Below are 56,790 nucleotides of genomic sequence, written 5' to 3' on the forward strand. Positions count from 1 at the left end.
AGCGAAGGGCGGCAACGGCCCGACCATCGCCCTGATCCATGCGTCACGCATCCTGATCCTGGTGATGTCGGTGCCATTGATCTTCCGCTACGGCGTGGGTTTCACCGGAAATCTGCAGGCAGTGCCGCTGTTCGGATCGATCCATGATCTCGTCGGCGATGGATGGTTGCTGCTGGCGGCGCTTCTCGGCTATGGCATCGGCTATCTTTGCCGCCTACCCGCCTACCACCTGATGGGTCCGCTACTTGCGACGGCCATTGTCCAGATGGCGGGAATAACGGATGTTGCGCCGCCGATGATCCTCGTCTATGCCGCCCAGCTCGTGATCGGCACCGCCATCGGCGCGCGCTTTCTCGGCACCCGCCTGCATGAGGTCCGCAATGTTATCGGCCTCAGCTTCATTTCAACAACCGTGATGGTTCTGATCGCCGCGCTTTTCGCCTTTCTGTTTGCGGAGACGATCGGCGTGAGCATGGCCGGCATTATCCTGGCGCTCAGCCCCGGCGGTCTTGCCGAAATGCCGCTCGTCGCCCTTGCGCTCGGCATAGATGTCGCCTTCGTCGCGACGATGCAGGTCGTCCGGATCAGCCTGGTCATTGCTTTCGTTCCCACCGTTTTCGCGGCGATCGAGCGTATCTGGCTGAAGCAGACTAAGTAGTCAGTCCGCTATTATCGCGCGGCGCTCGACCCGCGGATAGACAATGGCCAGGGTCACCGCCCGCATGGCCATAAACACCATCAGCGCCGCCCAGAGCCCATGGGCGCCCCATAGCTCACCAAAGAACTGCATGCAGAGCATATATGCAATGAAGGAGATAATCATGCAGTTCCGCATTTCCTTCGATTGCACCGCGCCGATGAAGATGCCGTCGATCTGGTAGGACCAGATGGAGATAAGCGGCGCCGCAATCAGCCAGGGCAGGAACTCATAGGCCCGCTCGCGCACCTCCTCGATCCCTGTCAGGAGATTGATGATTGACGTACCGAAAACCAGATATACCACCGAATAGAGACAGGCGACGATCAGTGCCCAGAAACCGGTAACCCAGACAATTTCACGCAGCTTGCTAACCTTGCGGGCGCCGATGGCATTACCGACCATACCCTCCGCTGCGAAGGCAAAGCCGTCAAGTCCGTGGGCGATAAAATGCATAAAGTTCATCAGAACCGCCACCGCCGCGAGAGTGACATTGCCCTCCTTCGCGGCCTCAGCCGTGAAATAGGCGAAAGCGAAGATCAGCAGAATCGTCCGGATGAAGATATCGAGATTAACCGCGAGTAGCCGCGCCATTTTCTGCACAGATCTGATCGCCGGGAGACACCATTCGCCGCCGATCCGCGCAAGCTCCCGCCGGACCAGAAAAAGCCCGAGGCCAAGGGCAAGCGTCTCGGATATCGCCGTTGCGGCGGCCACGCCAACCACATCCCAGTTGAAACCGATCACGAACAGAAGGTCGAGGACCACATTCAGGCCGTTCATGAAAATCTGGACAATCAGCGCCGCCCGCGTATTGCGTATGCCGATGAAAAATCCCATCAGGGCATAGTTTCCGAGGACCGCTGGCGCGCCCCAGACCCGGACGCTGAAATAGGACGCGGCGCCGTCCTCGACCACCGCGGAGCCTTCAATGAGCGACAGGGCGACCCACAGGACGAGACCTTGCAGAACAAACACGAATAGCGCGATAACGCCTGCGAGGATCAGGGCCCGAGCGAGCACGGAACGGACTTCGGTCGCATCCTCCTCACCGATGGCCTGGGCGATGAAACCAGTGGTGCCCATGCGCAGAAAGCCAAACCCCCAATACAGAAAGCTGAAGATCAATGCCCCGATAGCGACAGACCCGATGTAATGCGGGTCCGGCAGATGTCCGACCACAGCGGTATCGACCGCGCCCAACAGCGGGACGGAGGAATTGGACAGGATGATCGGAAAGGCGAGACGCCATGTTTCCCGATGGCTCGGCAGGGCGAAAAACGACGAGATCGACATCAAAAACCGAAATAATCGCGCAGCCGGTAGCCGATCATCGCCGGTGTCAGGAACCAGGGCTTGCCGCTGTAATAAAAGCGTCCGTCAAACGGAAGGTCGTCGAACGCCGTCTCCCCGTCTGTGTCCCCGAGGATCTTGAGCGCCGCCTTATGGCCGAGATAGCCGGACATGGCGACGCCGGATCCGCAATAGCCCATTGCGTAATAAATACCGTCATGCATCCCGATTGTCGGCATGGCCGCGAAATCATAGGCGACATAGCCGGACCAGACATGTGAGACCGCCGCCCCTTCGAGCGCCGGAAAAATCCCGTCGAGGGTCTTTTTCAGGGATTTTGCCTGAACTTCCGGTGAGGCCGGAAAAACTGTCGGGCGGGCGCCCAGTAGCACACGCCGTCCATCAGGAGACGGGCGATAATAACTCAGCATCCGCCGGGTATCCGTAATCATCCGCTTTGTCGGAAACAGGCTGGAGACGAGGTTTTCCGACAGTTCCTCCGTCGCGATCATCGTGCTGCCGACCGGGATGATCCGCTTTTGCAGGAACGGAAGCAGTCCGCCGGTATAGCCGTTGGTCGCGATAAGCAGAGCCGCTGCGCGCAGCTCTCCCTTCGCCGTCGTGACGGAAAAGCCCTCCGTTGTTTTCGCGATTGCTTCCGCCCGGAGCGGCGCAATGACCCGTGCGCCTGCGCGTACCGCCGCCGCCGCCAGCCCCTTGACATATTTCGCCGGATGCAGCCCGCCGGTATGGTGCTGCCGGAGCCCGCCCTTGTAACCCGGACTATCCACGTCCTCGCCATAGCCATCCACGCTGACCATTTCTTCCGGAACGTCGAGATACCTTTGCCGACATTCGAAATCCCGGGTCATGCGGGCAAGGTCCTTCCCGAGAATGGCCGGATAAAAGCGCCCGGAAAGCGTCAGGTCGCACTCGATCCCCTCCTCGTGGATACGCGCGGCAATGAACTCGACTGACGCCAGCGCTTCCCGGTAGATCGCGCAGCCCTTCTCGACGCCATAGCTTCCGATCAAGCCCGTGAGGCCGGGCTTGAGCAGATTGCCAACCATACCGCCATTGCGGCTGCTGGCACCGAAGCCCGGCATTTCCGCATCCAGAACCGTAACGCTCAGATTCCGCTTCGCCAGCGTCAGTGCCGCCGACAGGCCCGTATAACCGCCGCCGATGATCAGAACATCGGACGGGCCATCCGGCAGAGCAATCTCGGTCGCTTCAGGACGCGCGGCATCCCACCAAAAGGGCTCGGTTTTCATCAAAAGGATACTTTCAGCTGCTTCTCTTCCGCCGGTATTCTGAGCAGAGCCAGCGCGGGAGGGCAAGTCCAATTGACCGCGAATTGTATTTTTCTGTAAAAACACCTATTTAAAAGACAGGGAAGCAGCCAAGGGGAAATGTTTGGTTTGGCGAAAGATATCGAAAATACACCAGAGAAGACCGGCAAGGATGACGTCGCGGAATTCCTTAAAAAAGTGGCCGCGACGCCCGTGCAGACGCCTGCTGGCAAGGACGGTCGCCTGATATTCGCCATCGACGCCACCGCCAGCCGTCAGCCGACCTGGGACCGCGCATCACATCTTCAACATGAAATGTTCGAGGAAGCCGCCTCCATCGGCGGACTCGCGCTGCAGGTCGCCTTTTTCCGGGGCTTTGGTGAATTCAAGGCGACGAAATGGACCACCGACAGCCAGGCCCTGATCAAACCGATGTCGCGTGTCTTCTGTCTCGGCGGTCATACGCAAATCGAGAAGGTCCTGAAACACGCGCTGCGCCAGACCAAGAAGGAACGAGTCAACGCGCTGGTCTATGTGGGCGACTGTATGGAGGAGGACGCGGATCAGCTCTGCCACCTCGCCGGACAGCTTGGGATGTTGCGGGTACCGGTTTTCCTCTTTCAGGAGGGGTATGACGGTATCGCAGAAAACTGTTTCCGGCAGATTGCCAAATTATCGGGCGGCGCCTATTGCCGGTTCGATAGCGCCAGCGCCTCAACCTTGCGAAACCTGCTCCGCGCGGTGGCGGCCTACGCGGCCGGGGGCCGCCGGGCCCTCAGCGATCTCAGCAAAAAATCCGGCGGGGAAGCGCGTTTGCTTCTCGAACAGATCAAGTAGTTTCCGATGCTGGCCTATTTCATCATTGGCGTCTCGCTTCTGATCGCTCTTATCGTCGGGAGCCAGAGCCTGGCAACGGCAGACCCTAAAAAGATCCTGAAGGGACTTCGGGTCGCCGGTGTTATCTTTTTTGCGCTTCTGGCAGGCTTCTTCGCCCTGACCGGACGATTTGCCTATGCAATGCCGCTCGCTCTCGCCGCCCTCTTTTTCCTCCGCAACAAGCCGCTCTTTGGCAGCAGTCATCCGTCCGAGGGACAGAAATCCGATGTCAAAACCGCCTGGCTTCGGGCCACGCTCAATCACGACAGCGGCGAGATGGATGCCACCATTCTGCAAGGGCAATTCAAGGACCGGGAGCTGTCCTCCCTAACCCGTGCGGAACTGGGCGAATTTCACCAGGAAGCAATCGGGGATGAGCAGACCATCGCCATTCTGGAAAGCTTTATCAGCCGGAAGTTCGGTGAGGACTCTTCTGAGGACAATACCAGCCAGTCGGAGGGAAGCCGCCGCACTAGTTCCGATAGCGGCCCCATGACCCGCAAGGAAGCGTTCGAGATACTGGAGCTTGAAAGTAACGCAACGGTTGCCGAGATAAAATCCGCGCATCGGCGGCTGATGAAAAAATTCCATCCCGATCACAACGGGTCGGACTATATGGCCGCCAAGCTGAACGAGGCAAAGGACCTGCTTTTAAAGACATAAGCCGGGCCGCATAAATCAATGCTTGCCTTTACAACCGGCGAAATGCCATAAATTTCAAACTAATAAACAGCGGATCAAATATATATGCTAAAAAAAGTTCGCAAAGCCGTGTTCCCCGTCGGGGGCCTCGGAACGAGATTTCTTCCGGCGACAAAGGCCATGCCGAAGGAAATGCTTCCCGTCGTTGACAAGCCCCTGATCCAGTACGCGGTGGAAGAAGCACGCGACGCGGGGATCGAAGAGTTCATATTTGTCACCGGCCGCGGAAAAACCATTATCGAGGATCATTTTGACCGCTCCTACGAGCTGGAAAGTGTACTGCAGGAGCGGCAGAAAGACAGCCTGCTTCAGGAACTGTATGCGAGCGTCCCGAAAGCCGGAACCATCGCTTATATTCGGCAGCAGGAACCCTTGGGGCTTGGCCATGCGGTCTGGTGCGCGAAAAGACTGGTGGGGGATGAGCCATTCGCCGTCATCCTTGCCGACGACCTGATCCTGGCAGACACGCCTTGCCTTGCCCAGATGACAGCGATGCGCGAGGAAAAAGGCGGCGGAAACATGCTGGCCGTTATGGAAGTTCCAAAGGAACATACCTCCCGCTACGGTATTCTGAGCCCGGGAAGGGAAACCGGAAATCTGGTCGAGATTAACGGGCTGGTCGAAAAGCCGGCACCGGATGCCGCCCCCTCCAACCTCGCGGTTATCGGCCGCTATATTCTGGAACCGGGCATATTTGACCTTCTCGAAAACCAGAGCCGCGGCGCCGGTAATGAAATCCAGCTGACGGATGCGCTTTCCTCCCTGCTGGGCGGCGATCCCTTTTATGGCCTGAAATTTGACGGCACCCGCTATGACTGCGGTGACAAGATCGGCTTTCTTGAAGCGAATATCGCCTTTGCCCTCAACCGCGATGACATGAAGGGCGACATGGGCGATATTGTCAAAAAAATTGCCAATAAGCTGTAGTATAGCTTCTCACGGCTGAACGGACGGAGACTTTGCCATGCGTATTGCTGTGATTGGAACAGGCTATGTCGGGCTGGTCTCGGGCACCTGCTTTTCGGAATTCGGTCACGATGTGATCTGCATCGACACGGATGAGACAAAAATCGCGCGCCTGAACAAGGGCGAGGTCCCGATCTTCGAGCCCGGCCTGCAGGCCATGATCGAGAAGAACTCCCGCTCCGGCTATCTGAAGTTCGGGACCGACCTCGAGACGGCTGTATCGAACGCCGATGCCGTTTTTATCGCTGTCGGCACACCAAGCCGGCGCGGCGATGGTCAGGCCGACCTGAGCTATGTTTACTCTGCGGCAACGGAGATCGCCGCCGCCCTGACCGGCTATACCGTCGTCGTCACCAAATCAACGGTTCCGGTTGGCACCGGACGGGAAGTTGCCCGCATCCTCCGTGAGGCGAACCCGGAGGCGGACTTCGATGTGGTCTCAAACCCTGAGTTTTTACGCGAAGGCGCCGCGATCGAGGATTTCATGCGCCCGGACCGCGTCATTGTCGGCACCTTGGAGCCCCGCGCGCAAGAAGTGATGTCGGCAATCTATCGTCCCCTCTCTCTTTTCCAGACACCGCTCGTCTTCACCAGCCTGGAAAGCGCCGAGCTCACCAAATATGCGGGGAATGCCTTTCTCGCGACGAAAATCACCTTTATCAATGAAATTGCCGATCTGTGCGAGAAAGTCGGCGCGGATGTCCATGATGTCGCCCGCGGCATCGGCCTTGACCGGCGCATCGGCGCCAAGTTCCTCCACCCCGGCCCGGGGTTTGGCGGCTCCTGCTTTCCCAAGGATACCCGGGCGCTGTTCGAAACGTCCATGGCCGCCGAGGCACCACTTCAGATTGTCGAAACCGTTATCGGGATTAACGAGAAACGCAAAAAGGCGATGGCTACCCGCGTTATCGATGCCTGCGATGGGTCCCTCACGGACAAGCGCATTGCCGTTCTCGGCCTCACTTTCAAGCCGAATACTGACGATATGCGGGAAAGCCCGAGCCTGGATATCCTGCCCGAACTGATCAGGAGGGGTGCGACGATCCGGGCCTATGATCCGGAAGGAATGAGCGAAGCACGAAAGCTGCTGGAGGAGGTCGAGTTTTGCGACAGCTCCTACGCGACGCTGGAAGAGGCCGATGCGCTTGTCCTGATTACGGAATGGAATGAATTTCGGGCACTGGACCTTGACCGGGTCAAATCCCTGATGAAGACGCCTGTCATCGTCGATTTACGGAATATTTATGATCCCCATGATATGACAGCCAAAGGGTTCGCCTATAGCAGTATCGGCCGGCCTCAATAGGTCACGCCATCGACTTCTGGAAAGCAATAATACAATGACCAAGCATGAGTTTAACCCGACAATCCTGCGTGAGTATGATATCCGCGGTATCATCGATGAGACACTCTTCGAGGCAGACGCCGAAGCCATTGGGCGCAGTCTGGGCACTCTGCTGAAACGGGACGGACATCAGAATGCTGCCGTCGGCTATGACGGGCGGACAACCTCCCCGAAACTGAAGGCCGCGCTCATCACGGGCCTGACCTCCACCGGGATAGACGTGTTTGATATCGGCATGGGTCCAACACCGATGCTTTACTATGCAACCTACGCCCTCAAAACCGGTGGCGGGATCATGATTACCGGATCCCATAATCCCCCGAGCCATAACGGCTTCAAGATGATGCTGGGCGGAAAATCATTCTATGGAAAACAGATTCAGGGCCTCGGCGCGCTGAGCGCGATGGGCCCGTTCGCGGAAGGCTCCGGCAAGGTCATCGACAAGCCGATCATGGAGGATTATGTCGCCCGCTTGTTGCAGGATTTCGTCCCGGGACAAGAGCTCTCCGTGGTCTGGGACTGCGGTAACGGTGTGACCGGCGAGGTGCTGCGGAAGATTGTCGCCAAGCTTCCCGGTCGTCATATGCTGCTCTATGAGGAAATCGACGGCAGTTTCCCGAACCATCACCCCGACCCCACAGTTGCCGAAAACCTGGAGGATTTGATCCGGGCGGTCAAAGGGGTGAATGCCGACCTCGGCATTGCCTTTGACGGCGATGGGGACCGGATCGGCGTTGTCGACGGGATCGGACGGATACTCTGGGGCGATCAACTACTCGCCATTCTGTCGCGGGAAGTTCTCGCCAATCATCCCGGAGCGCCGATAATTGCCGATGTAAAGGCAAGTCAAATTCTCTTCGATGAGGTGAAAAACCTTGGAGGAGAGCCGATCATGTGGCGCACGGGCCATTCCCTGATCAAATCGAAGATGCAGGAAGTCAACGCGCCTCTGGCAGGCGAGATGAGCGGCCATATTTTTTATAACGATCATTACTACGGCTATGACGATGCGCCCTATGTCGCCCTGCGCCTGCTCAATATTCTCGGCGCCAGTACCCAGAAGCTGGAACAGATGCGCGACGAACTGCCAGAGATGATCAATACGCCGGAACTGCGCTTCCCTTGCCCGGATGATGAGAAATTCCAGGCCGTCACGCGCATTCAGGAGGCTTTGGCTAAGGCCGGCGCGGATTACTCCGACATCGACGGTGTACGTGTCAATACAGACGACGGCTGGTGGCTGCTTCGTGCCTCCAACACCCAAGCGGTGCTGGTCGCCCGCTGCGAAGCAAAGGATGAGACGGGTCTCAGCCGCCTTAAATCCCAACTTCAACAGGCCCTGCTGGATGCGAAGGTCGACGCACCGACCTTCTAGCACCACATCCGGCGGTTATGCCGGGGCATAGAACGCCAGCTTGTGACCCTCAAGATCTCGGCAATAGGCGAACACGGACTGCCCAGAGCCCCGGGGACCGAGCGGGCCTTCGTCCTCGCAGCCCATCGATAATGCCTTGGCGTGCATTTTCCCGACCATCTCCGCATTTTCCAGAAGGATAGCCACCATGGTGCCGTTGCCGATCGTCGCCTCTTTCTGATCATAGGGCTTGATAACCGCCAGCATGGGCTGGCCGCGCGCAACGCTCCACATCCGCAGGCGGTCGTTCGACAGAACACGCTTCGCCCCTATCTCTGCGAGCAGCTCATCGTAAAATTCTGTCGCTTTATCAATATCGTTGGTTCCGAGAGTCACATAGCCGATCATTTACATTTCCTCTTTTCATGCCGTTCTTCATCGCGGCGATTGCGTTATGGCAAGAAGAGTTATCGCATCGAATTCGGGCTCTGGTCGAGTGAATTTTTATTTACCAGAAAAGTTGAATAGAGGTTCAGCACAAAAAAAGAGCCGGATCAACCGACCCGGCTCTTTCCAACCTTATACATCATAAAACTAATCCATACGCAACATGACGCTAAAACGCATGTATAGGTGGTAAGGGCCCTGCTCTAGCTTACTTTGCCTTTCTTGGGCTGCTTCACACCGATCCATGATTCTCCCGATGCCATGACACAGGTTGCGCCATTTGGCTGGGTCAAAACGATGGTCCAGGTTACGCCGTCCGGGCTTGAGAACACTTCAAGCATGCTACCGTTTGCAGCAAGTCCCGCAGCAACGGGTGCTTCCTCGAATTTGCCGCTCAAATGCTTGAGTAATGCCGTTCGCTCAAAACATACGCTTTGGGCTGATGCGTCTGTCACTTGGAATGAAACCACCGTGGCTGCGATAAAGAGCACTGCAAGTCCAAAAGAAATGACAGAGCGCATGCCGACAAAACGGGCAACTGAGTGCCTGGTATGGTCGAAAATGCTTAACATACGCTCCTCCTTTTCTGCGAGAACGCCCCGTCATGAACCCGGCGGGTAAATAAGGAGACCCATCGCTATGATGAAAAGCGTAAACAGCAAAGGTTAATTTTCGATTAGGCTTCAGGAAGAAAGGGCTGAATTGCGGGGCTGCGCCAAATGGCAGATGTCAGCGAAAGGAAAAAAATTTACTACTCCAGTCACTTACGCCGATCCGAAAGGCTAAGATTTTTTTAAAAAAATTCGCTGAAAAGTTGCCAGCCGATGCCCGTGGCCATGGATCCCGAGATACCGAGAGCGAGATAAAGGGCGAAAACCGGCTTCTTGACCAGCCCGTAAACCGCAATAGCCGCCGGAATGGAGGAGATACCCCCGGCGGTCATAAAGGCCATGGCGGCGCCCTGCGACATGCCAAGGTCGATCAGGCCGCCGACCAGCGGAATCGCCGCATAGCCGTTGAGATAGCTCGGTATGCCGATCAGCACTGCAAGCGGAATGGCAAGAAGGCTATCCTGCCCGACCAGCCCCTCGATCAAGCTGGTGGGGATATAGATGACCATCAGGCTCTCGATCAGGAACGCAAGTAGCAGCCAGCGACCGATCAGCCAGCCGTTTGAAGCGGCGGCGGACCGGAACTGGCTGACCCGCGCGGGCTCGCGCCAGAATTTCCATTGCACATCAACCGGACCGGTGAGCGAAATCTTCTTGCGGCAGCCGCTCAGCTCCCCCTTCAACGGATCGAGAACCCAGCCACGCTGCTGCAGCATATAGACGGAAAAGCCGGCAAACAGGCCAAGGAGCATGGCAATCACGGCTTTACCGCTGGCAAATCCAAAGCCGATGCCCACTGAAGTCAGAACGAAAATTTCCGGATCCATGATCGGCGACGCAATCCAGAAGGCCATCACCGGCGCGAGCGGCACGCCCGCCGCCAGCAACGACGCAACAAGCGGAATCACGCCGCAGGAGCAAAAGGGCGAGAGCGCCCCCACAAGAGACGCCGCGACAATCGCGGAAACGGGAGAGCCGGAAAAGGCCCGCGCAATCAGGTTATCGGCCCCTGTCGCGGAAAAATAGGCGGCAAGACCTATGGCGAGCGCGAAAAACGGCGCCATGCCTAGTACCGCGTCTGCGAAGAATGTAAGACTAACCGGCAGGTTCGCCGGATCGACAAGTGCCAGTAGCAGGATAATCGCGAGGCAGGCGAGAATAACCCGGTCGCTCAGCAGCGCCCAGAGGCGGGAGCGAGTATGTGTCAGACTTTGCAGGGCTTCATTCAAAGACATATCTATATTTCCAGACTTATCGAATTAAATAAGAAATAACATCCCGTGTCGCATAGTTCAAGAAATTATTTCGATAATTGCCGAAATAATAGATTCAGAAGAATCAGCTTTTCTCCGGGACCGGTTCGATATGCCTCAGGTCAACGCCCATACAGCATTTATCGGTCAGTAGCTCGACGAGCCCTTCGACCTTCTTGTAATTGACGAAACAGCGTAGCGTCCGGCTTTCGCGTTGCTGGCGAATCAGGCCGCCGCTGACCAGATGGGAAATATGATGGGAGAGTGTGGAGCCGGGAATATCGAGAAGCGCCTGTATTTCGCCGACCGACAGCCCCTCTTCCCCGGCCTGCACCAGAAACTGGACGATTCGCAGACGGATAGGATGGCCCAGCTTTGCGAGGGCGACGGCGGCTTCCTCAGTTTCCATCATTTCGGGCCTCTATTTTAAGCCCCTGACTAGAGCTTTTCGACTTTATCCTCAATGCCGGGCAGGTTCAGCGACTTGATCAGGTGGCGAAGTTCATGCCGCGCCGCTACATGGCTCATGGACATTTTCACGCCAACACCCTTTTTATTCAAGTCCAGCATCGTCAGCCCCTTCAGGAACAGCTCACGAAAGACGACACGCTCACCGAAGCCCGGTGCAGCGCGAAAGGAAATGCGGGACGCCAGCTTTTTCAGGATTTTCTCGATATGGCGCTTGTTATGGGCATCGGTATGGGACAGGCGGTTACGCATCACCACCCAATCGATCTTGTGATTGTCAATGAGAGCCCGGCGCTTGCGCTGCTCCCAGACCATTTCGCTATACCAGCTCGGCTTTTCCACCTCAAGGCTGGTTCCGTTGACCGTTGCCAACAGGTCGAGATCGATAAAGCTGTCGTTCATCGGCGTCAGGAGGGTATCCGCGAACGAATGACCAAGCTTGGAAATAAAGCTGTCCGCACCGGGGCAGTCAACGACGACAAAGTTGTTCTTGTAGACGAGATCCTGCAAGGCGGCGACGAACCGGGAGCGTTCATCCGACTGCGCCTCGTCCATATTCTTTTTCGGGCTCGGCTCGATCACCTTCAGCATCGGCATCGGAAGGGTCAGCTTTTTCTTGGCGATATAAGCTTCGCGATTCTCGATATATCGGCCCAGCGTTTTCTGCTTGCCGTCAAGGTCAATGGCGCCGACCTTGAAACCCATCGTCAACAGCGAAATAATGATATGCATAGCCGTTGTCGATTTGCCCGATCCGCCCTTGGCGTTCCCGACCACGATAATATGCGCGCGGGTTGGCTGTTCCTCTTCTTCCGGATTTTTTTCGTCCAAAGTCACCGTCACGTCTGACACGTTCATTCGCCCCCAGCAATTTTCACCGCCGCCACCTGGCCAACATCTATTCATGATGCCGTAGTTAAGTAAACCAGCCACCGGAACATGACAAGCATCATATGGGGTTCGAATTTACAAATCATTGACGGAATTCATTAATTCCAGTCTTTCATGTCAATTTAACCGGTTAATTATATATAAAATAGTGTTAAAATTCTGACCTGCGGATGAGATTCTGCCGGTTCGACTGGCGTTTCCTGAGTGAGGCGAAGGATTCGATTCTGACAGGGCGCGGGCTCGGGATAAGCCCACAATAATCAACCCTTTGTGAAACATGCTAAAACCTGCTACGGACAGCCATGGCAGTGGATGTGAAAAATATCGTCATTGGCGCAGGGGTCATCGGCCTCGCGATAGCGCGCACGCTGGCGACCCTTGGCCGGGACGTGCTGGTGCTGGAGAGCGCCGCGCATTTCGGCGACGGCACCTCGTCCCGCAACAGCGAGGTGATCCATGCGGGCATCTATTATCCGAAAGGCAGCCTGAAGGCGATTTACTGTGTCGAGGGCAAGCACCGGCTCTATGAGTACTGCAAAACACATCATGTCCCGCATCGCAATTGCGGCAAGCTGATCGTCGCCACCTCGCCGGAGGAGATTCCGACGCTCGAAGTACTTGCGGACAAGGCTGCGGCAAACGACGTCAGGGACATCACGTTCCTGTCCGGAGCAGAGGCCATAAAGATGGAACCGGCGCTTCACTGCACCGCCGCCCTCCTCTCCCCCTCGACCGGCATCATTGACAGTCATCAGCTGATGCTTGCCTATGTCGGGGAGATTGAAGACGGCGGCGGCGCCATCGCCTTTAACGCCCCGTTCGAGAGCGCGAAGAAAACGCCGGAAGGGTTTACGGTGGCCTCGGGCGGCACAACAGTCAGTTGCCGGAACCTGATCAACTCCGCCGGCCTGCAGGCACAGGAAGTCGCGGCACGGATAAGCGGCCTGGCGAAGGAATATATTCCGCCGCGCTACCTGACCAAGGGAAGCTATTTCACCATGACGGCGCCCTCGCCCTTCTCGCGGCTGATCTATCCTGTGCCGAACACTGCGAGCCTCGGCATTCACGTCACCCTCGATCTCGCCGGGCAGATCCGCTTCGGCCCCGATCAGGAATGGGTGGAGGAGATCGACTATGCGGTGAACCCGGACAGGGCCAAGGATTTTTATGCGGCAATCCGCCGCTACTTCCCGTCCCTCCCGGATAACTGCCTCATCCCGGCCTATTCCGGCATCCGTCCCAAGGTGCAGACGCCGGATGGGGAAGCCGCGGATTTCATGGTCATGGATGAGCGGGATCACGGCCTGCCCGGGCTAATTAATCTGTTCGGCATGGAAAGCCCCGGGCTGACGTCGAGCCTGGCGATCGGCACTGTTATCGCAGAGACCCTGCGCACCACAGACCGGCTATGAATCACCTGTTTTCCGGGAGAAATTCCCGGTTCTCCCCAGAGGCCCCTATTTTTTTGTTGCGCCGCAATAACCACCGCCGAAATTTTTAAATTCCTTTCGCCGATTTAGCGAAAGGAAGCTGCAAAGTTTGATATCAAACAAAATTGGGGTTGATTTTCCCTTCTTTTAGGAAAATATCACTATTAACATGCGAATTTTTTAATATATCGATTGAGGCAAGTTATGGGCGTTTTTTCTGCAAAGGAATTTGATAACCACGAGGGCGTGTCGTTTTTCCACGACGAAAAATCTGGACTGAAAGCGATTATCGCTGTTCATGATACGACCCTCGGACCGGCGCTCGGTGGGACCCGTATGTGGGATTATGCGACTGAAGAAGAAGCGGTCGACGACGTGTTGCGCCTATCCCGCGGCATGACCTACAAGTCTTCGCTGGCGGGGATTAATCTCGGCGGCGGGAAGTCCGTCCTTATCGGTAATTCCCTTACCGACAAGACCCCTGAACTGTTTGAGGCCTTCGGCCGCGCGGTCGATCAGTTGGGCGGAACTTATATTGCCGCCGAAGATGTCGGAACGACTGTCGCGGATCTTGAGATTGCCCGCCGTACCACACGTCATATTGCCGGTATCAGCGAAGGCAACAGCGGTGACCCCTCCCCGGCGACTGCCTATGGCGTTTTCTATGGCCTGCGGGCGGCGGTTGACTTCAAGGTCGGCAAAGGTGCGCTGAACGGCATCAAGATTGCGGTACAGGGCCTTGGCAATGTCGGCTACGGCCTCTGCAAATTGCTGAAGGATGCCGGGGCTGAGCTTGTGGTTGCCGACGTTCATGACGCGGCAGTGGAAAAGGCCGTGCAGAATCTCGGGGCAACCGCCGTCGGAGTCGATGAAATCTATGACCAGGCGGTGGATGTGTTCGCCCCTTGCGCCCTTGGCGCCATCCTCAATGACGACACGATTAGCCGTCTTAAGGTCAAGATCGTTGCGGGCTCCGCCAATAATCAGCTGGCAGAAGACCGCCATGCGTGCGCCCTGATGGACAAGGGCATTCTCTATGTGCCCGATTACGCGATCAACGCAGGCGGGATCATCGTCATCAGCCATGAAGGAGGACGCTTCAATCGCGAAAGGGCGATGTCCCACGTGCGCGGCATTTATGACACTTGCCAGAAAATCTTTATCCGCGCCACCCGCGAAAGGGTCACCACCGCAGAAGTCGCCGACAAGATCGCGATGGAACGGATTGAGAAAGTGCGGGAGGAAAAAGCGAAACTCGCGCTTGCCAGCTGACCTGTCGATCTTATGACCAGCGGTTATGGACCCAGAACCAGTGGTCCGGCCGCTCCGTTATCCAGGCTTCATATGTTTCGTTAATGGCTTTTAAAAGCGTATAGACATCCTGCGTCTTGTCGCCGGTATCCGCCCTGTCAATTGCCGGATAGATGGTGAGCCGACGCTTGCCGCTTGCCAGGCGTTCCGTCCGCATGGGATAGATTGGCACATCCATTTTACAGGCGATTTCCGCAACGGCCGGTGCCGTCATGGCCTCACGGCCGAAGAAGGGAACCGCCATGCCGCCGTTCAGCTTCTGGTCATTCAACAGGACAATCGCCCCGCCCGCCCGAGCGGCCTTCAGGATCGCGCGCGCGCCTTCGCGGCCCTTGGGCACGAATTTATAGTGTGGATCGGCGCGCATTTCCTGAAAGAAATCCTCAACAAGCGGATTGTTCGCGGCCCGGTAAATGCCGGTCGCCCGGGACCCCAACCGCTGCCCGACAAGCCCCACCAGCTCCCACGGACCATAATGCGCCGTCACAAAGAACGCCGCCTTGCCGCTTTCAAGATAGGCGTCCATATGCTCGCCGCCGATAATCTCGACCTCCTCCGGGTTTGCCATGATCGCCTTGTTGAACGGCAACTCGCCGACATTACGGCCAAGATTGTCCCACATATGCATCAGGGTATCCTCAATCTCCTCCGGACCAAGATCGGGAAGCGCCTGTTTTATGTTCGATCTGGCAAGAGAATGCACCTTCATACGCGGGCCAATCTTCCGGGCGAGCCAGCCGCCGAATGCCGCAGCACGTCGCAGACCCAGGCAACCGAAAATCCAGATGACAATGCGGACAGCAATCCATTCCAGACGATATTTGAGCGAGACGTCCTTCATACACGCGCGCCTTTCAGCACCGACAGCAGCTGTTTCTGAAACTCGGCGGGGGCTTCAAAATTCATTTCAACATCAAAGACACTGACCATCATTCGGGCATCCGTCGAGAGCCGCACATAGTCCTTTCGCGTCGTGACGAGAGCCGCATTATGCGCCGCCGCCGTCTCAACCATTTTCATGATTTCCTGTTTATTATAAACATGATGGTCTTCATAGCTAAAGCAACTTATGAGCCTGCATCCGGCCTGGCGAAGACTGTCAAAGAACTTTTCAGGACGACCAATCCCCGCGAAGGCAACGACCGCTTCCCCTGCAATCGCATCCGCATTCTGCTTCGGAAAGAGTCTGGAATTATAAACCGGTTTATTTTCCTTTAACCAGTTATATATCTCGCTATCCCGATTGCCCCCAACCAGCACGACGGCATCCGTCCTCTCCAGCCCGGAGGCGAGCGTTTCACGCAATGGTCCTGCCGGCAGCAGACGGCCATTCCCCACTCCGTATTCCGCATCCAGCACGAGCAGGGAAAGATCCTTGACGAGGGATAGGTTCTGAAATCCGTCATCCATGATAATGACATCCGCCCCGGCTTCAACAGCAGCCTTGGCACCAGCCACCCGGTCCTGCGCGACCCATGTGGTCGCCGTCGCGCTGAGGATCAGGGCCTCATCTCCGACATCGGCAAATTTATGGACATCCGGCACAACCCGCACCGGCCCCTTTAACTGCCCGCCATAGCCCCGGGTCAGGAAATGCGGCCGCTTTCCTTCCGCCAGGAAGAAGCGGGCGATTGCAATGGCAACCGGAGTCTTGCCCGCGCCCCCTGCCACGACATTCCCGACACAAATGACCGGCACCTCAACACGGTGACTTTTCTGGAACGAGCGGTGAAGACGGCTCACCCTGCCATAGGCCCAGGCGGCAGGCGCCAGTAGATAAGGCATGAGGCTTTTGCTGTTGCGCCGCCAGAAGTCAGGAGTTTTCATCCCGCCTCCGCGCCAGCAGCCCTTCAATCGCCGCCAGGGTCCGTGTCAGAGTCTCCTGCCCCGTCGCCACGACCTTTGCCGCCCTTGCCGCCATTTCGTCCCTCTCTGCCGGTTGCCCGACAAGATGCGCAACCGCCTCCGCGAGCGCCTCCGCATTGTCAACTTCCGTTGCGGCGTCAAAGTCTGAAAAGGCCGCCATCACATCGGCGAAGTTATCCATATGCGGCCCATGAAGCAAGGCGCAGTCAAGCCGCGCGGCCTCCAGCGGGTTCTGCCCGCCGTTTGGCACGAGGGATCCGCCGACAAAAACGATTTTGGACAATCGGTAAAATAGACCCAGTTCGCCGATGGTGTCCGCGACATAGATCGCCGTTTCATCCGTCATCTCTTCGCCGAGGGAGCGCCGCGCCGCCGTCAGCCCGGCCTCCGCAAACAGCGCGGCGATTTCCTCCCCCCGTTCCGGATGACGCGGCACGATGAGGGTGAGCATATCCGGCCAGCGCGCCGAAAGCTGCTGATGCGCCGCCAGTATATGTGCTTCCTCCCCACGGTGAGTGCTGGCCGCGAGCCAGAGAGGACGGTCGTTCACGGCTTTCTGCATTATCTCTAGCGCCTCCGTGTCGACCGGTAGCGGCTCGGCCGCGAATTTCAGGTTGCCAAGACATTCAACCGGGGAGGCCCCCAGTTGCCGCAGACGATCTGCCGACAGGTCCGATTGCGCCGAACAGAAATCGAAGTTCCGAAGAAGTTTGCGGGACAGGCCGAAGGACTTCCGCCAGACATCAAAAGACTTCTCCGTGATCCGTGCATTGACCATCATCATCGGAATATGCCGCTTGCCGCTTTGAATGATGAGGTTCGGCCAGATTTCCGATTCCATCCAGATCGCAAGATCGGGCCGCCAATGATCCAGGAAACGGCATACGGCCTGCTTCATATCGAGGGGGACATATTGGTGAAACGCCCCAGCGGGAAGGCGCGCCGTCATGATCTCCGCCGAGGTGCGCGTCCCTGTCGTTACCAGCACATGCCGCTCCGGCTCTTTCGCCAGCAGCCCGTCAATCAGGGCAAGGGCCGAGACAGATTCACCGACCGAGGCCGCGTGTATCCAGATCAACTGCCCCTCAGGGCGTGGCAGGCCGGAATGGCCCAGCCGCTCCCGGAACCTCTCCGGATCCTCCTTGCCAGAGGCCAGCCGTTTCTTCAGATGCCGCCTTAGTAGCGGCCCGCCCAGGAATAGAAGGCTGTTGTATAAAGCCAGCTGCATCAGCTCTCCGCCACCTTGCGGTGCGGCTTGACGGGCTTGTCTCGCGCTTCCGGTTCCACCGTGTCACGATTGCAGATAGCGTCCGCCCTCTGGGTAATCTCTGTCAGGCTGCTTTCGATGGCATCCCGGGCGATCATGAAGGCGTTGTTTTCATCCTGCCGCGGCACCTCGATCCCGTCCCCCCAGATGACGACGCCACGGCTGAACGGGGCCGCCAGGAAAAACCGGTCCCAGCTTCCGAGAACCTTGCCCCGTGTCGTCGAATAGCTGACCGGGTACACGGGAACGCCCGACAGTGCGGCCAGCCGGACAACGCCTTCCTGCGCCCGCATTCTGGGCCCACGCGGCCCGTCCGGCGTAATCACCGCGACATCCCCTTTTTTCAGGACTTTCAGCATCTGCTTGATGGCCGCCGCCGCGCCTTTGCTGGCGGACCCCCGGATGCTGTCCTGTCCCCAGTGCTTGATGGTGCGGGCGATAATCTCTCCGTCCCCGTGATGGGAGATCATGACATTGACCCGGGTCTGTTTCTGTACGGAAATCGGCATCATCAGCAGGCGGCCGTGCCAGAAGGCCAGAATGAACGGCTTTCCCTCCGTCATCAGCCGGTGCGGCGCCTCTCCGTTGATCACCTGCCAGCGGCTCGTCCGATAGACAAACCAGATATATCCCGCCGCCAGAAAGCTGATGACTGCCTTTGCGCCATCACTTTTCAGTATTTTCTTGATAACCGTCAAATATCTCAGCTTTCACCGGGTTTACTCCACGCACCGATATATCTTGCCCGCAGCGGCAATTCCAGCCTATTCACCAAAAATCGACTATTTTCCCAAACCGCCGATTGCCGCGCGCCCGATATCTCTTTACTCTGAAGGCAGCCCCTGTAAACGCCGCGAGAGCGGCCAGAACAACGAAGCCCGTGTCATGACGAACATTGCGCCTCCCGAAATTCACGCCACTGCCTGCCCTCACGACTGCCCGTCGACTTGCGCGCTTGAAGTCGAGAAATTGGGGGACCGGGAGATCGGACGCGTTCGCGGCGCCGAAGACAATACCTACACTGCCGGTGTCATCTGTGCGAAAGTCGCCCGCTATGCGGAGCGGACACATCATCCTGACAGGCTGATGCATCCAATGCGCCGCGCCGGGGCGAAAGGATCAGGGCAATGGCAGCAGATTTCCTGGGATGACGCCCTTGATGAAGTCGCCGAAGAATTCCTGAAGCGCGAAGCGGAATATGGCGCGGAAACTATCTGGCCTTATTATTACGCCGGAACCATGGGACTTGTGCAACGGGACGGTATCAACCGTCTTCGGCATGTGAAAAAATACTCCCGGCAGAAATCGACAATCTGCACAATGCTGGCATGGACCGGCTGGAATGTCGGGACCGGCGCCCTGTACGGCGCGGACCCCCGGGAAATGGCGAAATCGGACCTTATCGTCATCTGGGGCACCAATGCGGTTCATACCCAGATCAATGTGATGACCCATGTCACCCGCGCCCGCAAGGAACGGAACGCGAAGATTGTCGTCATCGACCCCTATCGCAACGCAACGGCAATCGCGGCGGATATACATCTTTGCCTTCGTCCCGGCACCGATGGCGCCCTTGCCTGCGCAGTCATGCATATCCTCTTTGCAGAAGGCATGGCGGACCGGGCCTATATGGAGAAATACACCAAGGGTGCAAGGGAGCTGGAAGAACATCTTAAAAGCCGGACACCGGAATGGGCCGCCGGGATTACGGGCCTGTCGGTTGAGGAGATTTATGACTTCGCCAGAGCTTACGGCCAGACGAAAAGAGCCTATCTCCGGCTCGGATACGGCTTCTCGCGGAGCCGCAACGGCTCAGTCAATATGCATGCGGCGAGCTGTCTCGCAGCAGTAAGCGGCGCCTGGCAATATGAAGGCGGTGGCGCCTTCCACAACAATGGCGCGATGTACCATTGGGACAAGACCCTGATCGAGGGGCTGGATGCCGTCGATCCCGCCGTCCGCATGCTCGACATGTCGCGCATCGGGCCGGTGCTGACAGGAGATAAACGGGACCTCGGCGATGGTCCGCCCGTGACCGGCCTGCTCATCCAGAACACCAACCCGATGGATGTGGCGCCGGATCTTGCCAAGGTCCATGCCGGTTTCGCGCGTGATGACTTGTTCGTCTGCGTCCATGAACAGTTCATGACCGAAACCGCCAAGATGGCGGATATCATCCTGCCGGCGACCACCTTTGTCGAACATGATGATTTCTATCAGGGCGGCGGACAGAACCATATCATGATGGGCGGCAAGGTCATTGAACCGCTCGGCGAATGCCGCTCAAATCACGCGGTGATCTGCGGTCTTGCGAAGCGTCTCGGCGCCAGGCACCGCGGCTTCGAGATGACGGAGATGGAAATCATTGACGAGACGCTGAAGAAATCCGGCTGGCCCGACGCCCGGCAACTCACCGCCAGCAAATGGCACGACTGCCAGCTTCCGTTTGAGGAGGCGCATTACCTGGGCGGTTTCGCCCATGCGGACAAAAGATTTCATTTCACACCGGACTGGTCGCGGATGGGACCGGATTTTGCGGAGATGCCCACCCTCCCCGATCATTGGGATGTGATTGACCAGACGGACGAGACCCATCCCTACAGGCTGGTCACCGCGCCGGCACGAAATTTCCTGAACTCAAGTTTTACGGCAACGCCAAGCTCGCTCAAACGGGAAAAGCGGCCAACGGTCAAAATGCACAGCCAGGATGCCGCCAAAATCGGAACCGAGGATGGCGCCATCGTGCGCCTTGGCAACAAACAGGGATCGCTTCTTCTCCATGCGGAAGTTTTTGACGGCGTTCAGCCCGGCACCGTGATTTCGGAGGGCGTCTGGCCCAGCAAGCATTTCATTGAAAAGATAGGGATCAATATCCTGATCAGTGCCGATGCCGCCAAACCCAATGGCGGCGCCGTCTTCCACGACACGGCCGTCTGGATTACCGCAGAAGAGTGATCCTAGATCAGACCGAGAGAGCGGAGCTCGGCCGCCATTTCCTCGGACAGCTCGCCTTCGCTGTCATCATCGTCCTTGCCTTCCTCGACAAGGTCGCGCAAATCACGCGGCGCGTCGGCCTCTTCAAGATAGCGCCAGCCCTGATGCGGACCTCGGGAAAACAGCTCGGTCTCTATCAGCTCGGATTCCAGCATGATGCCGCATTTCTCACCCTCATGATCGAACAAACGTTCCAGCCCGGTCACAACCTGACGCGCCGCGATATGGCCCTTGATGATCCAGTAAACCGAGCCGCCGTCAAGAAGTTCGACTTCCCGCGTCGGTCGCTGTTTCGTGACATGACAAAGCGGACCCGCAATCAGGCGGCGGGATTGATTGGAACGGAGTTGCTCAACCGAGGAGATTCCGACACTGACGATAAGTAAATGTACAGCCATAGCCTCAAGATACCCTGTTTCGCTGCTGTTTGTCCAGAAACCGCGCTTAATCCAGTTTTCCCTTGAGGGCCCTGGCGACGCTCGATACCGGCGGGCGGCCGAAGAAATCGGAGATGAACCAGGCTGTCTTGACGAGCTTCTTCAAATCGATACCGCTGTCGATCCCCATGCCGTCCAGCATATAGACCACATCCTCTGTCGCCACATTTCCGGTCGCACCCGGCGCATAGGGGCATCCGCCAAGTCCCGCGACGGAACTGTCGAGCCGGGCAACTCCCATCTCCAGCGCCGCCAGATAATTGGCGAGAGCCTGACCATAAGTATCATGAAAATGCACGCCGACGACCTCAAGCGGGATGACATTTGCCACCGCCTCGATTACCTGCTTCGTGCGGAGCGGTGTCCCGACACCAATGGTATCGCCGAGGGAAATTTCATAGGCCCCCATATCGTAAAGCTTCTTCGCCACATCCGCGACGGCGGCGGGGGCAATTTCTTCTCCTTCGAACGGGCTGCCGAGGGCGCAGGAGATGCTAGCGCGATACGGCATGCCAGCGGCGGTCGCGGCTTCCGTCACCGGCGCGAAGCGTTCCAGGCTCTCCGCGATGGAGCAATTTATATTCCTTTGATTGAACATCTCGGAGGCAGCGCTGAAAATCTCGATCTCATCCGCCCTCGAGGAGACGGCGCCATCATATCCCTTCATATTCGGGGTCAATACCGCATAGGTCACATCGTCCCGGCGGGAGAGTTTCGCCATGACATCGGCGGTGTCCGCCATTTGCGGCACCCATTTCGGGGAGACGAAGCTGCCGGTTTCAATAGAAGTGACCCCGGCATCGACGAGCCGCTCGATCAGCTCCACCTTGATATCCAAGGGCACCATCTGCTTTTCATTCTGCAGACCGTCCCGCGCGCCAACCTCAAATATCCGAACCGTCGAGGGAATAGACATCAAACCTCCTCACTTTCTTCCATACGAACGAGGACGGTGCCATCATCGACCTGATCCCCAACGTCGTGATAAATCTCGCCGACGACACCGTCCGCGAGGGCGGTCAGCGTATGCTCCATTTTCATTGCTTCCAGAACCACCAGCGGATCGCCCCGGCTAACGGTAGCGCCTGCCGTGGTAAAAATCTGGATAACCTTTCCAGGCATGGGCGCCGTAATGGCGCCAGCGCCGCTATCAACCGCCATATTATCGAAATCATCAACAACACGCAGGAATTCCACCTGACGGCCCTGATTTAGGACGGTGACCTTGGGCCCGTTCAAGACGATAGCGGCGGTAAACTTGTGCCCGCCGATATTCGCGTCCAAATTTCCATCGTCGGAAAGGTAGGCCGTCGCCTCAAACTCCGCCGATGGAAGCTTTACCCGGAAACCGCCATTTTGATAGATAACGTGAACGGCTATCTCTTCGTCATTTATATTAAATATGAAGTCATCATGACCTTCATCGTTGAGCCGCCAGGCCTCCATGCTGTCCCAAGGGGAGTATGGATCACTGGTCATACTCCGCAGGGCGGTATGATCCCGATTGCGTTCCAGCAGGATATGAAGGGCCGCAAGGACAATGTCCTGATCTGTCGGCTGGGCTTTGGCCGGGACGAGATCCTCCCGGAACCGTTCGATAAATCCGGTGTCGAGGTCCTTCGTGGCAAAGGCGGGATGGCTTGCAATCTTGCCAAGAAAATCAAGGTTCGTCGTCACGCCGGCAACCTGATAGTCATTCAGGGCCGCCGTCAGTTTCTGAAGCGCCTTGTCCCTGTCTTCATCCCAGACAATCAGCTTCGCAATCATCGGATCATAAAAAGGCGTGACGGTATCCCCTTCCCGGACGCCGGTATCGATCCGCACGGTTTCACTTGCCCGGGGCGGGCGCAGGCGCAGCAAATTGCCGGTTGCTGGCAGGAAATCATTGCTGGGATCTTCGGCGTAGAGCCGCACTTCGAAGGCATGGCCGGAGATCGACAAATCCTCCTGCGCGCAAGGGAGTTCGCTCCCCGCTGCAACCTTCAACTGCCATTCCACCAGATCCTGCCCCGTAATCATCTCGGTTACCGGATGCTCCACCTGGAGGCGGGTATTCATCTCCATGAAGTAGAAGGCATCTTCCTTCAGTCCGTCGGAAACATCAGCGATAAACTCGATCGTTCCCGCGCCGACATAGCCGATGGCTTTCGCGGCCGCGACTGCCGCCGCACCCATGGCGGCCCGCATGGCGCCAGGCATATCCGGCGCCGGTGCCTCTTCAATTACCTTCTGATGACGCCGCTGCAAGGAGCAATCCCGCTCGAACAAATGAACGGCATTTCCGTGGGAATCCGCGAACACCTGAATTTCGATATGCCGCGGCTTGGTGAGGAATTTTTCGATCAACACCCGCGCATCGCCAAAGGCCGATTGCCCTTCACGTTGGGCGGATGCCAGTGCCGCCGGAAATTCCTTTGCAGAATTCACACTGCGCATTCCCTTGCCGCCGCCACCGGCAACGGCCTTGATAAGGACCGGATAGCCAATTTTTTCGGCTTCCGCTGCCAGCATGTCCGGGTCCTGTCCCTCGCCATGATAGCCGGGCACCACCGGAACTCCGGCCTCCACCATCAAAGCCTTGGCCGCATCTTTCAGGCCCATCGCGCGGATTGCGTCAGCGGGCGGGCCGATAAAGACAACACCGGCCTTCGCGCATTTTTCCGCAAAACCGGCATTTTCAGAGAGGAACCCGTAGCCGGGATGGATTGCTTCCGCCCCCGTCTGCCGCGCCACATCCAGAATCTTATCCGCTTTCAGATAGCTTTCCGAGACTTCAGCCGGACCGATCAGGACGGCTTCATCCGCCATCTCGACATGGCGCGCGCCACTGTCCGCTTCAGAATAAACAGCCACCGTCTTGATCCCGAGACGGGCCGCTGTTTCCATGACCCGGCAGGCAATTTCACCCCGGTTTGCGATAAGGATTTTTTTAAACACGGTATTGGGTCCTTCTTCCGACTGGAGGTTCAGATGATATGCCAGGACGGCTTGCGTTTTTCCAGGAAGGCGCTGATGCCTTCGGCGGCTTCTTCGGTCGTTCGCCGTGCGCCGATCCGGTCCGCCGTTTCCTCGACGAGGTCCTGATCAATCGGCTTGCCGGCGACCGTATAGATCAGGTCCTTGGCATCGGCCATCGCACCCGGTGCATTCTTGATGAGTTTATCCAGCATTTCATCACGGGCCTCCGCGAGATGATGGACATCCTCGACAACCTCATGCAGCAGGCCGAGCCGGTGGGCTGCCTCGGCATCGAAGACTTCCGCTGTCAGGAAATAACGGCGGCAGGCGCGCACGCCGATCGCTTCCACCACATAGGGAGAGATGACAGCCGGCAGCAGCCCGAGCTTGACCTCCGACAGGCAGAACTTCGCGGCCGTGACACCGATCGCAATGTCGCACGCTGCTACGAGACCAAGCCCGCCGCCATAGGCCGCACCCTGAACCAGCGCGATGGTCGGCTTCGGAATATCGTTCAGGTTCTTCAGCATCCGGCCGAGGGCGAGACTGTCCTCGCGGTTGTCCTCCTCGGTGAAATGAGCGGCGCGCTTCATCCAGTTGAGATCCGCCCCGGCACAAAAACTCTTCCCTGCCGCCGCGATCACCACAGCGCGAACGCCATCCTGATGGCCGACATCCTCAAACATATCGCCAAGACGCTCGATCAGTTCTTCGTTGAAGGCGTTGTGTACCTCCGGCCGGTTGAGCGTAATGGTCGCAATGCCATCGGTTGAAAAGTGCAATACCGCTGATTCTTCGGTCATAAAAATCTCCTACATTCTGAACAGGCCGAATTTTGTCGGCTCAATTGGGGCGTTTAGGGAGGCGGACAGGCCAAGGCCCAGCACCGTCCGGCTTTCCGCCGGATCGACAATACCGTCATCCCAGACGCGGGCGCTGGCGAAGTAGGGATGGCCTTCCTTCTCATATTGCGCCTCGATCGGGGCTTTGAAGGCGGCTTCTTCCTCGGCGCTCCAGGTTTCGCCGCGCGCCTCCATGCCGTCGCGCTTGACGGTTGCGAGAACGGAGGCGGCTTGCGTCCCGCCCATCACTGAAATCCGGGCATTCGGCCACATCCAGAGAAGGCGGGGACTATAGGCCCGCCCGCCCATACCGTAGTTTCCGGCCCCGAAGGATCCACCAAAGATCATGGTGAATTTAGGGACTTTGGCGGTGGCGACTGCCGTCACCAGCTTGGCTCCGTCCTTGGCAATGCCGCCTGATTCATACTTCTGCCCGACCATGAAGCCGGTAATATTCTGCAGGAAGACGAGCGGAATATTCCGCTGGCAGCAGAGCTCGATAAAATGCGCCCCCTTGACCGCGGACTCGGAGAAAAGAATACCGTTATTGGCAAGGATGCCGACAGGATATCCGTGGATATGGGCGAAGCCGGTCACCAGGGTCGTGCCATAGTTCTTTTTGAATTCGTCAAAATCCGAGCCATCGACGATACGGGTGATAATCTCCCGCACATCGAAGGGCGTGCGCATATCTTTCGGGATCAGGCCGTATATTTCCTTCGGATCATACAGCGGCGGGGCCGGTTTGCGGACTTCCAGCGGCATCGGCTTCGGCCGGTTGAAGGAGGCAACACAGCGCCGCGCGATCTGTAACGCATGCGTATCATTCTCCGCCATATGGTCGGTTACGCCAGAGATACGGGAATGCACTTCCGCCCCGCCGAGGTCTTCGGCCGAGACCACCTCTCCTGTCGCTGCCTTCACCAATGGCGGGCCAGCGAGGAAGATCGTGCCCTGGTTCCGCACGATGATACTTTCATCGCACATGGCGGGCACATAGGCGCCCCCTGCCGTACAGGATCCCATGACAACGGCGATTTGCGGGATACCGAGCGCGGACATATTCGCCTGATTATAAAAACTCCGGCCGAAGTGATCACGATCTGGGAACACATCCTGCTGGTTCGGCAGATTCGCACCGCCGGAATCGACGAGATAGATGCAGGGAAGCCGGTTTTCGAGCGCGACTTCCTGCGCCCGAAGATGCTTCTTCACGGTGAGCGGATAATAGGTGCCACCCTTCACCGTCGCATCGTTGCAGATGATGATACATTCGCGGCCCTCGACGCGGCCAATGCCGGTGATGATCCCGGCGGAATGAATATCGCCGCGATACATATCCCAGGCCGCCATCTGGCTGAACTCAAGAAAGGGAGAGCCGGGATCGAGGAGCTTGCGAACCCTCTCGCGCGGGAGCAGCTTGCCGCGCGAAAGATGCTTCTCCCGCGCGCGTTCCCCGCCGCCCAGCTTGATGGTCGCGACTTTTTCCTTCAAATCCTCAACCAGCGCGGTCATTTGCGCGGCATTTGTCTTGAAGTCATCGCTGCGGGTGTTGAGGTCACTTTTTAAAACGGACATCTGTCTTACTTCCTTCTCAGCACGCAGAAATCGATTGCTTGGCGAACGTCGCCCTATGTGGTACGGATTTGCCTCTCAACAAGAAACAATAAGGGAGCCATAAATGGCCTATAAAGCTTTTGACCTGACTGGAAAGGTCGCCCTCATCACAGGTGGAAACGGCGGGATCGGTCTTGGCATGGCGGATGCGATTGCACAAGCCGGTGGCGATGTGTGTATCTGGGGCACGAACGATACGAAGAACGCCGCCGCTGTCGAGCAGCTCAAGGCCCATGGCACGCAGGTTTCGTCCCTGAATTGCAATGTCACCGATGAAGCGGAGGTGAAAGACTGCTTTGCCGAGACTCTCTCGCAATATGGCCGTGTTGACGGCTGCTTTGCCAATGCGGGCGTGAGTTCGGGCAAGAAATCTTTCCTCGATATTGATGACGCGGAATGGCAGCGCGTGCTCAGCGTTAACCTGGACGGTGTTTTTTATACATTCCAGGCCGCGACAAAGCATATGGTGGAGCGGGCGAAGAATGGCGATCCCGGTGGACGGCTTGTCGGGACGGCCAGCCTTGCCGCCATTTCGGGCGCCGCGCGTAACGAACATTACGCGGCGACCAAGGGCGGCGTCATCTCGATGATCCGCGCTCTCGCCGTTGAGTTCGCGCGGTATGACATCACGGCCAATGCCATCCTGCCGGGCTGGATCGAAACGGCCATGACCGAAAACGCCATGAACTGGCAGAAATTTTCCGACAATGTTAAACCCCGCATCCCGGCCGGACGCTGGGGCAAGCCGGAGGATTTCGGCGGCACTGCGGTGTATATCATGTCGGGTGCCAGCAGTTACCACACGGGCGATACCTTCCTGATCGACGGCGGGTACTTCCTGTTCTAGGCCAATCATTGCTGCCGGCTCCGCCAGGGCGGGGCCGGTGCCTCCTCTGATATTCTGCGCGCCCAAATGCATTACCAGCCCCCGGTGGTGAGCCATTCATCGAGCTGACCCACCCGATCGGCGCCCCAGAAAGACTGGCCATCGACGATAAAGAAGGGAGCCCCGAAGACTTTTCTCTCAAAGACAATTTCTTCGACCGATTTCTTGAATGCGTCTTTAATTTCCGGATCCTGAACAGCGGCAAGAAAAGCGGTCCGGTCCGCCCCGGCGTCCGCGGCGATAGCCGCCACGATATCGGGATCGGAGATATCCTTTCCTTCCACAAAATATGCCGCGTAGACCGACTTGGCAAAATCGACTGCCTGTTCCCGGTCGCGATCTGTCAGCCACAGAAATCCCCGCGACGCTGCCAGTGTTACCTTTGGAAACTCATCCGGCATAATGAAAGGGATGTTGTGGTAGCGCGCCGTACGGTCGAAATCCATCCGCGAATAGTCCCCTTTCAGCGGATATTGCGTCAGGGGAAATGTCTTCTCTCCCTTCATGGCGACCCCGAGCATGAAGGGATGCCAGTTCACTTCCCGCCCGTGCTTTTGCGCCACCGGCTCAATCAGATGGCTGCCGAGATAGGCATAGGGGGATGAAAAATCAAAATAGAAATCAATGGATTCCGACATTTTTCTGATCCCTTATCCCGTTGCCAGATTGCGGGCAATCACCAGCTTCTGAATATCGGATGTCCCTTCATAAATCTGGCAGACCCGGACATCGCGGTAGATTTTCTCGACCGGATAATCGGCAACATAGCCATTGCCGCCGAGCGTCTGGATCGCGGCAGAGCAGACCTCCTCCGCCATTTCCGAGGCAAACAGCTTGGCCATGCTGGCTTCCGTCAGGCAGGGAAGCCCCGCATCTTTCAGGCTTGCCGCATGGAGAACCATCTGCCGCGCGACCTCGACTTTGGTAGCCATATCGGCAAGACGAAAGCCGACGGCCTGATGATTGATGATAGCCGCGCCGAAGCTTTCCCGCTCTTTTGCATAGGTCGTGGCGTGCATAAGCGCCGCTTCGGCCATGCCGACGCTTTGCGCCGCAATACCGATGCGACCCGATTCAAGGTTGGCAAGCGCGATCCGATAGCCCGCCCCTTCCTCGCCCAGCATATTCTCCGCCGGAATACGCATATCTTCAAAAGCAATCTGGCAGGTATCGGAGGCTTTCTGCCCCAGTTTCTCCTCAACCGACGCCACGCGATAGCCCGGTGTATCCGTCGGTGCGATAAAGCAGCTAATGCCCCTCTTGCCCGCCGCGGGATCCGTCACGGCAAAGACGAGCGCCACACCACCGATGCGGCCCGATGTGATAAACTGCTTGGTTCCGTTGATGACGAAATGATCCCCGTCTCTGACGGCCCGGGCCTTCAGGGCCGAGGCGTCGGAGCCCGCGTGAGGCTCGGTCAGGCAGAAGGCGCCGATCATCTCTCCCTTCGCAAGCGGGACGAGATATTTCTGTTTCTGCTCTTCAGTTCCGTCCTTCAGGAGCGCCGCGCAGCAGGGCGAGTTATTGACACTCATCACGGTCGAGACAGCGCCATCACCGCGGGCAATGGCCATCAGCGCAAGCGCGTAGGAGACGAAGTCGGTTCCTGCCCCGCCATATTCCTCGGGCACCGTCATGCCCATCAGGCCAAGCGCGCCCATCTCATGCAGCACCTCCATGGGAATGGCACGAGCCTTTTCCCACTCCACGGCGCCCGGGGCAAGCCGGCCAGCGGAAAAATCGATGGCCATGTCGAGGACCATTTTCTGTTCTTCGCTCAGGATCATTTTTCTCTCCGCTGACCTTGGTTTCCGTTAGTTGACGAGTTCCAGCGCCATCGCCGTTGCTTCGCCGCCGCCAATGCAGAGAGAGGCGACACCGCGTGTCTTGCCATATTTCTGCAGGGCAGAGAGAAGAGTCACAACGATCCGGGCGCCGGATGCCCCAACCGGATGACCAAGGGCGCAGGCCCCGCCATGGACATTGACCTTCTCATGATCAAGGCCAAGGTCCTTCATCGCCGCCATGGTAACGACGGCAAAAGCCTCGTTAATCTCGAAAAGATCAACATCGTCTTTCGTCCAGCCAACCTTGTCCATCACCTTCTGGATCGCATCAATCGGCGCCATGGTAAACTCGGATGGCTTGCGGGCATGGGTGGAATGGGCGAGGAATTTCGCAATCGGCTTCAGGCCGCGCTTCTTTGCTTCACTCTCCCGCATCAGAACGAGTGCTGCACCGCCGTCGGAGATGGAGGAGCTGTTCGCCGGAGTGACCGTGCCGTCCTTCGCGAAGGCCGGTTTCAGGGTCGGGATTTTATCCGGATTGCCTTTCAGCGGCTGCTCGTCCTTGTCGATAGTCACTTCGCCTTTGCGGGTTTTGACAGTGATCGGTGCAATTTCGGATGCAAAAGTTCCATCGTCCGTCGCCTGTTTCGCCCGCCGCAGAGATTCAATCGCATATGAATCCTGTGCTTCCCGGGTAAACTGGTAGAGGCCCGCGGTTTCCTCCGCGAAGCTGCCCATCAGGCGGCCTTCCTCATAGGCATCTTCCAGCCCGTCAAGGAACATATGGTCCTTCACATCGCCATGGCCGAGACGAAGGCCCGTCCGCATTTTCGGGAGGATATAGGGCGCGTTGGTCATGCTCTCGAAACCGCCGGCGACGACGATATTGTTACTGCCTGCCATGAGGGCATCAAACCCGTACATAGCCGCCCGCATGCCGGAGCCGCACATCTTGTTCACGGTCGTGCAGCCAACGCTGTCGGGAATTCCGGCGCCGAAGGACGCCTGACGCGCCGGTGCCTGCCCGAGGCCAGCCGGAAGCACACAGCCCATAATCACCTCGTCAATGTCCGTGCCGGTAACACCAGCGCGGTCCATTGCTGCCTTGATCGCCGTTGCGCCAAGTTCCGGGGCTTTAACATCCGCAAGTTCACCCTGGAAACCGCCCATAGGCGTTCTTGCCATACCAACAATGACAATCGGATCTTCACTCATTATTATTCTCCATTTTCAATAGGTTATTATATTTTTCTAAGATGTTTCGTTAAACAATTCGCGCCCGATCAACATGCGGCGCACCTCGCTGGTGCCCGCGCCGATTTCGTACAACTTTGCATCCCGCAAGAGCCGGCCCGTCGGATATTCATTGATATAGCCGTTCCCGCCCAGCGCCTGGATCGCCTCCAACGCCATCCAGGTGGCCTTTTCCGCTGCATAAAGAATAACCCCGGCGGCGTCTTTCCGGGTCGTCTCACCGCGGTCACAGGCCTTGGCAACGGTATAGACATAGGCCCGACAGGCGTTCATGGTGGAGTACATATCGGCCACCTTGCCCTGCATGAGCTGGAATGTGCCTATAGGTTGTCCGAATTGCTCCCGGTCATGAATGTAAGGAATGACTGCGTCCATGCAGGCCTGCATAATGCCGAGCGGGCCTGCGGACAGGACAACGCGCTCAAAATCCAGACCACTCATCAGGACCCGAACCCCTTCATTCAACGGCCCGAGAATATTCTCCTCCGGCACCTCGCAATCCTCGAACACCAACTCGCAGGTGTTGGACCCCCGCATTCCCAGCTTGTCCAGCTTCTGTGCCGTCGAAAACCCCTTGAAGCCCTTCTCGATAATAAAGGCCGTAATGCCCCGCGGACCGGCATCGGGAACCGTTTTTGCATAGACCACCAGCACATCCGCATCCGGGCCATTGGTAATCCAGAACTTGTTGCCGTTCAAAATATAACGATCACCCTTTTTATCAGCACGGAGCCGCATGGAGACAACGTCGGATCCTGCGCCCGGCTCGCTCATGGCCAGCGCCCCCACATGCTCCCCGCTTACCAGCTTCGGCAGGTATTTCTGTTTCTGGGTCTCATTTCCATTCCGGTGAATCTGGTTAACGCAGAGGTTGGAATGCGCGCCGTAAGAAAGGCCGACAGAGGCCGAGCCGCGGCTGATCTCTTCCACCGCGACACAATGCTCAAGATAGCCAAGTCCCGATCCGCCATAGGCTTCATCAACGGTCATGCCAAGCAAGCCAAGGTCTCCCATCTTGCGCCACATATCCATGGGGAACTCGTTCGTCGCGTCAATCTCAGCAGCCCGGGGCGCCAATTCATTTGCCACGAAGCTTACGACCGTTTCGCGAAGCATATCGGCGGTCTCACCAAGTCCGAAGTTAAGGTTGGGAAAATGAATTGCTGTCATTTTTTATATCCTTATTGGTTCAACGGGATCGACATCCGGAGTTCCGGATACCCGTAAGTTGCCTGGTGACAATATGGCGCGGGCAGCATGTCATGTCGATAGCGCGTTCCGGCCAAGATTTAACTGGTCGGACTTTCCCATCAGGCACATCATTGTAAACATGCCTGTCAGGCAATGACTTGACCGACCCTCCTCCTCCGCATAGGCATCCGCCCGGCAGACGAACAGAGTCTTGCCCGTTTTCAAAACTTCCGCCCGGGCCCGCAACCTGCTTCCTTTCGCCGGTTTCAGGAAATTCACAGAATAATCGACGGTCAGGACGGTGCTGTCGGCGGGATACAATGAATAGGAAGCATATCCGGCGGCCGAGTCGGCAATCGCCGCAACCAGCCCGCCATGAAAAAACCCGTGCTGCTGCGTCAGTCCTGGACGCATGGCAAGCCCCAGTTCACAAATACCAGGCTCCAGCGTCTCGATCAGCGCCCCCATTTCCGCCATGAAGGGTTGCCGCGAGAAACTGTCACGGACGACACTGTCAAAATCCGGGTTCTTTGGTTGGAACACGCTTGCCACTCCCATCTGCCTTCCCGAGAAACAGACCCGTTACCGGTGTTTGATTGGCGCAGAATATAAGCAAAAAATTATCATAGATAAAATCGTTTATTTTGATCATAACTATTGATAATGTGAATAGTATGGATATTTACCAACTCCGTTATTTTCTTGCCGTTGTTGAAACCAGCAACTTTTCCCGCGCCGCGGAGCGCGCCTTCGTCAGTCAACCTACCCTGTCCACCGGCATCAAGAAGCTGGAAACCGAACTGGGCGCATCCCTCTTTAACCGCGATACGCGAAAGATCTCCCTAACTGAGGCCGGCCGGAGACTGCTACCCCATGCCCGCACAATCATTTATGAATGCAACGCGGCGAAACAGGAACTGAGCCGACAAAGCCCTGTCCAGCGCCTTCAGTTGGGACTGTTGCGGAGCCTGTCAACGGAGCGGCTCGCGGCCCTGATCAGCGATTTTGGCAAGGCGCATCCCGATATCCAGATCTCCATCAAGGACGGTAGCGCCACGCAGCTGCAAAGCTGGCTTGGCGACCGTCGGGTTGATCTCGCCATATCCGTTATGCCGGAAGCGGAGAGTCCGCTGCAGTTTGACCGGCTCTTCAGCTGGAAATATATCCTGGCGGTACCCAAGGACCATTCCTTCACCAACCGCAATTCGGTTCCGCTCAAGCAGCTCGACCGGTTGGATTTTGTTCATCGCAGCCATTGTGAGGCCGAGACGGACGTCACACGCACCTTCGCCAATGCTGGCACAAACCCGCATATCGTTTTCAGAACGGATCAGGATGATAAGGCCCTCGCCTTTGTTGGCGCGGGTCTCGGACTATGTATGATACCGGATTTCCTGGGCGCAGCCAACGTCGCGCAGGTCCCCGTGGAAGGTTTGGATATCGGCCGGACAATCGGCCTCATATGGCACAAGGAACAGGAAAATGAACTGATCCAGTCGTTTCGCATGTTCGCCAGCAGTCATGACTGGCGTCCGTATCGCTCCGGCGCAAAAAACCTAGACTGGGCCCGCTAGGCGCCTAAAGCAGCACGAAGGTCGCCAATCCGAGAAAGGCGACAAATCCGACGATATCCGTTACCGTCGTCACGAAGACGCTCGATGCGATGGCCGGATCGATATTCATGCGATCCAGCGTTACCGGCACCAGCATTCCGGCAACCCCCGCGACCAGAATATTGAAGACCATCGCCACTGCGATAATTACTCCAATCTGCCGGTCGTCGAACCAAAGCCAGGCAATCCCGCCAATCAGCACCGCAAAAACCACGCCGTTAAGCAGCGCAACAACCGTTTCCTTGCTCAGGATCCGAAACATGTTTGCCGCCGTCAGCTCCTTCGTGGCGAGCGCGCGCACCGCGACTGTCATGGTCTGCGTCCCCGCATTGCCGCCCATACTGGCGACGATCGGCATCAATATGGCAAGCGCAATGATCGCCTCCATCGTGGCATCGAAAAAACTGATGGCAACAGAGGCCGCAATGGCTGTGAGCAGATTGACAAACAACCAGAGAAAGCGCGAGCGGGATGTTGACCAGATGCTGCCAAACAGGTCATCCTCCGTCACGCCACCGAGGCGCAGGATGTCTTCCTCTGCCTCTTCACTAATAACGTCGACGATGTCGTCGACGGTAATCACACCGATAAGCGCACCGTCCGCATTCACGACAGCCGCGGATGTCAGGCGGTATTGCTGGAAAAGATAGGCCACATCTTCCTGATCCATATCGACGGGGATCAGTTTCTGTTCCTCGTCCATGATATCGCGGACAGCGACGTGACGCTTGCTCCGCATGGCATGGTTCAGGGGGATCGTGCCAATGGGATGATGACGCGGATCAACGACGAATATTTCATAGAATTCGTCCGGCAGGTCGTCCGTGTCACGCAGGTAGTCGATCGTTTGCCCGATATTCCAATATTCCGGCACCGCAATGAGGTTGCGCTGCATCAGGCGGCCGGCGCTGTCTTCGCTATACGACAAGCCTTCCTGCAACGCGGCCCTGTCATCCGCCGGGATTTCCCTCAGAACCTCCCGTTGTTCGTCTTCCTCCAGATCTTCAAGGACGTCAACGGCGTCGTCAATTTCCAGCTCGTTGACGAATGCCGCGATCTCGGCAGCATCCATATCTTCGACCAGATGATCACGGACATTTTCGTCAAGGTCCGAGTAAACATCCGGATCGAGGCGCCCTTTCATAATCTGAAGGAATTGCAGCCTCAGCTTGGGCTTGAGCTGCTCGATCAGGTCGGCAGTGTCGGCCGAATACCAGTCTTCCAGCGTGTCATGAATGAATGCGGCGTCTTCCCGCTCGATCGCGTCCTGTATTTCCTGAACGATCTCGTCATTCAGGCCATAGGAATGCGCGGCGCCCTCCTCTTCGGCTGAAGCATCCTCATCCTGCAGTTTATCTTGCACATCCGTCATAATCAGCCTTCATCCAACAGGCGTTCTTTCCGGGCGATAGGTCCGGGCATCATCTTGCCGGCCTTATGATCCTGCGCGTCCACCGCCGCGATCGCCGTCATATTGACGAGCCCGCGCACCGTGATCGAGGCGGCGGTGACATGCACCGACTTCGACATCCCGATAAGGATCGGGCCCACCGCAATTCCGTTGCCGATGCTCTTGGCGATGTTATAGCTGATATTCGCAGAATCGAGGTTCGGCATAATCAGAAGATTGGCAGACCCCCGCAGACGTGAATTGGGGAAGATCGCCTCACGGATTGCCGGGATCAGCGCGGTATCCGCCTTCATCTCACCTTCGATTTCAAGCTCCGGCGCGAGTTTTTCGATAATCGACAGGGCCTTGCGGGCGCGCCGCGCCGACGGCATATCCGTTGATCCAAAATTGGAATAAGACAACAATGCCGCCTTGGGTTCAATCCCGAACCGCCGCACCTCATCCGCCGCCAGAATTGCCAGCTCTGCCAGCTCTTCCGGCGAATGCTCATGGCTGATCTGGGTATCGGTGAAAAAGAGGGTGCGCTCCTGCATGATCAGCAGGTGAAGTGCCGACGCATCGCGGACCCCCTCACGGAACGGAATAATATCGGAGACGCGCCGGTAATGCTGGTCATATTTTCCGAAGGTGCCGCAGATCATCGCATCGGAATGTCCCAGATGCACCATCATGGCGCCAATAATCGTGGTATTGGTCCGGATGCGGGCCTTGGCGGTTTCCACGTCAACGCCATGCCGTTCCCTCAGCTTGTGATAGGCCTGCCAGTATTCCCGATAGCGCGGATCGTCCTCGGGATCGACAATCTCGACATCTATGCCGGGGCGAATCCGGAGGCCAAGCTTCTTGATCCGGTATTCAATGACCTTATTCCGTCCGATCAGGATCGGTTCGGCAAGCCCTTCATCGACAACCGTTTGCACTGCCTGCAGGACACGCTCTTCCTCGCCCTCCGCATAGGCGACACGCATGACCTCCTGCCGGGCCCGGTCGAACAGCGGCTTCATCACGAAACCCGACCGATAGACGAAATGCGAGAGGTTCTGATAATACTGGTTCAGATCTTCCAGCGGCCGGCTGGCGACACCGCTTTCCATTGCCGCCTTGGCAACCGCGAAGGAGACTTCCAGATACAGTCGGGGATCAAAGGGGGTCGGGATGAGATAATCCGGTCCGAAACTCGACTGCGTTCCCCCATAGGCCTTGGCGACGATGTCCGATTGTTCCGCCATGGCGAGATCGGCAATGGCTTTTACCGCCGCGATTTTCATTTCCTCATTGATTTCCGTCGCCCCGACATCCAGCGCACCGCGGAAAAGATAGGGAAAGCACAGGACGTTGTTCACCTGATTGGGATAATCGGACCGTCCGGTCGCGATAATCGCATCGGGACGTACGGCTTTTGCCTCTTCCGGCAAGATCTCCGGTGTCGGGTTGGCAAGCGCGAGGATAATCGGCTGCTCCGCCATGGCTTCAACCATCTCCGGTTTCAGCGCCCCCGGCCCGGAACAGCCGAGAAAAATATCCGCGCCCACCATCGCGTCGGCAAGAGTGCGTTTGTTCGTATCGATGGCAAAGGCGGATTTATAAGGGTCCATCTCGATGGTCCGCCCTTCATAGACCACACCGTGAATATCGCAGACAGTGATATTCTTCCTCGGCAGGCCCAGACTAACCAGAAGATTGAGACAGGCAAGTGCCGCCGCCCCGGCGCCGCAGGCCGTCAGCTTCACGTCTGCTATGTCTTTTTCAACAATGCGAAGGGCGTTGTAGACCGCAGCGGCCACACAGATGGCCGTGCCATGCTGATCATCATGAAATACCGGAATATTCATCCGCTCCCGGCAGAGCCTCTCAACGACGAAGCATTCCGGCGCCTTGATATCCTCAAGATTGATTCCGCCGAATGTCGGCTCCATCGCAGCGATGATATCGACCAGCTTTTCCGGATTCAACTCTGCGAGCTCGATATCGAAAACATCGATCCCGGCAAATTTCTTGAAAAGAACCGCCTTCCCTTCCATCACCGGCTTGGAGGCGAGCGGCCCGATCGCCCCGAGACCGAGAACCGCCGTGCCATTCGTCACCACGCCGACGAGGTTGCCACGGGCTGTCAGCGAAGCCGCCTGTGTCGGGTCTTCCGATATGGCGAGGCAAGGATGCGCGACGCCCGGCGAATAGGCGAGCGCCAAGTCCGTCTGGGTATCCATGGGCTTTGTCGGGGTAATCGTCAGCTTTCCAGGTTTCGGCAACCGGTGATAATCCATCGCCTTTTCTGAAATATCCTTCGCCATTCCCCAAAACCTTTCCCATTAAAGCCGGATGCCTGCATTTAACTTATGGCAACATCAGATGCCATCAAAATTTCGGCAAGCGTATCAGCGCATTAAGAAAATACGCAAACGCCATTCTACCACGCCATCATAGCGCAGTTGCGGAAAGTTTCATGAATTTGTTGTGGATTTTTTTGTTCGCCCCACCGGGGGCAAGAAATATGTGGTGCGGTCGAGAAGACTCGAACTTCCACCCGTGTTACCGGACAGCGACCTCAACGCTGCGCGTCTACCAATTCCGCCACGACCGCACAATGGAGCAGGGGAATAACAAATGTTTGCAATGGGCGCAACAACTGAATTGCGAAAAGAGCGAATTAAAATTCCGGCAGATTGCTTTTCACATTGTCCGTGATGGAAATGCCGATATTGTCATCGACAATAATGATACCGCCATAGGCTATTGCCTTGTTGTTCGCGAGGACAATGGCATCGTCATCGGCCCCGGCGTCCAGCTCGATCACTGCGCCGCGGCCCATCTTCAAAAGTTGATGGATTGGCATGATGGCTTTTCCCAGTACAACCGAGATTTCCACGTCCACGCCTTCAATTGCCTTGTCTTCCTCACTCATGCCCGTCATCCCTATGGCTTTCAGGAAGGCCAGTATCGGCGATCAGGGTTAACAGTGACTTAACAAAAGCGTCCTGCAGCAGAATATTGCTGTTTCAGGGAAAGCTGCTATAACCCGGTCATGCATGAGATTGAATGGAAAATCTCCGATGAACCGGTCGCTTACGAGCTTGCCCTCGCCGAGATGGAAGAGCGCGTGGCGGCGATTCACGACGGAAGCGCGAGGGAGCTGGTCTGGCTGCTGGAGCATCCGCCGCTTTATACGGCAGGGACCAGCGCAGATTCGTCCGATTTGCGGGATCCGGACCGCTTTCCGGTGCATAAGGCCGGGCGGGGCGGCCAGTATACCTATCACGGACCGGGGCAGCGCATTGCCTATGTCATGCTGGACCTAAAGAAGCGCAATGCGGATATCCGGGCATTTGTGCAGGACCTTGAAGACTGGGTGATCGATGTTCTGGCCCAGTATCAGATCAAGGGAGAGAAACGCGACGGCCGGGTCGGTGTCTGGGTCGATCGCGGCTTCCGCGAGGACAAGATCGCCGCCATCGGCGTCCGTGTGCGCCGCTGGGTCAGCTTTCACGGCATCTCCATCAATGTCGACCCCAACCTCAGCCATTACGAAGGGATTGTGCCCTGCGGCATCGCAGAGCATGGCGTAACGTCCCTCGTCGATCTCGGGATTCCCGTCAGTATGGCGGAATTCGATGTCGAACTGAAGGCGAGCTTTACGAAAGTTTTTCTGGAAAACGGCGACCTCGGGTCTCTGGTATCGGAGGCCGCCCCTACTCCTATTCGAATTCCAGGATAACGTCGTCCACTGCCAAAATATCCCCGGCCCCGGCGTTGACCTTGGAAACCACCGCATCCTGTTCGGCCCGGAGAATATTTTCCATCTTCATCGCCTCGACCACGGCAAGCGGCTGACCGGCCTTGACCTCATCCCCTTCCTGGACATTGACGGCAACGACCATGCCCGGCATCGGGCAGAGCAGGAATTTGGAGAGGTCCGCTGCCTCCTTGACCGGCATCAAATCGGCAAGCGCGGCGTCCTCGGGGCGGCGCACCGCCAGCTCAACCATCGCACCCGCATGGGTCAGGCGAATGGAACCGCGGAAGAACTCCAGCTGAGCGATCATTTCAAACCCGTTGACCTTGGCCTTGATCCGGCGCTTGCCGGGTTTCCACTTGCTGCGAACGGCAAAAACCCGGTCCCCGATGGACACGTCTATACCGGCTTTCGCATCTTCCGCTGACACTTCCGTGCTGGATTCCTTGCCATGTCCAACCACCCAGCTTTTGGACGTCTTCTCAATGACATCGGAGAGGGACCGGCTGCTATGGCGAGCATGCACCAGAACCGCAATGGCAACCAGCTTTTCATGCGTTTCCGCATCAAGCGGCGCACCATGAAAGCCTTCCGGATATTCTTCGGCAATAAAGCCCGTTGTCAGCTTTCCGGCCCTGAACCTTGGATGATGGCAAACCGCATTCAGGAAATTGATGTTATGGGCGATACCCTTGACTTCATATGCATCGAGGGCCCGGCCCATTTCCTCTAGGGCCTCGTCCCGGGTTGCGCCATAGGTCACCAGCTTGGCAATCATCGGATCATAGAACATGGTGATCTCGGATCCTTCAGTGACGCCCGTGTCGACCCGAACGTTCTTGCCCTTTGGCACCTTGTAACGGCTCAGGCGGCCAATGGAAGGCAAAAAGCCCCGATAGGGGTCCTCGGCATAGAGACGGCTTTCCAGCGCCCAGCCGGTGAGCTTTATGTCTTCTTGCGTAAGCGTAAGTTTCTCGCCATAAGCAACGCGGATCATCTGTTCCACCAGATCGATGCCGGTGATCAGCTCCGTCACCGGATGCTCCACCTGCAGACGCGTGTTCATTTCCAGGAAATAGAAACTCTTGTCGCTGCCGACAATGAATTCGACCGTGCCCGCGGAGTGATAATCCACTTCCTTCGCCAGCGCGACCGCCTGCTCGCCCATGGCCTTTCGAAGTTCCTCATCCACGAAAGGGCTCGGCGCTTCCTCAATGACCTTCTGGTGACGCCGCTGAACGGAGCATTCGCGCTCACCAAGATAGAGACAGGTCCCGTGCTTGTCCGCCAGAACCTGAATTTCAATATGGCGTGGATCGACGACGAATTTCTCGATAAAAATACGGTCGTCGCCAAAGCTGTTGATGGCTTCGTTCTTTGCCGACTGGAATCCCTCGCGGGCCTCCTCGTCGTTATGGGCAATGCGCATGCCCTTGCCCCCGCCCCCGGCGGAAGCCTTGATCATTACCGGATATCCAATGTCCTTGGAGATTTTTACCGCATCATCAGCATCTTTGATCAGGTCGATGTGACCCGGTACCGTATTCACCCCCGCATTAAGCGCGAGTTTCTTGGAGGCGATCTTGTCCCCCATAGAGGCAATAGCTTTTTTACCCGGGCCGATGAAAGCAATCCCCGCCTCATCGAGGGCATCGGCAAAGGCCTGGTTCTCGGACAGAAAACCATAGCCGGGATGAACGGCCTCGGCGCCGGTTTTCTTGCAGGCGTCAATGATCTTCTCGATGACGAGATAGCTCTCCGCTGCGACAGCAGGGCCGATATGAACGGCCTCATCCGCCATCTGCATATGCACGGCGCCGTCATCGGCATCTGAATATACGGCGACTGTCTGGATACCCATGGCGCGTGCTGAGCGAATGACCCGGCAGGCGATTTCCCCGCGATTGGCGATCAGGATCTTCTTAAACATTTCTTCTTCCCTCTTCTTTCGACCCTAAAGCGGAATATTGCCGTGTTTTTTCCACGGATTTTCCAGATGTTTGTTCCGCAACATACGAAGCGACTTGATCACCCTGTTACGGGTATTGTTGGGCATAATGACATCGTCAATGAACCCGCGATGCCCGGCGATAAAGGGGTTGGCAAAACGGGACTGATACTCATCGGTGCGTTTCTGGATTTTTTCCTCATCGCCAATCTCGGAACGGAAAATGATCTCCACCGCACCTTTCGATCCCATGACCGCGATCTCAGCAGACGGCCATGCATAGTTGACGTCACCGCGCAGATGCTTGGACGCCATCACGTCATAGGCGCCGCCATAGGCTTTGCGGGTAATGATGGTAACTTTCGGCACTGTTGCCTCGGCATAGGCGTAAAGGAGCTTCGCGCCGTGCTTGATAATGCCGCCATATTCCTGGGAGGTGCCGGGCAGGAAGCCGGGCACATCGACGAGGGTAACGATAGGAATATTGAAACAGTCGCAGAAGCGAACGAACCGCGCCGCCTTCTTGGAGCTGTCGATGTCAAGACAGCCCGCGAGCACCATTGGCTGGTTGGCGACGATGCCGACTGTCTGGCCTTCCATCCGGCCAAAGCCGGCAATGATGTTCTTCGCGAAATTCGGCTGAATTTCGAAGAAATCGCCCTCATCAACCAGCTTCTCCACCAGTTCCATCATGTCATAGGGTTTGTTCGCATTTGCCGGGACAAGCGTGTTGAGCGATTTTTCCTTGCGGTCCGGATCGTCGAAACTCTTGCGGATCGGCGACTGCTCTAGATTGCTGGACGGCAGGAAATCGACAAGGCGTCGCACCTCGGTCAGCACCTCGACATCATTGTCATAGGCGTTATCGGCGACAGAAGATTTACTGGTATGCGTGCCCGCACCGCCAAGCTCTTCAGCCGTCACAGTTTCGTTGGTGACGGTCTTCACCACATCCGGGCCCGTCACAAACATGTAAGAGCTGTCCCGAACCATGAAGATAAAATCGGTCATCGCCGGGGAGTAAACCGCCCCGCCCGCACAAGGGCCCATGATCACGGAGATTTGCGGTACAACGCCGGACGCCATCACGTTGCGCTGGAACACATCCGCATAACCGGCAAGGCTGTCGATGCCCTCCTGAATACGTGCGCCGCCGGAATCATTCAGCCCGATGACCGGTGCGCCGACCTGAACGGCCTTGTCCATGATCTTGCAGATTTTCTTCGCATGATATTCGGAGAGCGATCCGCCGAAGACTGTGAAATCCTGGCTGAAAACGAAGACAAGCTTGCCATTGATTGTGCCATGGCCGGTGACGACACCGTCGCCGATCACTGTCTCATCCTGCATGCCGAAGTCAGCACAGCGATGCTCGACGAACATGTCCCATTCTTCAAACGAGTCCTCGTCGAGAAGCAGGCTGATCCGCTCCCGCGCCGTCAGCTTGCCTTTGCCATGTTGCGCATCAATACGCTTCTGTCCCCCGCCGAGACGCGCCTTCGCACGCTTTTCCTCGAGCTGCTGAATGATATCCTGCATGTATCCTCCTCAGGCTATAATGCCGCTTAATTGCAGAAAGCGCGCGCTTGCCGCCAGGCTTTCCTTGTTATTCTCTCGCCGTTTCACGGCCTCCGCATCCGAACCCCATTGCTCCATTGCATGGGTTTCATCAATTTCACTGATCTCAAAGGCATCTTCTGCCGTAATCCTGCCGTCCAGCACCGCCAGCGCAATGACAAGCGATCCGCACAGCGCTGTTATATTGTAAAGCGGCGCCAGCGTCATATCCTGCTGACCGGAGACGAGCGCCCGCAGCTTCGCAAGCGATTCCCCGGGCTGTTGTATATGCATGATACCCTCAGCGACATGCAGGGTAACCTGATGCCGATTCTTTATCCACGCCAACATAGGATCCCACGCTGCGGCCTGCTTTTCAACAAGGCTGACCGGATAGCAGGCCCGATAGCAGACCATATCGGATCCGCCATAGGCCGCAATTTCATCAATCACTTTTTCCCGCTGCGGGGTGACACGATCAATCGCCGTGGCCGCCGCCTGCATTAGGGGCATGTTGGCCGGTTCAATCTTGTCGCTCTGGGCGTTCCACTCTCCGGCAATTGCTTCCGCCAGCGCACGGGTCGGCAGGCGCAGATGCGCCTTCGCGGGTGTCTTGATCACCCGGCCATCGAGACAAACGGAGTAAACTCCGCCGTCTTCCTCCGCTGTCACCGTCTTGTAGAAACGTTTCATTCCCGTTCTTTATTCTACGCTAAACCAAACAGTCGTTTGGCTTATAACGGATACTCACAAAAAATCAAGGATTGACTTGCAGTCTTCCTCAATCCATCAGCTCGTCCTGATTATGTCCAGCAATTCTTCCGGCCGGTCAATAAGCCGCTCTGCCCCGCTCTCCAAAAGCTCGTCCGCGTCATGATATCCCCAAGTCACACCAATTCCGCGGCAGCCCGCATTTTTCGCCAGCATCATATCGAAACTGGTATCGCCGATCATAAAGGTTCGTTCCGGCAATGTGCCCGCCTCCATCATCGCCCGTTCCAGCATTTGCGGATGCGGTTTCCCGGGATTGTTGTCCGGCGTCTGCAAGGAGATAAAATAGTCATGAAGGCCATGCTGATTGATAACGGCATTCAGCCCGCGCAGCGACTTGCCCGTCGCCACCGCCATCGATATCTGTTGCGCCGCGAGTTCAGACAATGTCTCCCTTACGCCTGCAAAGAGCGGTTCATGGTGATCCGGCTGCAGGCGCCGCTGGAAAAAGGCGTTCTTGTATCCGGACACGATATTTTCGAGCTGTATATCATCCAGGGCGACCCCTGCGAGATGACGTACCGCTATTTCCGGGTTCAGCCCAATGGTCCGGCGGATTGCCAACTCCTCCGGGATCGGCATTGACAGGGATTCAAATGCCAGGCGCATGCAGGCGACCACATTATGCTGGCTATCCACCAGGGTGCCGTCGCAGTCAAAAACCACGAGGATGTCGGGCCTTGCCTTTTTCATCCATTATCATCCGGTAAAACAAGCTGTCTCGTACAGAAAGAAAAAGGGCTGGCAACACATTGGCGCCAGCCCTGCTTTTTATTGTCTTTTAGAGCGGTTGACCGCGCTCGTAATGGCTTTGAGGGAGGCCGTCACGATATTCGCATGACGTCCGACACCAAAGATCGGTTCCCCTTTCGCATCGCGCATTTCGACATAGGCAATCGCCACGGCATCGGAGCCGAAACCGGTCGTATGCTCGCGGTAGTCATTGACCTTGAGATCAATATCATAAGCCTTGGTCAAGGCGGACATATAGGCATCGATCGGACCCGTTCCGACACCTTCCAGAGTTTTCTCCTGACCACCATCGCGAACCGTGGCAATCAGCTTCCGCCGCTCGGACCCCGGTGACTCCGATGTGGTCTGGTGGTTCACGAACTCCAGACCGCCATTCGCGTTCAGATACTCTTTTTCGAATATGTCATAGATGGTCGCCGAGGAAAGCTCCTTGCCTGTCTCATCCGTCACCGCCTGTACGGTCTTGCTGAACTCTACCTGCAGCAGGCGCGGCAACTCGATCCCGTAGTCCTCCTCCAACAGATAGGCGACGCCGCCCTTGCCGGACTGGCTGTTGACCCGGATAACCGCGTCATAGTTACGGCCAAGGTCCGCAGGATCAATCGGCAGATAGGGAATTTCCCAGAGTTCGCTGTTCGCCTTCTTGATGGCGGCAAAGCCCTTTTTGATGGCATCCTGATGGGAGCCGGAGAAGGCCGTGAACACCAGATCGCCGCCATAGGGATGGCGTGGATGCACCGGCAGCTGGTTGCAATATTCAACCGTGCGGACAACCTCGTTGATATCGCTGAAGTCAAGCTTGGGGTCGACGCCTTGCGTGTACATATTCATCGCGATATTCACGACATCGACGTTCCCGGTGCGCTCCCCGTTGCCGAACAAGGTGCCTTCCACCCGGTCCGCGCCAGCCATGATCCCGAACTCCGCCGCGGCAACGCCGGTGCCCCGGTCATTATGCGGATGCAGGCTCAGAATGATTTTCTCGCGTTCGGGCAGATTACGGTGCATCCATTCAATCTGATCCGCATAGATATTGGCGCTTGCCACTTCCACCGTCGCCGGCAGATTGAAAATGATCTTATTCTCAACCGTCGGCTTCCAGATTTCCATGACCGCCGCACAGACTTCGCAGGCATAGTCAAGCTCGGTCTGGGTAAAGCTTTCCGGAGAATATTCCATCTGAATATGGGTTTCCGGCATTTCATCGGCGAGCTGACGCACCAGCTTCGCCCCGTCGGTGGCAATTTTCTTGATCCCCTCCCGGTCCATGTCAAACACGACACGGCGCTGCAATGTGGAAGTGGAGTTATATAAGTGTACAATGGCCTGCTTGGCACCGCGAATGCTCTCATACGTCCTGCGGATCAACTCTTCACGCGCCTGCGTTAAAACCTGGATCTTAACATCATCCGGAATCTCCCCTTCCTCGATCAGGAAGCGGACAAAATCGAAATCCGTCTGCGACGCTGATGGAAAGCCGACCTCGATCTCCTTGAAACCCAGTTCGACCAAATGGCGGAACATGCGCAACTTGCGCTCATGCCCCATCGGTTCGATCAGCGCCTGGTTGCCGTCCCGAAGGTCCACGCTGCACCAGATCGGCGCCTTCTCGATAACCTTCGTCGGCCATTGTCGGTCCGGTAAATTGATCGGCTCAAAAGCCTTGTATTTTTCTCCGGGAATAAATGTCATTTCGAATTCCTCTAACCTCTTGCTGGGCGCTACGCGCCTCTATTTCGTTATATCTTCGGTTTGATGCAGCCAACATACGGTCGCGGGGCGCCACGCATACCCGAGCGACCGCCAGGAAGTCGAGAGAGCCCCCCGGAGGAGCCAACAAGCTCTTCCTGCCATAAACCGCTAATTTTTCTAGAAATGGAGGACCCGGAGGTCGTCGTTACATACATTCGTTTACCCGACAATTTTGAAAAAAGGACAGCATCCGCCCCGGCACTGGAATCAGAGTGCCGGGCCAATAAGTCGTAGAATCAAAAGCCGGTTCGAATTTGTCATGGATCAAAATCTAGCCATTCAACTTCATTAGTCAAGCCAAAAGCGGCTTTTCCGCCCCATTGGATCAGAACTCGATATCGAGAAACGGATCTTCATAGTCATTTTCTTGAAAACCAAAGAGTTTCCAGCTCTCCACCATATGGCGATCGAGCGGCGCCGATACTGTCAAATCGCCGCCGTCCGGATGGGAAATCGTAATCTCGCGCGCATGTAGATGCATTTTCTTGCTGATCACGCCGTCAAGAAAGGCATCCGGCCCACCATACTTTCCGTCCCCGACAATCGGCGTACCTAGCGCAACGGCATGGACACGAAGTTGATGGGTACGTCCGGTCAGCGGTTTGAACGCGACCCAGCATGCTTTCTGTGCCGCCATCTCGACGACCGAGTAATCCGTCACCGCTTTCTGGCCGTCGCGATCCACAACGACCTTTTCGCCGTTTGCTGTCACGATCTTGGCGAGATTGTAACTTATCGTCCCTTCCCTCGGCTTGGGCACCCCCGCAAGCAGCGCCCAGTATATCTTCCGTGTCGTCCGCCGCTTGAAGGCTTCCGCGAGATGCTTTGCCGCCTGCCGCGTGCGACCGAGTACGAGGACACCGGAAGTGTCCTTGTCCAGCCGATGCGTCAGTCTCGGTTTCTCCGGAAAATTATACCGCAACCCTTCCAGCAATCCGTCAACATGACGGCTTTGCCCGCTCCCTCCCTGCACAGGCAACCCGGCGGGTTTGTTCAGCACGATAACGGAGTCATCCATATGCAGAACCATCCCGCGAATTTCGGCGACGTCCTGATCGGAAAGTTTTGGCGGTGTAGTTATATTCCTGTTGCCCGCCGGCGCCGGCCTCAGCACATCATCGGAGAGAGGCGGCACCCTGACCGTCTGCCCGGCTTCCAGACGATCCCCCGCCTTGGAGCGCTTCTTGTCAACGCGGATATCGCCCTTGCGCAAGTGTTTTTCGAGCTGGCCATGGGTCATGCCCGGAAAATGCGCCTTGAACCAGCGGTCCAGCCGCTGGTCCGCTTCGTCTTCGCTGACGATGAGATGTTGAACCCGGCTCATGTCAACACCGCCCGCATCAGATGCAACCCGGCGAACAAACCGGCGATGGACAGAATGACCGACAACAGGATATAGCCCGCAGCAGAGAGCATCTCCCCTTTCTCGACCATCAGGGCAACATCGAGGGAGAAGGCGGAAAAGGTCGTAAAGCCCCCGAGGAAGCCCGTTACCAGCAGAACCCGAAGCTCCGGCGACGGCGACCAGCGCAGCGCAATCAACTCGATCAATACCCCCATCAAGAAGGAACCGACAATATTCACAAACAGCGTTCCGTAGGGATAGCCCGGACCAAGCTGCCGTAGCATGACTTGCGCCACGCCATAGCGTGCGCAGGCTCCCAATGCGCCGCCGATTGCCACTGATAGAAACATATTCATTTTTCCGTCTTTCCGGCCTGCTTTTCCGCCCGCAGCCGCGCCCAGTATTCCAGACGCTTCCTGATATCACGCTCGAACCCACGTTCTACCGGAGAATAATACTGCTCGCGCTTCATTGCATCGGGAAAATAGTTCTGTCCTGAAAATCCGTCTTCCGCATTGTGATCATAGGCATAGTCATTGCCATAGCCCATATCCTTCATCATGCCCGTCGGCGCATTCAGGATATGCTTTGGCGGCATATGCGATCCATGCTTCCGGGCCGCCGATTTCGATCCGCTGAAAGCACGGTAGGCCGCATTGGACTTTGGCGCTGTTGCAAGATAGATGACCGACTGGGCAATCGCGAGATCGCCTTCCGGAGAGCCCAGAAACTGATAGGCGTCCTTGGCGGCATTGGCCTGCACCAGCGCATTCGGATCCGCCATGCCGATATCTTCCACCGCGAAACGAACAAGGCGGCGGGCAATGTACAACGGGTCCTCCCCTCCGTCCATCATACGGGAAAACCAGTACAGCGCCGCATCCACGTCCGACCCGCGCATGGATTTATGCAGGGCGCTGATCAGATTGTAATGACCGTCCCGGTCCTTGTCATAGGCAGGCGCGCGTTTTGAAATGACCTTCGACAGCCCCTCGACATCGAGTGTTCCCTCGCCCGAATGGAAGACGGCTTCCATCATATTCAGAAAAAACCGCCCGTCCCCGTCGGCAAGCTGAACAAGGGTGGTCTTCGCCTCTTCCGTGAGCGGCACATCCCGCCCCTCCAGCTTCGCCGCCCGATCCATCAGCACCCGCAGGGAGGTTTCATCATGGCGGTTGAGCACAAGAACCTGACAGCGGGAGAGCAGCGCCCCGTTCAATTCAAAAGAGGGATTTTCCGTCGTCGCCCCGACCAGCGTAATGGTGCCATCCTCGACATAGGGTAGAAATCCGTCCTGCTGCGAGCGGTTGAAGCGATGGATTTCATCGACAAACAGGAGTGTTTTCTTGCCGTCCTGCCGCCGCATCTTCGCGGCGTCAAACGCCTTGCGCAGATCGGCAACGCCTGAGAAGACAGCGGAAATCTGCTCGAAATGCATCTCCACTTCCTTGGCGAGCAGGCGGGCGATGGTCGTCTTGCCCGATCCCGGCGGGCCCCAGAAGATGATCGAGGCGAGCCAGCCTGCATCCAGCATCCGCCTGAGCGGCGCCCCTGCGTCCAGAAGATGATCCTGTCCAACCACCTCATCCAGGCGCGACGGGCGCAACCGGTCGGCCAGCGGTCTGTTCACCTCATCGCCCGATCCGGTGGCTTCGAACAGCGTTGTCATAAATTGACTTTGAAGGAGAGTGTCCTACCGTTGCGCCGAATGCTGATCTGCCAGCGCCCTCCCGCTTCCTGCAGCGCCGCTTTTGCCTGCGCGATATCGATGATTTTCGCCCCGTTCACCCGAAACAGGATATCACGCGACCGCAATCCATACCGCTCTGCCACGCTGCCTTTTACCACCTCGGTCACAACGACACCATCCGCAAATGCCGGCATACCTAGCTCCAACGCGAAGGCGGGAGATAAATTGCCAACGATCGCCCCGGAAAGAGGATGACGACCGGTCAGAGTCTCGATGGCACGCGGGGGTGTTTCCGGCGCCGGTTCAAGACCCATATCGAGCGGCATGAATTCTCCGTCGCGATAAACGCCAAGCCGCGCCGTTTTACCAATCACGCCTGACGCAATCCGGTAGATCAGGGTATCGGGGCCGAGGATCTCCTTATCATCGATGGAGACCACCACATCCCCGACGCGCAAGCCCGCCTTCTGCGCCGCGCCGTAGGGATGAATCTTGTTGATCAGAACGCCGCCGGGCTTTTCCAGCCCGAGGCCGTCCGCGACATCCCCGGTGATTTCCTGTCCCGCCGCGCCGAGCCAGGGCCGCACAACCTTGCCTGTTGCAAGCCCGTTTGTGAGAACGGCCTTTACAAGATTTGCCGGTATGGCAAAACCGATGCCAAGCGAGCCGCCGCTTTTACTGAAGATAGCGGAATTGATACCGGCAATCTTCCCGTCCATGGTCAGGAGCGCACCACCGGAATTTCCCGGGTTAATCGCCGCGTCAGTCTGGATGAAGGACTGAATATCGTTACTCACCCCGGCATTCCGATCAAGCGCGGAAATAATGCCGCTGGTGACCGTCTGCCCGACACCGAAAGGATTACCGATGGCAATGACGAGATCGCCGATCTCAAGCGTGTCGGAATCGGAAAATTCCAGATACGGCAGCTGTTCTCCCTCGACGTCAATTTTCAGGATCGCAAGGTCCGTACGCTCATCCGATACGATGACCCGGGCATCAAACTCGCGGCGATCGGACAGGGCAACCGTGATTTCATCTGCACCGCTCACCACGTGATAATTGGTGACAATGATCCCCTCTCCATCCACAAGGACACCGGACCCCAGTGAATTCTGGATTTTCTGGCGTTGCTGGGGCGGTCCGAAGTTTCCTCCGAAAAAGCGCTTGAAAAAGGGATCGTCAAACAGGCTTGGGCGGGTCTGTGTAATGCGCGTTTTCGTGAAAATATTGACGACCGCAGGCACCGCCTTTTTCACCAGCGGTGCAAAAGACAGCATGATCTGCGCCTGACTGCTCGGCACGACATCCTTGGAAAGTGCCGGACCGCCCGCTGCGATGACGGCCAAAAAAGCCAGTCCGGCCGCTAGTATACGAAAATACCTGTTCATGATCTCAAAACTAATGGCGTGAAGTTTCCCTCCTGCCCTCCTCTTAGATTGGTCATATTAGCTCTTTTTTCAAGCGACTGTCAGGCCATAAGGAGGCAGCGCGAAAAAAAAAGGCAGCCCAGAGGACTGCCTTTCTGAATTCTTGCACCGCGCTCCGTTATGCGACGGCTTCAGCTTCCAGCTCATCCTCATCCTCGTTCTGCAGAGGACCGGAATCCTGACCTTTGGCGTCCACATCGCGGTCAACCAGCTCGATCACGCCCATAGGGGCCGCATCGCCTGTGCGGAAACCGGCTTTCAGCACACGGGTATAGCCGCCGTTGCGTTCCGCATAGCGTTCGCTCAGGGTCGAGAAGACCTTGTCCACTGCCGACTTTTCATTCAGCTGGGACAGTGCCTGGCGACGGGCATGCAGATCACCGCGTTTACCCAACGTGATCAGCTTTTCCACGATCGGCCGCAGTTCCTTTGCCTTTGGCAGGGTCGTCTGAATTTGCTCATGCTTGATCAGGGATGCCGCCATATTGGCGAACATCGCTTTGCGATGTGCAGATGTTCTGTTGAGCTTACGCCCAGATTTACGATGCCGCATTTGTCTTACTCCACAGCGATTGAGGCTGTTCTAAAATGGTTCTTCAAGCCGTTTGGCCATGTCTTCAATATTTTCTGGCGGCCAGTTTGGCACTTCCATGCCAAGATGCAGGCCCATCTGTGCCAGAACTTCCTTGATCTCGTTCAGGCTTTTGCGCCCGAAGTTCGGAGTCCGAAGCATTTCCGCCTCGGTCTTCTGAATGAGATCACCGATGTAAACGATGTTGTCATTCTTCAGGCAGTTTGCCGAGCGGACAGAGAGTTCAAGCTCATCCACCTTGCGCAGGAGATTCCGGTTGAACTCCGGCTCCTGGCTTTCTTCCTTGACGACCACTTCCTCGGGCTCGTCAAAGTTGACGAAGAGCTGGAACTGCTCTTGGAGGATACGTGCCGCAAAAGCGACTGAATCTTCCGGAGAGACCGTCCCGTTTGTTTCCACCTTGAGGGTCAGCTTGTCATAATCGAGAACCTGACCTTCACGCGCCGCTTCCACTTTGTAGGTGACTTTGCGAACGGGGCTGTAAAGGCTGTCCATCGGGATCAGCCCGATCGGCGCATCTTCCGGATGGTTGTTGACGCCCGGGACATATCCCTTGCCCGTATCAACATTCATCTCCATGGAAATGGAGGCGCCGTCATCCAGTGTCATCAGCACAAGGTCGGGATCCATGATCTCGATGTCCGGACCGGTTTCGATCATGCTTGCCGTAACTTCACATGGACCGGAGGCTTTCAGCACCATGCGCTTCGGGCCATCGGAATGCGCACGGATCGCCAGTGTTTTCAAATTAAGGACGATATCAGTTACGTCCTCGCGCACACCGGCAATCGACGAGAATTCGTGCAAAACATTATCGATCTGAATGGAGGTGATTGCGGCACCCTGAAGGCTCGACAGCAAAACGCGGCGAAGTGCGTTCCCCAGCGTCAAACCGAACCCTCTTTCCAAGGGCTCCGCAATAATCGTGGCTTCCCGATCGCTCTGCTCACCCGGCTCGACGGAGAGGCTCGCCTGGATCAGGTCTTTCCAGTTTTGCTGAATCACGGTATTGACCTCATAGTTTTGCAGGCCCACCATGGACCTGCGACTTCTTGATAAACAACAACACAGGCCCGAGAGCCCGTATTGAATTGGATGGTTCCGTTAAACGCGGCGGCGTTTTGGCGGACGGCACCCATTGTGCGGTATTGGCGATACGTCGCGGATGGACGTAATATTGAAGCCAACGGCCTGCAATGCCCGAAGTGCCGATTCGCGCCCGGAGCCCGGACCCTTGACTTCAACTTCCAGCGTCTTCATGCCATGATCCATGGCCTTTTTACCGGCATCTTCCGCTGCAATCTGTGCAGCAAACGGCGTCGATTTACGCGACCCCTTGAACCCCTGAGAACCGGCTGAGGACCAGGCAATCGCATTACCCTGCGCATCGGTGATCATGATCTTGGTATTATTAAAGGACGCACTTACATGCGCGACGCCTGAAATAATGTTTTTCCGCTCGCGACGGCGAACGCGTGTCTTTTCACGTGCCATATTACTTCTTCTTCCCAGCGATAGCTTTAGCCGGACCTTTGCGGGTGCGGGCGTTGGTATGTGTACGTTGACCGCGGACCGGCAGACCACGGCGATGACGCAGACCGCGATAGCAGCCAAGGTCCATCAGGCGCTTGATATTCATTGATGTCTGACGGCGCAAATCACCCTCGACCAGATGGTCAGCGTCGATGGTTTCGCGGATTTTCACCACTTCCGCATCGCTCAGCGCATTTACGCGAATTTCCGGCGCAAGGCCCACAGCCTCGCAGATTTCCTTGGCCTTTGCCGGGCCAATGCCATGAATATAGGTCAGTGCAATCAATACCCGCTTATTCGTCGGAATATTTACACCAGCAATACGAGCCACGCTAGTCTCTCCTCAAATCCAATTCAGGTCATCCTGACCCGGTTATCTCAAGCGCCTCTGCGAAGCGCGCGATTATATAATTTTGTTTTACCTAGTCAACCGTTTAGATTGACTGTAATGCCGCTTCCATTTCGGCCGTAACTTCATCAATTCCGGCCATTCCGTCCACCTGCTTCAATACTCCCTTCTTCCGGTAATAGGGAAGCAGAGGAGCCGTTTGTTCGTGATAGGCCTGAAGCCGGGAAATCACGGTTTCCGCATTGTCGTCATTCCGGCGGGTAAACTCGGTACCGCCGCACTTGTCACAAACGCCTTCAACCGCGGGCTTCAGGAACTTGTCGTGATATCCCGTACCACATTTCGCACAGGTATAACGCCCTGTAATCCGCTCAACCAGTATATCATCGTCGGTTTTCATCTCAATTACGGCATCAAGCTTGAGCCCTTTTGCCGCCAGCATTTCATCAAGGGCTTCTGCCTGCGCTTCTGTGCGGGGAAAGCCATCGAGAATCACGCCATTTTTACAATCCGGCTCATCCAGGCGGTCAGAAATAATCCCGGTCATGATATCGTCGGAGACTAGATCCCCGCGTTCCATTACGGACTTCGCCTTCTTTCCAATTTCCGTACCTGCGGCAACCGCTGCGCGCAGCATGTCCCCCGTGGAGAGCTGAATCAGACCATGCTTGTTTTCCAGTCGTTGTGCCTGCGTTCCTTTACCGGCACCGGGTGGTCCCAAGAGTATCAAGATCATTTACGCCGTCCCCCAAGCTTGGTTTTCTTGATCAGTCCTTCATACTGATGGGCAACAAGATGACTTTGAATTTGCGCCACGGTATCCATCGTCACCGAGACCACGATCAGAAGCGAGGTTCCCCCGAAGTAAAACGGCACGGCCCACTGGGACACAAGAATCTCCGGCAGGATACAAACCAGAGACAGATACGCCGCACCGACAACCGTCAACCTGGTCAGGACATAGTCCAGATACTCCGACGTCCGCTTACCAGGGCGAATACCCGGCACAAAGCCGCCATGCTTCTTCAGATTGTCCGCCGTATCGTCCGGATTGAAGACAACCGCCGTATAGAAGAAGCAGAAAAATACGATTCCTGCGATATACAGCATCAGATAGATCGGCTGTCCATGGCCCAGCATCGCCGTCAGGCTGTTGAGCCAGTCCGGACCCGAACCTGCGCTGAAGCTCGCCACAGTCGTCGGCATCAGCAGCAAAGACGAAGCAAAAATTGGCGGAATAACACCGGCCGTATTCAGCTTCAACGGCAAGTGGGAGTTCTGCCCTCCATAGGTCTTGTTGCCGCGCTGTCGCTTGGGATACTGAATCAATATTCGCCGCTGTGCCCGCTCCATGAAGACGATGAAGGCGATCACGGCAACGGCCATAACCATAAGCACCAGAATAACAATAGTCGACAGAGCGCCCGTCCGGCCCAGTTCCAGCGTTCCGACCAGTGCGCCCGGCAAGGCTGCGACGATACCAGAGAAGATGATCAATGAAATACCGTTACCCACACCGCGCGCCGTGATCTGCTCACCCAGCCACATCAGGAAAACAGTACCGCTGACCAAGGTAATAACCGTGATCAGGCGGAACTGCATGCCCGGATCGATCACGGCTGACTGTCCGTTCGACAGGGTCAACCCCTCGATCCCGGCAGCGATACCATATCCCTGCAACGCCGCAAGCAGCACCGTGCCATAGCGGGTATACTGGTTGATTTTCTTTCGCCCGGCCTCACCCTCTTTCTTCAACTGCGCCATCTGCGGCGAGATCGAGGTCATCAGCTGCATGATAATCGATGCCGAAATATAGGGCATGATATTAAGGGCGAAAATCGTCATCCGCCCGAGCGCGCCGCCCGCAAAAACGTCAAACATTCCGAGGATACCCCCGGAATTCTGCGCAAATACGTCAGCTAGAATTGTTGGATCGACGCCCGGGATCGGAATATATGTCCCGATCCGGTAAACAATCAGGGCAAAGAGCGTGAACCATAACCGCTTCTTGAGTTCCGTCGCCTTGGAAAAGGCACCGAAACTCATCGTGGAAGCCATTTGCTCTGCTGCTGACGCCATCTAAAACTTCTCCCGAAGGCGCGGTAGTCTACCGCTCCCGCCGATTTTTATTCGCTCGCTGCCGGGCTTTGAGCCAAAAGGGTAACTTTACCGCCTACCTTCTCAACAGCTTCAATTGCTGTTTTGGAGGCACCGGCGACTTCAAAGGTTGCCTTGGTTTTCAGTTCGCCCTTTGCAAGCAACCGAACCCCGTCAACAACCTTGCCGACAACGCCCGCTTCCTGCAGGGCTGCAGCATTGATTGTGGCTTTCGGGTCGAGCTTGCCGGCATCGAATGCGGCCTGAACCCGGCCGAGATTGGCCACAGCAAAATTCTTGCTGAAAATATTTTTAAAGCCACGCTTTGGCAGACGACGGTATATCGACATCTGGCCGCCTTCAAATCCCTTGATGGCAACACCTGAACGTGACTTCTGGCCCTTCTGGCCCGCTCCGGAGGTTTTGCCTTTCCCGGAACCGATGCCCCGGCCAACACGCATCCGGTTCTTGGTTGCGCCCTTGTTGTCGGCGAGTTGATTTAAACGCATGTTCAAAATTCCTTAGTCAGACAGGCTGTGGCCTTACTTGGCGTCGTCAACCTGCACGAGATGATTTACCTTGGCGATCATGCCGCGAACGGCAGGAGTGTCTTCAAGCTCCACCGTCCGGTGCATCTTGTTCAGCCCCAGGCCAACCAGCGTCGCGCGCTGGTTTTTCGGACGGCCGATCGGGCTTCCCGTCTGGGTCACTTTGATCGTTGCTTTAGCCATCGACCTTTTCCTTTCCTGCTTCGGCCCCGCGGCGACCGATCACCTCGGATACCTTCTTGCCGCGTTTTGCTGCGACCATACGCGGAGAGCTCATGCTCTTCAGGGCTTCGAAGGTTGCCTTCACCATGTTATACGGGTTGGAGGTGCCGATAGATTTCGTCACGACATCCTGAACGCCCAGGGTTTCGAAAACAGCACGCATCGGCCCGCCGGCGATAATGCCGGTACCAGCAGGCGCCGCACGAAGCACAACGCGCCCTGCGCCGAAACGGGCTTGCACGTCATGATGCAGTGTCCGGCCTTCGCGAAGCGGCACACGGACCATGTTGCGCTTGGCGGCTTCCGTTGCCTTGCGAATGGCTTCAGGCACTTCACGGGCTTTACCATGGCCATAGCCGACGCGGCCCTTCTGGTCACCTGCGACAACCAATGCCGCAAAACCGAACCGGCGACCGCCTTTAACAACTTTGGCAACACGGTTGATGTATACCAGCTTGTCGACGAATTCCGAATCGCCTTTCTCGTTTTGATCAGGTCTCAACATTGACAATTCCCCTAGAAGGACAAGCCGCCCTCACGGGCGGCATCGGCAAGGGCTTTGACCCGGCCATGAAATTTATACCCGCCGCGATCAAATGCGACTTCTTTAACACCGGCCTTGATAGCCCGTTCAGCAATAAGCTTTCCGATTTCTGCCGCGGCCTCTTTGTTGCCACCGCTTTTCAGCTTACTGCGCAGGTCTTTTTCAAGGCTGGAGGCAGACGCGATGGTCTTACCCTGAGCGTCGTCAATGACCTGGACATAGATCTGCTGAAGCGTCCGGTGCACGGAAAGCCGAGGACGGCCTGAAGACACCTTACGAAGCTGGGTCCGATTTCTCCGCCGACGGCGGTCGAACAATTCTTTTGAGTTTGCCATTGTCGGTTCCTACTTCTTCTTGCCTTCTTTGCGGAAGATATATTCACCCGCATATTTGACACCCTTGCCCTTGTAAGGCTCTGGTTTCCGGTAAGACCGGATAACCGCTGCAACCTGGCCAACCTGCTGTTTGTCAGCTCCAGAAATCTCGATCACCGTCGGTTGTGGGCATTTAATATCAATGCCTTCGGGGATCGGAAAATCCACATCATGGCTGAAACCGAGGTTCAGCTTGAGAGTTTTTCCCTGCACCGCCGCACGATAACCAACGCCGACAATTTCCAAGGATTTTGTAAATCCGTCGGAAACGCCTTCGACAAGGTTGCTCAGCAACGTCCGCTGCATACCCCACATCTGACGGCCGCGCATACTGTTGGTCCGTGGCTTGACCCAGATCTTGTCATCTTCACGGTCAACGACAACGTCATCAACGAAGGTCATGCTCATCACGCCCTTGCTACCTTTGACGGTTACGTCGCTGCCGGAAAGCTGTACATCTACACCGGAGGGAATTGTCACCGGATGTTTTCCAATT

Annotated in this window: 56 protein-coding genes and 1 tRNA gene (2 of these 57 cut by a window edge); 12 read left to right on the forward strand and 45 right to left on the reverse strand. The window is 56.8% G+C overall.

Features of this window, described 5'->3' with window-relative positions; genetic code table 11:
- Positions 1-658 carry the 3' portion of an AbrB family transcriptional regulator gene (locus tag AAC599_RS09875; protein ID WP_340150234.1) on the forward strand. Its footprint begins 383 nt before the window's first position, so the window shows 658 of its 1,041 coding nt (coding positions 384-1,041); its start codon lies off the left edge, out of view; the stop codon is at positions 656-658.
- On the opposite strand, the gene AAC599_RS09880 is transcribed toward AAC599_RS09875, so the two are convergent.
- Positions 659-1,993 carry an MATE family efflux transporter gene (locus AAC599_RS09880; protein ID WP_340150235.1) on the reverse strand — a complete coding sequence of 445 codons (1,335 nt, stop codon included), beginning with the start codon at positions 1,991-1,993 and terminating at the stop codon, positions 659-661.
- Positions 1,993-3,264, reverse strand: a complete 1,272-nt coding sequence (locus AAC599_RS09885; protein ID WP_340150236.1) for an FAD-binding oxidoreductase — start codon at positions 3,262-3,264, stop codon at positions 1,993-1,995. The genes AAC599_RS09880 and AAC599_RS09885 overlap by 1 nt, the downstream gene beginning before the upstream one ends.
- Before the next feature lie 147 nt (positions 3,265-3,411).
- On the opposite strand from AAC599_RS09885, the gene AAC599_RS09890 reads away from it, so the two are divergent.
- From AAC599_RS09890 to AAC599_RS09910, 5 genes are all read left to right on the forward strand, one after another.
- The gene (locus AAC599_RS09890) at positions 3,412-4,119 is read left to right on the forward strand and encodes a hypothetical protein (protein WP_340150237.1); all 708 of its coding nucleotides are present in this window, start codon (positions 3,412-3,414) and stop codon (positions 4,117-4,119) included.
- 6 nt (positions 4,120-4,125) lie between these two features.
- Positions 4,126-4,821 carry a DnaJ domain-containing protein gene (locus AAC599_RS09895; protein ID WP_340150238.1) on the forward strand — a complete coding sequence of 232 codons (696 nt, stop codon included), beginning with the start codon at positions 4,126-4,128 and terminating at the stop codon, positions 4,819-4,821.
- An 84-nt stretch (positions 4,822-4,905) separates the two neighbouring features.
- Positions 4,906-5,787, forward strand: a complete 882-nt coding sequence (gene galU, locus AAC599_RS09900) for a UTP--glucose-1-phosphate uridylyltransferase GalU (RefSeq protein ID WP_340150239.1) — start codon at positions 4,906-4,908, stop codon at positions 5,785-5,787.
- Positions 5,788-5,824: 37 nt separating this feature from the next.
- A complete protein-coding gene (locus AAC599_RS09905; RefSeq protein ID WP_340150240.1) occupies positions 5,825-7,132 on the forward strand; it encodes a UDP-glucose/GDP-mannose dehydrogenase family protein in 1,308 nt (435 codons plus the stop codon).
- A gap of 34 nt (positions 7,133-7,166) precedes the next feature.
- Positions 7,167-8,546, forward strand: coding sequence for a phosphomannomutase/phosphoglucomutase (locus tag AAC599_RS09910; RefSeq protein WP_340150241.1), 1,380 nt, complete (start codon positions 7,167-7,169; stop codon positions 8,544-8,546).
- Positions 8,547-8,561: 15 nt separating this feature from the next.
- Here the strand turns inward: AAC599_RS09910 and AAC599_RS09915 are convergent, their stop codons facing one another.
- The 5 genes from AAC599_RS09915 to AAC599_RS09935 form a co-directional block, all read right to left on the reverse strand.
- The gene (locus AAC599_RS09915; protein ID WP_340150242.1) at positions 8,562-8,933 is read right to left on the reverse strand and encodes a VOC family protein; all 372 of its coding nucleotides are present in this window, start codon (positions 8,931-8,933) and stop codon (positions 8,562-8,564) included.
- A gap of 242 nt (positions 8,934-9,175) precedes the next feature.
- Positions 9,176-9,544 (reverse strand): hypothetical protein, encoded by a 369-nt coding sequence (locus tag AAC599_RS09920; RefSeq protein WP_293962618.1) that lies wholly within the window; start codon positions 9,542-9,544, stop codon positions 9,176-9,178.
- Between the two features lie 221 nt (positions 9,545-9,765).
- On the reverse strand, positions 9,766-10,818 hold the full coding sequence (locus tag AAC599_RS09925; RefSeq protein WP_340150243.1) for a permease: 1,053 nt from the start codon (positions 10,816-10,818) through the stop codon (positions 9,766-9,768).
- 103 nt (positions 10,819-10,921) lie between these two features.
- Entirely contained in the window at positions 10,922-11,248 is a 327-nt protein-coding gene (locus AAC599_RS09930) for a metalloregulator ArsR/SmtB family transcription factor (RefSeq protein ID WP_340150244.1), read from the reverse strand.
- A gap of 26 nt (positions 11,249-11,274) precedes the next feature.
- Positions 11,275-12,162 carry a division plane positioning ATPase MipZ gene (locus AAC599_RS09935; RefSeq protein ID WP_340150245.1) on the reverse strand — a complete coding sequence of 296 codons (888 nt, stop codon included), beginning with the start codon at positions 12,160-12,162 and terminating at the stop codon, positions 11,275-11,277.
- A gap of 335 nt (positions 12,163-12,497) precedes the next feature.
- On the opposite strand from AAC599_RS09935, the gene AAC599_RS09940 reads away from it, so the two are divergent.
- Both AAC599_RS09940 and AAC599_RS09945 read left to right on the forward strand, forming a co-directional pair.
- Positions 12,498-13,607 carry an NAD(P)/FAD-dependent oxidoreductase gene (locus tag AAC599_RS09940; RefSeq protein ID WP_340150246.1) on the forward strand — a complete coding sequence of 370 codons (1,110 nt, stop codon included), beginning with the start codon at positions 12,498-12,500 and terminating at the stop codon, positions 13,605-13,607.
- Positions 13,608-13,829: 222 nt separating this feature from the next.
- The gene (locus AAC599_RS09945) at positions 13,830-14,897 is read left to right on the forward strand and encodes a Glu/Leu/Phe/Val dehydrogenase (protein WP_340150247.1); all 1,068 of its coding nucleotides are present in this window, start codon (positions 13,830-13,832) and stop codon (positions 14,895-14,897) included.
- 10 nt (positions 14,898-14,907) lie between these two features.
- Here AAC599_RS09945 and AAC599_RS09950 read toward each other — a convergent pair whose 3' ends face one another.
- From AAC599_RS09950 to AAC599_RS09965, 4 genes are read right to left on the reverse strand one after another with little or no spacing between them, the layout of a single operon-like run.
- Positions 14,908-15,777, reverse strand: a complete 870-nt coding sequence (locus AAC599_RS09950; protein WP_340150248.1) for a lysophospholipid acyltransferase family protein — start codon at positions 15,775-15,777, stop codon at positions 14,908-14,910.
- Entirely contained in the window at positions 15,774-16,763 is a 990-nt protein-coding gene (gene lpxK, locus AAC599_RS09955; RefSeq protein WP_340150249.1) for a tetraacyldisaccharide 4'-kinase, read from the reverse strand. The genes AAC599_RS09950 and lpxK overlap by 4 nt, the downstream gene beginning before the upstream one ends.
- Positions 16,750-18,030: a 3-deoxy-D-manno-octulosonic acid transferase gene (locus AAC599_RS09960; RefSeq protein ID WP_340150250.1), complete on the reverse strand. Its 1,281-nt coding sequence runs from the start codon at positions 18,028-18,030 to the stop codon at positions 16,750-16,752. Before AAC599_RS09960 ends, lpxK begins: the two co-directional genes overlap by 14 nt.
- Entirely contained in the window at positions 18,030-18,767 is a 738-nt protein-coding gene (locus AAC599_RS09965) for a lysophospholipid acyltransferase family protein (protein WP_340150251.1), read from the reverse strand. The genes AAC599_RS09960 and AAC599_RS09965 overlap by 1 nt, the downstream gene beginning before the upstream one ends.
- A gap of 187 nt (positions 18,768-18,954) precedes the next feature.
- Between AAC599_RS09965 and AAC599_RS09970 the strand changes: the two genes are divergently transcribed.
- On the forward strand, positions 18,955-21,024 hold the full coding sequence (locus AAC599_RS09970) for a molybdopterin oxidoreductase family protein (RefSeq protein WP_340150252.1): 2,070 nt from the start codon (positions 18,955-18,957) through the stop codon (positions 21,022-21,024).
- Between the two features lie 2 nt (positions 21,025-21,026).
- Here AAC599_RS09970 and AAC599_RS09975 read toward each other — a convergent pair whose 3' ends face one another.
- Genes AAC599_RS09975 through AAC599_RS09995 form a run of 5 tightly spaced genes read right to left on the reverse strand, consistent with a single transcriptional unit; the run spans position 21,027 to position 26,878 of the window.
- Positions 21,027-21,461, reverse strand: coding sequence for a DUF1489 domain-containing protein (locus AAC599_RS09975; RefSeq protein WP_340150253.1), 435 nt, complete (start codon positions 21,459-21,461; stop codon positions 21,027-21,029).
- A 46-nt stretch (positions 21,462-21,507) separates the two neighbouring features.
- Positions 21,508-22,416, reverse strand: coding sequence for a hydroxymethylglutaryl-CoA lyase (locus AAC599_RS09980; protein ID WP_340150254.1), 909 nt, complete (start codon positions 22,414-22,416; stop codon positions 21,508-21,510).
- Positions 22,416-24,437 (reverse strand): acetyl/propionyl/methylcrotonyl-CoA carboxylase subunit alpha, encoded by a 2,022-nt coding sequence (locus AAC599_RS09985; protein ID WP_340150255.1) that lies wholly within the window; start codon positions 24,435-24,437, stop codon positions 22,416-22,418. Before AAC599_RS09985 ends, AAC599_RS09980 begins: the two co-directional genes overlap by 1 nt.
- A gap of 29 nt (positions 24,438-24,466) precedes the next feature.
- Positions 24,467-25,261: an enoyl-CoA hydratase/isomerase family protein gene (locus tag AAC599_RS09990; protein ID WP_340150256.1), complete on the reverse strand. Its 795-nt coding sequence runs from the start codon at positions 25,259-25,261 to the stop codon at positions 24,467-24,469.
- Between the two features lie 9 nt (positions 25,262-25,270).
- Positions 25,271-26,878 (reverse strand): carboxyl transferase domain-containing protein, encoded by a 1,608-nt coding sequence (locus AAC599_RS09995; protein ID WP_340150257.1) that lies wholly within the window; start codon positions 26,876-26,878, stop codon positions 25,271-25,273.
- Positions 26,879-26,981: 103 nt separating this feature from the next.
- On the opposite strand from AAC599_RS09995, the gene AAC599_RS10000 reads away from it, so the two are divergent.
- Positions 26,982-27,764, forward strand: coding sequence for an SDR family NAD(P)-dependent oxidoreductase (locus tag AAC599_RS10000; protein ID WP_340150258.1), 783 nt, complete (start codon positions 26,982-26,984; stop codon positions 27,762-27,764).
- A 71-nt stretch (positions 27,765-27,835) separates the two neighbouring features.
- On the opposite strand, the gene AAC599_RS10005 is transcribed toward AAC599_RS10000, so the two are convergent.
- The 5 genes from AAC599_RS10005 to AAC599_RS10025 all read right to left on the reverse strand — a co-directional run bounded on the left by AAC599_RS10005 (position 27,836) and on the right by AAC599_RS10025 (position 32,578).
- Positions 27,836-28,441 carry a 2-hydroxychromene-2-carboxylate isomerase gene (locus tag AAC599_RS10005; RefSeq protein WP_340150259.1) on the reverse strand — a complete coding sequence of 202 codons (606 nt, stop codon included), beginning with the start codon at positions 28,439-28,441 and terminating at the stop codon, positions 27,836-27,838.
- A gap of 12 nt (positions 28,442-28,453) precedes the next feature.
- Positions 28,454-29,590, reverse strand: a complete 1,137-nt coding sequence (locus tag AAC599_RS10010; RefSeq protein ID WP_340150260.1) for an acyl-CoA dehydrogenase family protein — start codon at positions 29,588-29,590, stop codon at positions 28,454-28,456.
- 27 nt (positions 29,591-29,617) lie between these two features.
- On the reverse strand, positions 29,618-30,805 hold the full coding sequence (locus AAC599_RS10015; RefSeq protein WP_340150261.1) for an acetyl-CoA C-acyltransferase: 1,188 nt from the start codon (positions 30,803-30,805) through the stop codon (positions 29,618-29,620).
- 36 nt (positions 30,806-30,841) lie between these two features.
- On the reverse strand, positions 30,842-32,014 hold the full coding sequence (locus AAC599_RS10020) for an isovaleryl-CoA dehydrogenase (protein ID WP_340150262.1): 1,173 nt from the start codon (positions 32,012-32,014) through the stop codon (positions 30,842-30,844).
- 90 nt (positions 32,015-32,104) lie between these two features.
- Positions 32,105-32,578, reverse strand: coding sequence for a PaaI family thioesterase (locus AAC599_RS10025; RefSeq protein WP_340150263.1), 474 nt, complete (start codon positions 32,576-32,578; stop codon positions 32,105-32,107).
- Between the two features lie 131 nt (positions 32,579-32,709).
- Here AAC599_RS10025 and AAC599_RS10030 point away from each other — a divergent pair, with 131 nt between their 5' ends.
- Positions 32,710-33,609, forward strand: a complete 900-nt coding sequence (locus AAC599_RS10030) for a LysR family transcriptional regulator (RefSeq protein ID WP_340150264.1) — start codon at positions 32,710-32,712, stop codon at positions 33,607-33,609.
- A gap of 4 nt (positions 33,610-33,613) precedes the next feature.
- Here the strand turns inward: AAC599_RS10030 and mgtE are convergent, their stop codons facing one another.
- The 4 genes from mgtE to AAC599_RS10050 form a co-directional block, all read right to left on the reverse strand.
- A complete protein-coding gene (gene mgtE / locus AAC599_RS10035) occupies positions 33,614-35,020 on the reverse strand; it encodes a magnesium transporter (protein WP_340150265.1) in 1,407 nt (468 codons plus the stop codon).
- A 2-nt stretch (positions 35,021-35,022) separates the two neighbouring features.
- The gene (locus AAC599_RS10040; RefSeq protein WP_340150266.1) at positions 35,023-37,350 is read right to left on the reverse strand and encodes an NADP-dependent malic enzyme; all 2,328 of its coding nucleotides are present in this window, start codon (positions 37,348-37,350) and stop codon (positions 35,023-35,025) included.
- 203 nt (positions 37,351-37,553) lie between these two features.
- A tRNA-Leu gene (locus tag AAC599_RS10045) sits at positions 37,554-37,640 on the reverse strand.
- A gap of 66 nt (positions 37,641-37,706) precedes the next feature.
- Positions 37,707-37,961, reverse strand: coding sequence for a FliM/FliN family flagellar motor switch protein (locus tag AAC599_RS10050; RefSeq protein ID WP_340150267.1), 255 nt, complete (start codon positions 37,959-37,961; stop codon positions 37,707-37,709).
- A 120-nt stretch (positions 37,962-38,081) separates the two neighbouring features.
- On the opposite strand from AAC599_RS10050, the gene lipB reads away from it, so the two are divergent.
- A complete protein-coding gene (gene lipB, locus AAC599_RS10055; protein WP_340150268.1) occupies positions 38,082-38,771 on the forward strand; it encodes a lipoyl(octanoyl) transferase LipB in 690 nt (229 codons plus the stop codon).
- On the opposite strand, the gene AAC599_RS10060 is transcribed toward lipB, so the two are convergent.
- From AAC599_RS10060 to rplF, 20 genes are all read right to left on the reverse strand, one after another.
- On the reverse strand, positions 38,752-40,719 hold the full coding sequence (locus AAC599_RS10060) for an acetyl/propionyl/methylcrotonyl-CoA carboxylase subunit alpha (RefSeq protein ID WP_340150269.1): 1,968 nt from the start codon (positions 40,717-40,719) through the stop codon (positions 38,752-38,754). The two genes, lipB and AAC599_RS10060, sit on opposite strands and share 20 nt — an antisense overlap.
- 24 nt (positions 40,720-40,743) lie before the next feature.
- Positions 40,744-42,276, reverse strand: a complete 1,533-nt coding sequence (locus AAC599_RS10065; RefSeq protein WP_340150270.1) for an acyl-CoA carboxylase subunit beta — start codon at positions 42,274-42,276, stop codon at positions 40,744-40,746.
- A 9-nt stretch (positions 42,277-42,285) separates the two neighbouring features.
- Entirely contained in the window at positions 42,286-42,987 is a 702-nt protein-coding gene (locus AAC599_RS10070) for an ATP12 family protein (protein WP_340150271.1), read from the reverse strand.
- Between the two features lie 96 nt (positions 42,988-43,083).
- Positions 43,084-43,758 carry an HAD-IA family hydrolase gene (locus AAC599_RS10075; RefSeq protein WP_340150272.1) on the reverse strand — a complete coding sequence of 225 codons (675 nt, stop codon included), beginning with the start codon at positions 43,756-43,758 and terminating at the stop codon, positions 43,084-43,086.
- A gap of 78 nt (positions 43,759-43,836) precedes the next feature.
- The gene (leuA, locus tag AAC599_RS10080; protein ID WP_340150273.1) at positions 43,837-45,510 is read right to left on the reverse strand and encodes a 2-isopropylmalate synthase; all 1,674 of its coding nucleotides are present in this window, start codon (positions 45,508-45,510) and stop codon (positions 43,837-43,839) included.
- Positions 45,511-45,895: 385 nt separating this feature from the next.
- Entirely contained in the window at positions 45,896-46,894 is a 999-nt protein-coding gene (locus AAC599_RS10085; RefSeq protein ID WP_340150274.1) for an RluA family pseudouridine synthase, read from the reverse strand.
- On the reverse strand, positions 46,891-47,265 hold the full coding sequence (gene crcB, locus AAC599_RS10090) for a fluoride efflux transporter CrcB (RefSeq protein ID WP_340150275.1): 375 nt from the start codon (positions 47,263-47,265) through the stop codon (positions 46,891-46,893). The genes AAC599_RS10085 and crcB overlap by 4 nt, the downstream gene beginning before the upstream one ends.
- 2 nt (positions 47,266-47,267) lie before the next feature.
- Positions 47,268-48,584: a replication-associated recombination protein A gene (locus AAC599_RS10095; RefSeq protein WP_340150276.1), complete on the reverse strand. Its 1,317-nt coding sequence runs from the start codon at positions 48,582-48,584 to the stop codon at positions 47,268-47,270.
- Complete coding sequence (locus tag AAC599_RS10100) at positions 48,581-49,954, reverse strand: Do family serine endopeptidase (protein WP_340150277.1); 1,374 nt, start codon at positions 49,952-49,954, stop codon at positions 48,581-48,583. The genes AAC599_RS10095 and AAC599_RS10100 overlap by 4 nt, the downstream gene beginning before the upstream one ends.
- A gap of 199 nt (positions 49,955-50,153) precedes the next feature.
- Positions 50,154-50,588, reverse strand: coding sequence for a 50S ribosomal protein L17 (gene rplQ / locus AAC599_RS10105; RefSeq protein WP_293963480.1), 435 nt, complete (start codon positions 50,586-50,588; stop codon positions 50,154-50,156).
- A gap of 30 nt (positions 50,589-50,618) precedes the next feature.
- Positions 50,619-51,665 carry a DNA-directed RNA polymerase subunit alpha gene (locus tag AAC599_RS10110; protein ID WP_340150278.1) on the reverse strand — a complete coding sequence of 349 codons (1,047 nt, stop codon included), beginning with the start codon at positions 51,663-51,665 and terminating at the stop codon, positions 50,619-50,621.
- A gap of 66 nt (positions 51,666-51,731) precedes the next feature.
- Entirely contained in the window at positions 51,732-52,121 is a 390-nt protein-coding gene (gene rpsK / locus AAC599_RS10115) for a 30S ribosomal protein S11 (RefSeq protein ID WP_293963484.1), read from the reverse strand.
- Position 52,122: 1 nt separating this feature from the next.
- Positions 52,123-52,491 carry a 30S ribosomal protein S13 gene (gene rpsM, locus AAC599_RS10120; RefSeq protein WP_340150279.1) on the reverse strand — a complete coding sequence of 123 codons (369 nt, stop codon included), beginning with the start codon at positions 52,489-52,491 and terminating at the stop codon, positions 52,123-52,125.
- 103 nt (positions 52,492-52,594) lie between these two features.
- Positions 52,595-53,245: an adenylate kinase gene (locus tag AAC599_RS10125; protein ID WP_340150280.1), complete on the reverse strand. Its 651-nt coding sequence runs from the start codon at positions 53,243-53,245 to the stop codon at positions 52,595-52,597.
- The gene (secY, locus tag AAC599_RS10130; RefSeq protein ID WP_340150300.1) at positions 53,242-54,567 is read right to left on the reverse strand and encodes a preprotein translocase subunit SecY; all 1,326 of its coding nucleotides are present in this window, start codon (positions 54,565-54,567) and stop codon (positions 53,242-53,244) included. Before secY ends, AAC599_RS10125 begins: the two co-directional genes overlap by 4 nt.
- 68 nt (positions 54,568-54,635) lie before the next feature.
- Positions 54,636-55,115 (reverse strand): 50S ribosomal protein L15, encoded by a 480-nt coding sequence (gene rplO, locus AAC599_RS10135; protein WP_340150281.1) that lies wholly within the window; start codon positions 55,113-55,115, stop codon positions 54,636-54,638.
- Between the two features lie 33 nt (positions 55,116-55,148).
- Positions 55,149-55,337 carry a 50S ribosomal protein L30 gene (gene rpmD / locus AAC599_RS10140; RefSeq protein ID WP_293963491.1) on the reverse strand — a complete coding sequence of 63 codons (189 nt, stop codon included), beginning with the start codon at positions 55,335-55,337 and terminating at the stop codon, positions 55,149-55,151.
- Positions 55,330-55,881, reverse strand: a complete 552-nt coding sequence (gene rpsE, locus AAC599_RS10145; protein ID WP_340150282.1) for a 30S ribosomal protein S5 — start codon at positions 55,879-55,881, stop codon at positions 55,330-55,332. The genes rpmD and rpsE overlap by 8 nt, the downstream gene beginning before the upstream one ends.
- A gap of 11 nt (positions 55,882-55,892) precedes the next feature.
- Entirely contained in the window at positions 55,893-56,255 is a 363-nt protein-coding gene (gene rplR, locus AAC599_RS10150) for a 50S ribosomal protein L18 (protein WP_340150283.1), read from the reverse strand.
- Between the two features lie 9 nt (positions 56,256-56,264).
- A protein-coding gene (gene rplF, locus AAC599_RS10155; RefSeq protein WP_340150284.1) for a 50S ribosomal protein L6 crosses the window boundary here: on the reverse strand, positions 56,265-56,790 show its 3' portion. The gene runs 8 nt beyond the window's last position; 526 of the gene's 534 nt are visible here — the last part of the coding sequence; its start codon lies off the right edge, out of view; the stop codon is at positions 56,265-56,267.

It is taken from the genome of uncultured Sneathiella sp. (assembly GCF_963976355.1).
Lineage (GTDB): Bacteria > Pseudomonadota > Alphaproteobacteria > Sneathiellales > Sneathiellaceae > Sneathiella.

Excerpts from the sequence above, each read along its gene's own strand:
- AAC599_RS09880 (WP_340150235.1), bottom strand. The coding sequence starts at position 1,993 with ATGTCGATCTCGTCGTTTTTCGCCCTGCCGAGCCATCGGGAAACATGG.
- AAC599_RS09885 (WP_340150236.1), bottom strand. The coding sequence starts at position 3,264 with ATGAAAACCGAGCCCTTTTGGTGGGATGCCGCGCGTCCTGAAGCGACC.
- AAC599_RS09895 (WP_340150238.1), top strand. The coding sequence starts at position 4,126 with ATGCTGGCCTATTTCATCATTGGCGTCTCGCTTCTGATCGCTCTTATC.
- galU (WP_340150239.1), top strand. The coding sequence starts at position 4,906 with ATGCTAAAAAAAGTTCGCAAAGCCGTGTTCCCCGTCGGGGGCCTCGGA.
- AAC599_RS09905 (WP_340150240.1), top strand. The coding sequence starts at position 5,825 with ATGCGTATTGCTGTGATTGGAACAGGCTATGTCGGGCTGGTCTCGGGC.
- AAC599_RS09910 (WP_340150241.1), top strand. The coding sequence starts at position 7,167 with ATGACCAAGCATGAGTTTAACCCGACAATCCTGCGTGAGTATGATATC.
- AAC599_RS09915 (WP_340150242.1), bottom strand. The coding sequence starts at position 8,933 with ATGATCGGCTATGTGACTCTCGGAACCAACGATATTGATAAAGCGACA.
- AAC599_RS09920 (WP_293962618.1), bottom strand. The coding sequence starts at position 9,544 with ATGTTAAGCATTTTCGACCATACCAGGCACTCAGTTGCCCGTTTTGTC.
- AAC599_RS09925 (WP_340150243.1), bottom strand. The coding sequence starts at position 10,818 with ATGTCTTTGAATGAAGCCCTGCAAAGTCTGACACATACTCGCTCCCGC.
- AAC599_RS09930 (WP_340150244.1), bottom strand. The coding sequence starts at position 11,248 with ATGATGGAAACTGAGGAAGCCGCCGTCGCCCTCGCAAAGCTGGGCCAT.
- AAC599_RS09935 (WP_340150245.1), bottom strand. The coding sequence starts at position 12,162 with ATGAACGTGTCAGACGTGACGGTGACTTTGGACGAAAAAAATCCGGAA.
- AAC599_RS09940 (WP_340150246.1), top strand. The coding sequence starts at position 12,498 with ATGGCAGTGGATGTGAAAAATATCGTCATTGGCGCAGGGGTCATCGGC.
- AAC599_RS09945 (WP_340150247.1), top strand. The coding sequence starts at position 13,830 with ATGGGCGTTTTTTCTGCAAAGGAATTTGATAACCACGAGGGCGTGTCG.
- AAC599_RS09950 (WP_340150248.1), bottom strand. The coding sequence starts at position 15,777 with ATGAAGGACGTCTCGCTCAAATATCGTCTGGAATGGATTGCTGTCCGC.
- lpxK (WP_340150249.1), bottom strand. The coding sequence starts at position 16,763 with ATGAAAACTCCTGACTTCTGGCGGCGCAACAGCAAAAGCCTCATGCCT.
- AAC599_RS09960 (WP_340150250.1), bottom strand. The coding sequence starts at position 18,030 with ATGCAGCTGGCTTTATACAACAGCCTTCTATTCCTGGGCGGGCCGCTA.
- AAC599_RS09970 (WP_340150252.1), top strand. The coding sequence starts at position 18,955 with ATGACGAACATTGCGCCTCCCGAAATTCACGCCACTGCCTGCCCTCAC.
- AAC599_RS09975 (WP_340150253.1), bottom strand. The coding sequence starts at position 21,461 with ATGGCTGTACATTTACTTATCGTCAGTGTCGGAATCTCCTCGGTTGAG.
- AAC599_RS09980 (WP_340150254.1), bottom strand. The coding sequence starts at position 22,416 with ATGTCTATTCCCTCGACGGTTCGGATATTTGAGGTTGGCGCGCGGGAC.
- AAC599_RS09990 (WP_340150256.1), bottom strand. The coding sequence starts at position 25,261 with ATGACCGAAGAATCAGCGGTATTGCACTTTTCAACCGATGGCATTGCG.
- AAC599_RS09995 (WP_340150257.1), bottom strand. The coding sequence starts at position 26,878 with ATGTCCGTTTTAAAAAGTGACCTCAACACCCGCAGCGATGACTTCAAG.
- AAC599_RS10000 (WP_340150258.1), top strand. The coding sequence starts at position 26,982 with ATGGCCTATAAAGCTTTTGACCTGACTGGAAAGGTCGCCCTCATCACA.
- AAC599_RS10005 (WP_340150259.1), bottom strand. The coding sequence starts at position 28,441 with ATGTCGGAATCCATTGATTTCTATTTTGATTTTTCATCCCCCTATGCC.
- AAC599_RS10010 (WP_340150260.1), bottom strand. The coding sequence starts at position 29,590 with ATGATCCTGAGCGAAGAACAGAAAATGGTCCTCGACATGGCCATCGAT.
- AAC599_RS10015 (WP_340150261.1), bottom strand. The coding sequence starts at position 30,805 with ATGAGTGAAGATCCGATTGTCATTGTTGGTATGGCAAGAACGCCTATG.
- AAC599_RS10020 (WP_340150262.1), bottom strand. The coding sequence starts at position 32,014 with ATGACAGCAATTCATTTTCCCAACCTTAACTTCGGACTTGGTGAGACC.
- AAC599_RS10030 (WP_340150264.1), top strand. The coding sequence starts at position 32,710 with ATGGATATTTACCAACTCCGTTATTTTCTTGCCGTTGTTGAAACCAGC.
- mgtE (WP_340150265.1), bottom strand. The coding sequence starts at position 35,020 with ATGACGGATGTGCAAGATAAACTGCAGGATGAGGATGCTTCAGCCGAA.
- AAC599_RS10040 (WP_340150266.1), bottom strand. The coding sequence starts at position 37,350 with ATGGCGAAGGATATTTCAGAAAAGGCGATGGATTATCACCGGTTGCCG.
- AAC599_RS10050 (WP_340150267.1), bottom strand. The coding sequence starts at position 37,961 with ATGAGTGAGGAAGACAAGGCAATTGAAGGCGTGGACGTGGAAATCTCG.
- lipB (WP_340150268.1), top strand. The coding sequence starts at position 38,082 with ATGCATGAGATTGAATGGAAAATCTCCGATGAACCGGTCGCTTACGAG.
- AAC599_RS10060 (WP_340150269.1), bottom strand. The coding sequence starts at position 40,719 with ATGTTTAAGAAGATCCTGATCGCCAATCGCGGGGAAATCGCCTGCCGG.
- AAC599_RS10065 (WP_340150270.1), bottom strand. The coding sequence starts at position 42,276 with ATGCAGGATATCATTCAGCAGCTCGAGGAAAAGCGTGCGAAGGCGCGT.
- AAC599_RS10070 (WP_340150271.1), bottom strand. The coding sequence starts at position 42,987 with ATGAAACGTTTCTACAAGACGGTGACAGCGGAGGAAGACGGCGGAGTT.
- AAC599_RS10075 (WP_340150272.1), bottom strand. The coding sequence starts at position 43,758 with ATGAAAAAGGCAAGGCCCGACATCCTCGTGGTTTTTGACTGCGACGGC.
- leuA (WP_340150273.1), bottom strand. The coding sequence starts at position 45,510 with ATGACATTTATTCCCGGAGAAAAATACAAGGCTTTTGAGCCGATCAAT.
- AAC599_RS10085 (WP_340150274.1), bottom strand. The coding sequence starts at position 46,894 with ATGAGCCGGGTTCAACATCTCATCGTCAGCGAAGACGAAGCGGACCAG.
- crcB (WP_340150275.1), bottom strand. The coding sequence starts at position 47,265 with ATGTTTCTATCAGTGGCAATCGGCGGCGCATTGGGAGCCTGCGCACGC.
- AAC599_RS10095 (WP_340150276.1), bottom strand. The coding sequence starts at position 48,584 with ATGACAACGCTGTTCGAAGCCACCGGATCGGGCGATGAGGTGAACAGA.
- rplQ (WP_293963480.1), bottom strand. The coding sequence starts at position 50,588 with ATGCGGCATCGTAAATCTGGGCGTAAGCTCAACAGAACATCTGCACAT.
- AAC599_RS10110 (WP_340150278.1), bottom strand. The coding sequence starts at position 51,665 with ATGGTGGGCCTGCAAAACTATGAGGTCAATACCGTGATTCAGCAAAAC.
- rpsK (WP_293963484.1), bottom strand. The coding sequence starts at position 52,121 with ATGGCACGTGAAAAGACACGCGTTCGCCGTCGCGAGCGGAAAAACATT.
- AAC599_RS10125 (WP_340150280.1), bottom strand. The coding sequence starts at position 53,245 with ATGATCTTGATACTCTTGGGACCACCCGGTGCCGGTAAAGGAACGCAG.
- secY (WP_340150300.1), bottom strand. The coding sequence starts at position 54,567 with ATGGCTTCCACGATGAGTTTCGGTGCCTTTTCCAAGGCGACGGAACTC.
- rplO (WP_340150281.1), bottom strand. The coding sequence starts at position 55,115 with ATGCGTTTAAATCAACTCGCCGACAACAAGGGCGCAACCAAGAACCGG.
- rpmD (WP_293963491.1), bottom strand. The coding sequence starts at position 55,337 with ATGGCTAAAGCAACGATCAAAGTGACCCAGACGGGAAGCCCGATCGGC.
- rpsE (WP_340150282.1), bottom strand. The coding sequence starts at position 55,881 with ATGTTGAGACCTGATCAAAACGAGAAAGGCGATTCGGAATTCGTCGAC.
- rplR (WP_340150283.1), bottom strand. The coding sequence starts at position 56,255 with ATGGCAAACTCAAAAGAATTGTTCGACCGCCGTCGGCGGAGAAATCGG.